Origin of the sequence: Rhizobium album, from assembly GCF_003122325.1 — a bacterium.
In the GTDB taxonomy this organism is placed as follows: domain Bacteria; phylum Pseudomonadota; class Alphaproteobacteria; order Rhizobiales; family Rhizobiaceae; genus Metarhizobium; species Metarhizobium album.
Map to the genome: position 1 here is coordinate 57,672 of NZ_QFBC01000008.1, position 57,671 is coordinate 115,342.

A 57,671-nucleotide genomic window follows, 5' to 3' on the forward strand; every position below is an offset into this window, starting at 1 on the left:
TCGACCTCGACAAGAACGCCGCCAACTACCAGCCTCTGACGCCGATCTCCTATCTGGAACGGACGGCCAAGGTGTTTCCCGACCACATCGCGATCATCCACGGCGGGACGAGGACGACCTATGCCGACTTCTGGCGGCGGTCCCTGCAGCTTGCGTCGGCGTTGGCGACACGCGGGATCGGCAAGGGCGATACCGTGACGGTGATGTTGTCAAACACGCCGCCGATGCTGGAGGCGCATTTCGGCGTGCCGCTCGCCAAGGCGGTGCTGCATTCCCTGAACACGCGGCTCGATGCCGCCGTCATCGCGTTCCAGCTGGACCACGCCGAAACCAGGGTGCTGATCGTCGACCGGGAGTTTTCCGCCGTGATGCGGGAGGCGCTGGCGCTCGCGAAAGTGAAACCGTTGATCGTCGATTACGACGATCCTGACTATGGCGAGAACGCACCCTATCCCAAGGGAGACCGCATCGGCACGCTGGACTACGAGGACCTTCTCGCCGATGGCGATCCGCAGTTCGCCTGGTCGCTGCCCGACGACGAATGGGATGCGATCTCGCTCAATTACACCTCTGGAACGACGGGCAACCCGAAGGGCGTCGTCTACCATCATCGCGGCGCTGCGCTGATGGCCTACAACAATACGATCCATGCCGGCATGGGAAAGCACAGCGTCTATCTCTGGACGCTGCCGATGTTCCACTGTAACGGCTGGTGCTTTCCCTGGACGCTTGCCGTGCAGGCGAACACCCATGTCTGCCTGCGCTGGGTGCGGGCCGGCGCGATGTATAAGGCGATCGCCGACCACCGCGTGACGCATCTCTGCGGCGCGCCGATCGTCATGTCGCTCCTGATCAACGCCGCCGAAGAGGACAAGCGCACGTTCCCGCAAACCGTGACATTCAACACCGCCGGCGCCCCGCCGCCGGAAGCTGTCCTTTCGGGCATGCTCGACGCCGGCTTTGCCGTGAACCACCTTTACGGCCTGACCGAAACCTATGGACCGGCGGTGGTCAACGAATGGCACAGCGACTGGGATGACCTGGACAAGGCAGCGGGTGCGGCAAAAAAGGCGCGGCAGGGCGTGCGCTACGCAGCATTGGAAGGGCTGACCGTCATGGACCCGGCGACGATGCGCGAGGTTCCGGCCGATGGCGCGACGATCGGCGAGGTGATGTTTCGCGGCAACATCGTCATGAAGGGTTATCTCAAGAATCGCAAGGCAACCGATGAGGCCTTTTCCGGCGGCTGGTTCCATTCCGGCGACCTCGGCGTCATGCACCCGGACGGGTATATTCAACTCAAGGACCGCTCCAAGGACATCATCATTTCCGGCGGAGAAAACATCTCCTCCATCGAGGTGGAAGACGCGCTTTACAAGCACCCGGCCGTCGCCTCCTGCGGCGTCGTCGCGCGGCAGGACGAGAAATGGGGCGAAGTTCCGGTCGCCTATGTGGAACTGAAACCCGGAAGGACCGTCACCGAGACGGCGATCGTCGACCATTGCCGGTCGCTGCTCGCCAGCTTCAAGGTGCCGAAGGCGGTCGTTTTCACCGAAATCCCGAAAACCAGCACAGGCAAGATCCAGAAATTCAAGCTGCGCGAAATGGCGAAAACGTCCTGAACCGATGGGATGGATTCCAGGCCGAATTTTCCGGGCTTGAATTCGCCGAGCAGCGTGAAGATCGTCATTTGATATGCTTTTGATATCAGGAAATTGACTGTGGAAACAAATGTCCTCGGCCGATCCCGATCGGAAGGTTGCGAGTTTCACATCAATCGACGCCGTATTGATCGGTGTCGCCTGCAAAGCTGCGCTGCACGGGCGATTCTCGGACCATAAGGCGGGCGAAAACGCCGCGTGATGGTCAGCAGTGGCAAAATACGCCCACCTCGAAATTTTGGTGAGTATGTCGCGTATTTAAACTTGACAATTATACTCGTGTATTTAACCAGTGGGAGTGCCACTGGTTCCCGCGGCTGTGTTCCGTCAAGGGTGTCGATAGCGGGTGTGACTTATGGGTAAATCGAAAGCCGGACACAGTGTTTTTTTGCAGGCATCAGCGCCGCTTGTCTTGAAGCGGTTTGACATCGGCACCACGCATTTGTCGAAAGCGCGCGGCAATTGAGCTGGGACATACAAAATCTGTTCCGGCGCCACGCCAAGGGAATTGCGAAGTCATTGCGCCGCAGGGGAATAGATTCGGAAACCGCTGCCGATCTCACCCAGGACACCTTCCTGAAAGTATTGGTATCGCCGCCGTCCGGAACCGCAAAGAATCACAATCCCAAAGCCTATCTCTATCAGGCTGCCCGCAATCTCAGCATTGACCACAACCGGCATCAGCGCGTCTTTCCACGCGTGGATCTAAACGATGACGAATTTGCCGCGATCGCCGATCCGTCACCGTCGGCCGAAACCGTCGTCTACGATCGGCAGAAACTTCAACTGGTCGAGAAAGCCCTGGCGGAACTGCCACGCCGTGTCAGAGAAGCTTTTGAGTTGCACCGCATAGGCGAGTTGACGATTGTCGAAGTTGCCAAACGGCTCGACATGTCGACGACCCGGACATGGGCCTTGATCCGCGATGCCTATGAGCACATAGAGGACCGTCTGAACGGTCTTTGAGAAACATGCCGTTGAAACGGAATTTCCGGGCCTCCTGTTCGTATCAGTTAATGTAGCCGAGATTCGCCGCCCGGCGGACCGCTAGCCGGAGAGGTATCGGATGAGTGAAGTGTCGGAGGAACGCAGGCTGTTTCGCGAAGCCGCGGATCTGGCCATTCGCTTGCAGAACGATTCCGGTAATCCGGTTTCCATAGAAGTCGTGCGGGCCTGGATCAGCCGAAGCCCCGAGCATGAGCTGGCCTGGGCAAAGGTCTCGGCCATACACGGGATGACCGGCAAGATACTGACCGACCGCCAGCGGGCCGCGCAGACAACGAGCCTCGGCCTGACGCGCCGCAATTTCGCAATCGGCGGTGCGATAGGCTTGGGTGCCGCCGCAACGGGCTCCTGGATCATTCCCAAAGTCCTGCTGGAGGCGCGCGCCGATCACATGACGTCGACTGCAGAACTGAAGCGGATACCGCTTCCCGACGGCAGCATGGCGACCTTGGGGCCGAATAGCGCGCTTGGCATCGGCTTCACCGACGATCGGCGGTCCATCGATCTGTTGCTCGGCATGGCCTATTTCGAGGTTGCCGAAGATCCAGCGCGTCCTTTCGTTGTGAGATCGGACGGGCTGTCGGCAACGGCACTCGGAACTGCCTTCGATGTTTCGAATGATGCCGGCGTGGTTTCCGTCTCGGTGGATCACGGGCTGGTGGAGGCACAGGCGTCCGGACTGTCATCGAATGGCGTGGAGCGGCTCGGCGCCGGTGAATGGCTCGCCTTCGACCTGTCGTCCCACAGCCTGAATCGCGGCAGCCGGGAAACCTTCCAGATCGCGGCATGGCGAACGGGCATGATCGTTGCGGAAAAGGAATCCGTCTCCGCGCTCGTTGCAAAGATTTCTCGCTGGCAGCCCGGCAGCGTGGTCATCGCCGATCCTTACCTCGGATCGAGAGTCGTGAGCGGCGTTTTCGACCTCAGTGATCCCCTGCGGGCGATCGATGCCGTCGTGCGGCCATTTGGGGCAAAAGTCCGCAAAATCGCACCTTTCATGACAGTCATATCGCCCGTCTGAAAAAGATGAGAAAAATTGGAAATTTTTCCAGCTCCGTCCGTAGTACCCTATAGGGGCGCTTGATCTGACGAGCACACGCCCTTTCGAAACTGTTGAAACGGAGTGGCTTGAACATGGGGCGCGGGTCTCGGAGAAACAATCTTGGTGGTATCGGCCGAAAGGCACTGGCCGCGGCGCTTCTGGCGACGACGGTTGTGGCGGCCGGCGGGGAAGCGAGTCCGCCTGCCCAGGCGCAGGCGATGACATATTCCGTGCCCGCCGGACCGTTGAACCGGGCGCTGGCCGTCTTTGGCAGCCAGTCAGGCACCCAGATTTCTTACGAGGCTTCCATCGTCCGCAGCAAGTCCTCCCGTGGTGTCGACGGAGCGGTCACGCGCGAACAGGCGATCGCGCAGCTCCTACAGGGAACCGGGCTCAGCTATTCCTTCACCGATGCCACGTCGGTCGTGATTTCCACGCCGATGTCCAGCGGGCGCACTTTCCCGGACGACGGTTCGACGCGGCTGGAGACGATTACGATCAAGGGCCAGCAGGAAAGCGCCTTCGGTCACGTCGACGGTTTTGTCGCAAGCCGTGGGTCGAGTGGAACGAAAACCGATACGCCGCTGATCGAAACGCCTCAGACCGTCAACGTTATCACCAGCGATCAGATCAAGGCGCAAAACAGCAAGACGCTTGGCGAAAGCGTGCAGTATACGCCGGGCGTGGTCGTCCAGCAGGGCTTTAACCGCACCGACGATCCGTTCATGATCCGGGGTTACGACGTGCGGACCAACCCTGGTGTCATGTACCGGGACGGGCTGAAAGTTCCCCTGCCGCATTACAGTGTCGTCGCAGAGCCCTATGGACTCGAGCGGGTTGAAATCCTCAAGGGGCCGGCCTCGGTTCTTTACGGCCAGGCCGCTGCGGGCGGTGTCGTCAACACGATCTCCAAGCGGCCGACGAAGGAAACATTTCGCGAGGTCAATACGACATTCGGCAGCAATGCGCACAAGCAGGTCAGCGCGGATGTCGGCGGAGCTCTGGACGATGAGGGCGTCTGGTCGTACCGGTTGACCGGGCTTGCCCGCGACAGCGGCACGATGATCGACCGGATACCGGACGACCGGTTCTATCTCGCGCCTTCTCTGACGTTCGCACCGTCAGCGGAGACGGAACTGACGATCCTCGGCAGCTTCATGAGAAACGAGACCATCAACAATGCCGGTTATCCGTTCTCTGGCACCGTTGCGGAGAACCCGAACGGCCGGATCCCAAGCGATCTGTTCACGGGGGAACCGGACTGGAGCAAATGGCAACAGAACGTCGGAACGATCGGCTATCAGTTCTCGCATCGATTTGCCGAAACATGGAAGTTCCAGCAGAATGTGATAGCCGGAAAATCCTCGACCGATATCCATCATATCTATCCCTGGAGCTGGGTAGCGGGAAGCAATCAATCCCTTCTGGAGCGCGGTGCCTATACCCGTCAGGACGATGCTTGGGGCGTGACGATCGACAACAATCTCAGCACGGAGTTTTCGACGCTGGGGCTGGAGCACGGGCTTCTCTTCGGCTTCGACTACACGAAGGCTTCCCTCGAAAGACGGCAGGCGGCGGGATACAACAATCTGGCTCCTTTGAACCCGTTCGATCCGGTCTATGGATCGCCAGTCGTCATTCCGGGCGCACTCAATACCCATACCGTCGAGGACCGCTCGCAGCTCGGCCTCTACCTTCAGGATCAGATCAAGCTGGACAACTGGGTCCTTCTTCTGGGCGGCCGCTATGACATTGCGCGACAGGACACGACCAACCGGTTGACGGGAACGGTCACCGAAATGGATGACACTGCCTTCACGGGGCGCGTCGGACTTGTCTATCTCTTCGACAACGGCCTTGCCCCCTATGCCAGCTATTCGACGTCGTTCCAGCCGCAGAGCGGCACCGACCGGTTCGGCAACACCTTCGACCCGACGACCGGCGAGCAGCTGGAAGCAGGCATCAAGTACCAGCCGGCCGGCTGGAATTCGTTCCTGACGCTCTCGGCTTTCGAAATCACGCGTCAGAATCTGCTGACGACGGATCTTGCAAACCCGGCTTTCAACATTCAGCAGGGTGAGGTGCGGTCGCGGGGTATCGAGGTGTCGGCAGTGGCCGAACTGAACGACAACTGGAATCTCGTCGCGAGCTATACCTATACCGATGCGGAAGTGACCAGGAGCAACGGGGCTGATCTCGGCCGCGTGCCTGCCGCCGTTCCGGAGCACATGGCTTCGCTCTGGCTCGACTACACCGTTGGCAGCGGCCCGCTCGAAGGTTTGAAGGCAGGGGGCGGTATTCGCTACATGGGTGAGACCCGCGACACGACAAATGTCTATCGTGTTCCCGATTTCACGCTCGTCGACGCCGCCATCAGCTACGATTTCGGGATCAAGAACGAAGATCTCAAGGGGTTGAGCCTGTCTGTCTCGGCAAAGAACCTGTTCGACAAGGACTATGTCTCGTCCTGCACCTATGCGTGCTTCTACGGCGACCGCCGTTCGGTCTTCGGGACCTTGAGCTACAAGTGGTAGGCGAGCAGGCGGCGCGGCGCCCAGGCCGGCTTTCGCGAAGGGCCTTTTGCGGGGGCCTGGCCATCGCACTGGCGGGCGATGGGCCGGCGACGGCGCAGGTCGCCGTCCCTCGTCGCATCGCGGCGCTTGATTGGGCAGCATGTGAAATGCTCGTCGCTCTGGGCATCGAGCCGGTTGCGATTGCGGATGCCAAGGGTTTTTCTCAGCAATTTCCGCACAGTGTCCTGTCTCCCGGCACTGTCGACCTCGGCGCCCGATGGGAGCCCAACCTCGAACTGCTGAAACAACTGGCACCCGATGCCGTTCTCGTCGGTGGCCTGGGCATATTTCCGATTGCGGAGAGCATCGCTCCGCCTCTTGTCGTTCAGCTTTACGACGGAAAGGCACCGCCACTGGCGACCGCCACACGGTCTCTGCTTGAGCTTGGCAAAGCACTGTCGCTGGAGATGCGCGCAGAGCGGTATGTCGCCCAGGTGCAAGCGACATTCGAAAGGGTGCGCGAGCGGTTGACGGAGCAGAGAAAAGCCGTCCTGATCGTGACGATGGAGCCGGACGGGCTCGACGTCGTGATCCACGGCAGAAACGGACTCATCGGCAATTGTCTCGAACGGGTGGGATTGCAAAACGCCTGGGCCGGCGAGGAGAACAGGTGGGGCTTCCGCAAATCGGGCGTGGAGCAATTGCTGCGCTTCGTCGATGCGGATGTGCGCCTGCTGGTGATCGATCAGGGTGCCCGCACGGACAGGGCATTGAGATCGCTTGCAGGCAACGACATCTGGAAGATGGTCCTGCCCCGTCCCGAGGCCCTGGTTCGTCTTCCCCCGCTTTTTCCCTTCGGGGCCTTGCCGACCGCCTGGCATTTCGTGCTGGGGCTTGAAACAGCTGTGGCATAGCCGGCAGCATGGGCGTTCCATATTTCCCTAACCGCAGAAGCATGGCCAACCCGGCCATCGTGTTTCTGGGCATCACGACCGGGACAATGCTGCTGACGACCGGGCTTTCTCCAGTCGTTGGCGACGTTCCCGCCGAAACCTTGCGCATCGCCTACAGCGTCCTTCCAAGGGCGGCGATCAGTCTTGTCGCGGGCGCTGTTCTGGCCCTGTCGGGAATGCTGTATCAGCAGCTCCTGCGCAATCCTCTTGCCGAGCCGGCCACGCTGGGTGTCACTGCAGGCAGCCACCTGGCGCTGGTCGGCGCGAGCCTGTTCCTGCCGGTACTGCTCGATGGCGGGCGCCTGTGGGTTGCGGGCATCGGAGGCATCGCCGCCACAGGGACCGTGGCACTCGTTGTCGGTCGCAGGCAGTTGGAGCCGGTCACCCTGATCGTTGCCGGCATGCTGATATCGCTCTTTTGCAGCGGCCTCACGTCGGCGCTGACGATCTTCAATCATGAGTACCTGTCGGACATCTATGTCTGGCAAAGCGGCAATCTGCGGCAGATGGGCTGGCACAACACGGCGATCCTGCTGACTGTCCTTTCGGGATGCTGGTTTTTCGCCTGGCTCCTGCGCCGGCCGCTTGCTGCCGCCGCACTCGGCGACGAAATCCTGAGCGTCATCGGTGTCAATGTGTTCCTGCTGCGCACCACCGTCCTCTTTCTGGCAACACTCCTGGGGGTTGCGGCTGTGTCCACGGTCGGGGTGATTGCGTTTCTGGGTTTCCTGGCGCCGGCACTTGCCCGGCTCTGTGGTGCAAGGACGGTACCGGCCCTGCTGCTATGGGCGCCGTTGCAGGGAGCGGCACTGCTGTTTCTTGCGGATGCCGCCGTGCAGCGCTTGCCCCTTGGCGGGGAGGTGCCGACGGGGACTGCACTGGCGATAATCGGCGCACCCTTTCTGACGCTTCTGCTCTGGCGGCGGTCGGGGTTTGCCGGCCGGCCAACGCAGCTTACCATCCCGTCCGGCAGAAGGGCTGGCTGGCCACTGACTGCCGGAAGTATCGCCTTTGCGGCAATCACATTGCTGGCCGTCACTCTGATAGGCCGCTCAACCGACGGCTCGTATGGTCTGGGCGGCGCAATCGATCCCGGAGTGATCTGGCAGATGAGAACCCCGCGCACCATGGCGGTCCTGGCAGCCGGCTCCGTTCTCGCGATCGGCGGCGTGATCTTGCAACGCGCTACGGGCAACGACATGGCCTCGCCGGAAATCCTCGGCATTTCTTCCGCCGCGGCATTGGGCGTGCTGTGCATGCTGCTTTTTTTCCCGGAGCTTCCATGGAACGTGGCCCAGTACGGCGCAGCCATCGGTGCGTGCCTGGCGTCGGCGGTGATCATGGGAATGTGCCTGTATGGCGTGGAACCTCTCCGCCTGCTTTTGAGCGGAATGGCGCTGACAATCATCTGTTCGGGCCTGATGGCGTTCTTCCTTGCGGGTGGCGATCCCCGCGCGAGCGTCATCATCAGCTGGCTCTCCGGCTCGACATACAATGCAACGGTCGCAGGTGCGGCAGCCGGACTTGCAACGTCCTTCGTTCTCATGGTGCTCGCGCTTGGCCTCAGCCGGATCATCGGCGTGCTTCCGCTCGGCGACGCCGTTGCGAACGGGATCGGCATGCCGGTAGCACGAAGCCGCATGCTGGTTTTTCTTCTTGCCGCGATGGCAACGGCATGCGGTACGATGCTGATCGGCCCGCTCACCTTCATCGGCCTCGTCGCGCCGCATCTGGCACGTCGGCTTGGCAGCAGCGGGCCGCGACAGGAATTCCTCGTCGCCGCCGCCTTGGGGGCCACGACGCTCATGCTCGCAGACTGGATCGGACGAAACATCATCCACCCATGGCAATTGCCGGCCGGGATCGTGGCTGCCATTATCTCCGGCCCATTCGTTCTCTTGCTGTTGAGGAGAGCTGGGTGATGAAGACGAGCGGATCGAGGGGAAGCATGGCAGTGTGGCGATCGATGACACGGCCCTGCCCGATGAGATCTGTGCGCGGGTGGTCGTAGACGGCTGAAAATCTTTGTATTTTGGCAAATTGCGTGATTGTTCTCGGGCCCGAAAGCATCGGGTATGGCAGCGGCAACTTTGAAGCCGCTGCAGTGAGAATATTCATACTGCGCTTCAGGTTGTCGGCGATGGCGGGAACGTCGAGCGGTTTAGGTCCTGCCGGCACGTCGTCCTGTGCGTCCTCATCACGATCGCCAATCCGAATTTCATCGAGCCGCGCAATCTCGTGCGCGTGGTCAATTCCGCCGCCGTGCCGCTGACGCTCGCCATGGGCATGACCTTCATCGCCGCCGGACGATTGCCCAGCGGGTCGCCTTCATCGAGCAACATGCAACGACGAATGCGAATCTCAAGGTCCAGGCAACGGTAACGGCTGCGATGGAGCGCACGCAGATGACGTCAAAGCGCAACGACGCCTGGCAAAGCCACTCCGGAGGAGAAAAGCAGCGTGTCCACCTTGCCCGAGCGCTTGCTCAGTCTCCGAAGGAGCTTATTCTGGATGAGCCGACCAACCATCTCGATGTCCATCATCAGATCAGCCTCTTGCGGCTCGTTTCCAACCTGCCGGTCACCAGCATCATCGCGCTCCATGACCTGAACCACGCGCCGATGTTTTGCGACCGACCACTCGTGCTGCAATCCGGTAAGATCGTGGCATCCGGCGCACCCGAGGAGGTGTTCACGCGCGAATTGCTGCGCGACGTTTTTTCCGTCGAGGCCCATGTCGAAGCCTCCGCCTACCATTCACGACCGCACATTCACTTCGTGCTTTGACTAAACCGGATTCCAGACTCGTCACCGCGACCGGATGACGGCAGGGGCGATGCTGAATGCACCTATCGAGTGCTTAATGTTGCGGTCGGCAGCCACCAACCTTGGTGTTTCGTAGGCCATCTCGCGATCGAAATGGCTGAGGCGGACCGGGCGCCGGCAATGGGCCGGCGCCCGGGGTGGCTTTCTCAGGCAGCGCGTTGATCATACCGGCTGCGGCCCTGGGCCGGCCCGGACAGCGCGGCGGGGGAACCCGGCTCGCGAATGACTGCGCGGCGGTTCAGCTTGAAGCGGCCGACGAGCTCCGTGAGGGTCGTCGAACCCTCCGCCAGCGTGTGGCTGATCGTCGTCGTCCGCTCCACCATGCCGGCGTTCTGCTGGGTCATGCGGTCGATGTCGCCGACGGCGGCGTTGATCTGCTGCAGGCCGGCATTCTGTTCCTCGGCTGCCGCCGCGATTGCGTCAATATGCTGGTCGATGGCGTTGACGAAGTTGCCGATGCGGGCGAGCGCCTCGCCCGTCTCGCCGACGAGGCGCACGCCGGCGCCGACCTCGGCATTGGAGTTGCCGATCAGCGCCTTGATCTCCTTGGCGGCCTTGGCCGAGCGTTGCGCCAGCTCACGCACTTCCGTGGCGACGACGGCGAAGCCCTTGCCGGCATCGCCGGCACGGGCGGCTTCTACCCCGGCGTTGAGCGCGAGCAGGTTGGTCTGGAAGGCGATCTCGTCGATGACGCCGATGATCGAGGAGATTTCCTGCGAGGCGCTTTCGATGCGCTTCATCGCCGTGACCGTATCGCCGACGACAGTGCCGGAGGCGTCGGCGCAGTCGCGGGCCTGCTTCACCAGCTTGCGGGTCTCCTGAGTGCGGTCGGTCGAAAGACGTACCGTCACCGTGACCTCTTCCAGCGAGGCCGAGGTTTCCTCCAGCGAGGCGGCCTGTTTCCGGGTGCGTTCGGCGAGTTGCATGGCGGCCTCGCGCATTTCCACGCCGTTCTCGTAGATGGCGCGGGTGCGTTGCATGACCTGCGACAGCGTTTCCTGGAAGGTGGCGATGGAGCCGTTGAAGTCACGGCGCAGGCCGTCGAAGGGCTCGGAGAAAGGCTCGTCGATCGTCATGCGGATATTGCATTGCGCCAGGCGTTCCAGTCCTGCGCCGAGCTTGTCGACCACCTCGGCGACGATCTTCTCCTCACCCTCGCGGCGCGCGTGCTCCATTTCCCGCTGGTTGATTTCATTTGCCGCGCGGGCGGCTTCCGCCTGCCGGTCGGCATTGGCGAGAATCGCCGAGCGCACTTCCTCGACCGCCTTGGCGAGGCTGCCGATCTCGTCGCGCCGCTGGCCGAGAGCGAGGTCGGCATCCATTTCGCCCCCGGCCATGCGCACCAGCATCGCCTGGAGACGGGCAATCGGCAGGGTGACGGAACGGCTGACGATATAGGCGGCGACGGCGGCGAGCACCAGCGCGATCGACAGGCCGGTCAGCGACAGGCGCTGGAAGTTGTTGGCCGAACTCGAGACCTTCGCGCCGAGCGTCTTGTTCAGGCTCTCCTCATGGTCGATGAACTTGTTGATGGCAGCGAGCCAGTCGACGAAGAGCGGGCGCGCGGAGGTGAGCAGGATGGCCTCCGACACGTCGGTCCTGCCGGCGCGCGCCAGCGTCACGATCTCGGCGACGAGCGGGTTGGCCTTCGCCTGTACGTCGGCGATCTCGGCGGCGATGTCGCGCTCGATCTGCGACCCGCCGCCGGGGGCTGCCAGCATGGCCTTGAGCTTCACCTCGTTTTCGGCATAGGCGGCGGCAAGCGTTTCGATCAGCGTGACGGACGCCTCGCGGCCGGCGTCGTTGTCGGCCAGCACCACGTCGCGGATGGCGATCGCGCGGTCGTGGACACTGCCGCGGAAATTGATGGCGAGGCGCTGCTTGACGCTGTTCACCTCGTTGGTGATCTGCAGGTTGCCGTTGATATGGTTGACCTCGACGATCGACTGGATGGTCAGGCCCAGCATCAGGAGGAGGACGAAGCCGAAGCCGAGGCCGAGGCGGGTCATAATTTTCAAACCGGTTGCGCTAGCCATGCGATGATTCCCGTGGCGTTTCTTGGAGAGGGCGGGGACGTTCCTCGGTGGTGGTGCCGCGGCGCGGAGGGCCGCCGTCATGCCGCGCATCCTAAGGACAGGGAGCGCGGTGACGGTCATCGCACCGGTGTCGGCGGACGCAAACGATCTGGTTCACGATAGGCCTCATGAGAGTACGAAAGGAACGGCAGCCGAACGCGGCCTCATGCCGGAATGGAAAGTGAAACACGTCGTTCGGATACCCCAATTTTGGGGTGGAAACGTTTACGATTTCTGAAGATATGCCTGGGAAACGCTGATTTCTTGTTGGTTTATCGCAATTTCAGGTTCGGCCGTAGTTCACCCCTGAATGAGATGCGCTTTACGCCTTATTAAGCTTTTAAAGTCCGAGGAGGCGCGCCAGTAGATCGTGCTGCTCATCGACGGCCCGATCGCCACTGAAGCCGAAGCCCTTTCTGAGCCGGAGCATCGCTTCGAAACCCGCAATCGCTCGGCGCGCCCTGTTGAAAGATTGGAAGCCGCCGATCTTCGGTATGTTCTTCTTCACTCGAATGCAGTCACTTTCGATGCCCCGCTGGAGGTGCTTGGTCACGTAGTGAAAGGATCGTCGCCCACAACGACGAGGACCGCGAAAGCTTCCTTCGCCGTCGCGGGTTCAGCAAGGCGAAACCGGCAAGATCATCGAAACCGTGGTGCAGGAGAAAGCTCGGACCCCGGAAAGCATCTTTGACTTTGTGCAGGGCATGACCGCCCATGCCCGCACCAGGAGCAATCAGGACACCCGCCTTGAACTGGACGGGAAGGCGAGGGCAGTGCTTGAACAGGCAGCGTAGCAGCGAGGGCCGCACCGTCAAATCATGCCGGTTCAGCTGGATATGAATGCACGGAAACGTTTACTCTTCGGGTTGCCGAAGACCTCGGCCGGTGAGCCGTCTTCGAGGATCTGGCCGCGATCGACGAAGACGACGCGGCTGGAGACGTCGCGGGCGAAGGCCATTTCATGGGTGACGACCAGCATGGTGCGGCCTTCCTCGGCCAGCGCCCGCATGACCTTCAGCACCTCGCCGACGAGTTCCGGATCAAGCGCGGAGGTCGGTTCGTCGAACAGCATGACATCCGGCTTCATCGCGAGCGCGCGGGCGATGGCGGCGCGCTGCTGCTGGCCGCCGGAGAGACGAGCGGGATAGGCGTGGCGCTTGTCGGCAAGCCCCACGCGCTCCAGAAGGCTTTCGGCCTCCGCGATGCATTCGCCGCGCGGGCGCCCGTGCACATGGACGGGGCCTTCGATCAGGTTTTCGAGAATGGTCATATGGCTCCACAGGTTGAAGCTCTGGAACACCATGGCGACCTTGCCGCGGATGCGGGTGATCTGCCGGCGGTCGGCCGGCACGAGGCCGGCCTTGCCGGGCTTGAGGCGGATGGTCTCGCCGTTGACGGCGATCTCGCCGGCAGTCGGCGCTTCCAGCATGTTGATGCAGCGCAGCAGCGTCGACTTGCCCGAGCCCGACGAGCCGAGGATCGAGATCACCTCGCCCTCGTGGGCGCTGAGCGAGATGCCTTTCAGCACCTCCACCGGCCCGAAGCTCTTGTGCAGGGCGCGGATTTCGATGGCCGGGGTCTTGGTCTGCAAAGCTGTCATGGACTGTTTCCTGGAACATTTCCAGCCGAAGCGGAATCGATTGGGCGTCGGATAATGTGGCAAAAACAAAAGGATAGAGCGTGACCCGTGAACCGGTGTTCACAGGAGATGCTCTAGCGGGCGAGGTGCCGCATAAGGCGGCGTTCGAGAAGGCCGAGCGCCTGGACGAGCACGACGTTGAGCACAAGGTAGAGCGCGCCGGCGACGAGGAAGACCTCGATGGCGCGGTAGGATTGCGAGATCGCCTTGGCGGCAAGCCCGGTGATCTCCATCAGCGTCACGGTGGAGGCGAGCGAGGTTGCCTTGACCATCAGCACCAGTTCGTTGCCGTAGCCGGGCAGGGCCTGGCGCAACGCGATGGGAAAGACGATGCGGCGGAAGAGGAGGAATCCGGAGAAGCCGGCGGCGCGCGCTGCCTCCACCTGTCCCGCCGGCACCGCCTGCAGCCCGCCGCGGAAGATTTCCGCGCAATAGGCCGCGGTGTTGAACATCAGCGCCAGCACGGCGCACCAGTAGGGATCGCGCAACAGCCCCCAGAGGCCGAGCGCCGACAGCGTCGGGCGGAACTGGCTGAGGCCGTAATAGATCAGGAAGAGCTGCACCAAGAGCGGCGTGCCGCGGAAGGCGAAGATGTAGAAGCGCGCCACCCGGCCGAGCGTCGATGGCAGTGCGACTTGCGCCCAGACGAGGAGAAGGGCGAAGATGGCGCCGAGAAGGCTCGACAGGGCGGCGAGCTGCAGCGTCAGCGGAACGCCGGAAACGAGGGTGGCGAAGGTTTCGCGCAGGAAGGCGAGGTCGATCATATGGCGATCCCCACGCCGCGCCGGCTGCGGCGCTCCATCAGCGCGAAGCCCCGGGTCGAGACCCAGCTTATCAGGAGATAAAGCGCGGCGGCGGTGAGGTAGAACTCGAAGGGGCGCCGAGTGGAGCCGGCGGCGATCTGCGCCTGGCGCAAAAGCTCGACGAGGCCGATCACCGATATGAGCGCCGATTCCTTCAGCACGAGCTGCCAGGTATTGCCGAGGCCGGGCAGGGCATAGCGCAGGATCAGCGGCACCAGGATGCGGCGCAGGATCTGCGGTCTGCTCATGCCGATGGCAATGGCCGCCTCGATCTCGCCGCGAGCAACGGCGGCATGGGCGCCGCGGAACACCTCGCCCTGGTAGGCGGCCGAGACGACGGCGATGGCGAGCGCGCCGGTCAGGAACGCGGGAACGCCGATGAAGCCGGCATGGCCGAACAGCGCGGCGAGCCGGCCGAGCACGGCGCTGCCGCCGAAATAGAAAAGGTAGATCACGAGCAGGTCCGGAATGCCGCGCATGACTGTGGAATAGGCCTGCGCCAGCCCGCCGATCACCGCGCCGCCGGCAATCCGCGCCCAGGCAAGCAGGCCGCCGAGAACGGCGCCGCCGGCAAAGCCGGCAAGCGCTACGGCAAGGGTAATGAACGTCGCGGTGGCAAGGGCTGGGCCCCACCCCTCGGGGCCGAAGCCGACGAGATCGAAATAGCTGGCTGTCATGGTCCTACATCAAATCCCCGGGCCGGTCGGGCGCCGTCTTTTTCGCGTGCCCGACCGGCTGTTCCTGGCTGCCGTCACTTCCATTCGGGGGTGAGGTCGATGCCGTACCACTTGACGAAGAGCTTCGACATGGTGCCGTCGGCGGCGGCCGCGCGGATCGCTTCGTTGAAGTCCGTCTTGAGCGCGTCATCGCCCTTGCGCACGGCAACGCCCGCGCCGCGGCCGAACATGGAGCCGCTCAGCGTGTATCCGGCGATTTTCACGCCCTTCATTTCCGGCTTGCTCAGCGAGGCGGCGAGGATCGGCGCGCCGGCGAATACCGCATCGACGCGGCCGGCGAGGAGATCGAGGTCGGATTGTTCGGCGCTCTTGTATTCGTTGAGCGTGATGTCGCCGCCGAAGGCCTTGGTCAGGTAGTCGACGCCGACCGTCGCGGTCTGCGCGCCGATGGTCTTGCCCTTGAGCGCCTCGTGCAGCGCGGCGATGGCCGGGCCGGCGGCCGCCTCGTCATCGAGGTTGACGACCGTGCCGGTGCCCGGCAGGTCGGCGAGCGGACCGTCGCCCATCGTGGCGAAGGCGAGCGAAACGCGGATGTAGGGGATCGAGAAGTCGACGACCTCGAGGCGCTTGTCGGTGATCGACATGCTGGCCATGATCGCGTCATACTTGCCGGCATTCAGCGACGGGATCAGGCCGTCCCAGTCCTGCGCGGCGATCTCGCACGTCACCTTCATGCGCGTGCACAGGTCCTTCGCAAGTTCGATCTCGAAACCATCGAGGCTGCCGTCGGGCTTGGTGAAGTTGCCGGGATAAAAGGCGCCTTCCGTGGCGATGCGCAGGACCTTGTCTTCGGCATGCGCGGCCGTGGCCATGGTCAGGCCGAAGAGGATGGGGGTGATGAGATGCAGGACTTTCATTGCTTCCTCCCTGAAAGCGTCGTGGATATGGATGGAGTTCAGGCCGGCAGCGCCGGGCCAGTTTCCGGCGGCAGCAGGCTGCGATAGGCGCGTCCGCCGCGGCGCTCGGCAAGTTCAGCCTTGGCTCTGGCGATAAGGTCGGGGTCGGCGAGGCATTCGGCGGCCGTCGCCGCCATCGCCTTGGCGGCGAGCGCAAGGCCGGCATGGGCCTGGGCGCGCTTGCCCTGGGCCACCATCTGCCAGGTATGGAAAAGCGTGCCTATGGCGTAGCAGGCGGTGTGGCACTGCACAGTCGGCACGACCCAGCTCACGTCGCCCACATCGGTGGAAACGAAGGCCAGACGGTCGTCCGCGGGTAGGGGCAGGACGGCGGTGTGGTACGGCGCGGCCCGTAGCGCCTGAGGCCGCCCGCCGAGCGAACCGGCGATATCGGCCTCGCTGATCGCCTTGCCGCGCAGTTCGGCGGCGAAGGCAAGGTCCTCCGGCGTCGGCGCGGGCGCGCCGGCGGCAAGAAGATGCCGCTCCATCGCCTGCATCAGCGCACGGCTGAGAAGGATGTTCTGCCCTGCATCCGTGATGGCATGGGCGACGGTGGTGCCGGTCATCAGCCCCGCGCCCCTGGCGATGTCGCAGACGCGCGCAAAGACGTCCTCGCAATCGGCCGAGGCGGGCGAGCGGATCAGCCACACGACCTCGGCCGTCGCCTGCACAACGTTAGGCGCGTTTCCGCCGGTATCGGTGATGGCCGAGTGTACGCGGGCATCGGGCGGCATGTGTTCACGCAGATAGTTGACGCCGACGCTCATCAGTTCCACCGCGTCGAGCGCCGAACGTCCCAGATGCGGCGTGGCGGCGGCATGGGCGGCGCGGCCGGTGAAGCGGAAGCGCGCCTCGACGAACGCAAGCGACGTTTCTGCGTCCACCTCGTTGACGATATGCGGATGCCAGGTGAAGGCGGCGTCGACGTCATCGAAAGCCCCGGAGCGCACCAGAAACACCTTGCCCGAGCCCGCTTCTTCCGCCGGGCAGCCGTAGAAGCGCACGCGGCCGGGCCGGCCCTCGCGATTCAGCGTTTCTGCCAGCGCCACGGCTGCGAGGGCCGAGGCCGCGCCGAGCAGGTGGTGCCCGCAGCCATGGCCGGGCGTGCCCGGCCATGCGGCCACCTGCGCACTGAGATCGGCCGTCTGCGCTAGGCCGGGCAGAGCGTCGTATTCGCCGAGGAAGGCCACGGTATGCGGCGCATCGGCGGCGGAGGCCCATTCGGCGAGGAAGGCCGTCGGCATGCCGGCAATCCCGCGCGTCACGGCAAAACCGTGGGCGGCGAGAAGACGGCTCAGCCGGTCGGCCGCCGTTTTTTCGCCGAAGGCCAGTTCCGGTTCATCCCAGATGGCGTCACTGCAGTGGGAAAACTGCGGCGTATGGGCCTCGACGGCGGCGAAGATGGACATGGAAACCTCATCTGGAGCGATCCGCTCCTAAAGTTTATCAATATTATTTCTCATAAAGCAAAAATATCGATAATTTGTCAAGAGTGCAAATTTTGCCGAGTTTCGTCTCTGTGTTTTTCGGTGAAATGGTGTGGTTCGCTGCTAGGGCGCGTCGCGATCCTGCAGATCCGCTCTCACGCTTTAGCTCCTTGTTTCCGCGTGTCGTTTCCGCAAAACCGCTGCGCAGTTTTTGCGCGACCTGCGTCAGGCGACAATGCGCTCCAGTGCTTCGGTCACCGCATTGGTGGTGCGTTCGATATGGCTGCGGATAACGTCGATGGCGCGCTCGACGTCACGGTCGAGCGCCGCGTCGAGCAGAGCGCGGTGTTCCAGATGGATATCGCGGGTGAACAGGGTCTTGATCCGGGACAGCCGGCGATAGCGCTCGTGGTGGCGGAACATCATCTCGCGCATGCGCAGCACCCAGACGGAGGGACAGGCCGACACCAACGCCTCGTGGAAGTCGTTGTTCAGCCGTTCCCACTCCTTCAGCCGGTCAGCGCCCTGCTTGTCGGAGAGCTCGATCCGCTCCAGCCGGTGATAGGTGGTGATCACGCGCTCCTCCCACTGCCGGTCGCCGGCGGGTATGGACTGCGATAGCGCGTCCGCCTCGAAGATCTTGCGCAGATGGCCGATTTCCCGGGCATCGGACACCGACATCGGCGCGACGACGAAGCCGCGCTGGCCGACCAGAGTGGCGAGATGCTCGCCCGAAAGGCGGGCCAGCGCCTCGCGGAGCGGGCCGGCGCCGATATCGTAGCGGTCGCGCAGGAAATCGATTTTCAGCTTCATGTCGGGCGCAAGCGCGCCGGTGATGATGTCTTCCCGGACCAGTCTGTAAGCCTTTTCAGCCTGGGTCTTTTCATCCCCGGTTTCCAGAATGTCCTGTTGCGTTTTCGACAACGATGCCAACCCCTGTTATGATTTTCGAGATTATGACATTTTCGGAAAAACATCAATTTAGAATTTGACTTCGGCATAATATCGATATTTTATGTGTTCACCAAAGAAATGTCGATGATCGATGCTGCCCCTTGCGCGACGGCATCGGATGCTTCATGCGCGGCGAGGAAAGGGTGTGTGGGAGCGCGCCCGGGGAGACGGAAATGACTGCATTCTATCGCGACCTCAGGTATCTGCGCCTGCCGGTGCCGGATCTGGCTGTCGCTGCGTCCTTTGCAACGGACGTCTTCGGTCTCCAGGCTGGCGACAGCGACGACGACAACCGCCGCTTCCGTTCCGATGCTCGCAATTATGCGCTCTGCTATACGCGCAACGACGGCCCGGCCGTCGCGCTGACGGTGGCGCGGCCAGGATCTCGATGCGGCCGAGGGCCGGCTTGCCGAGTGGTCGCCGGCTCGCCTCGACGCGGAGGAATGCCGGATACGACAGGTCAAGAGCGGGCTTGCCGTCACCGCGCCGAACGGCGTGACGGTCGAACTGGTCTGGCGGCCGCTGACGTCGGGTTGGCGCTATCATGGCCCGCGCGATGCCGGCATCACCGGTTTCGAGGCCGTACAGCTTGCCTGCACGGATATCGCCGCCAACGAGGTTTTCTGGACCCGCGGCATCGGCCTTGCGGTTTCCGACTGGATTGGTGAAGCCGCCTTCCTGCGGCTCGACGAGGCCCATCACCGCATCGCGCTCTACCCGTCCGAGCGCGACGGCATCCTGGGCGCGAGCTGGGCGGTCGAGGGCATCAACAATGTCATGCAGGGCTGGTACTTCCTGCAGTCGCGTCAGGTCCCGGTCATGCACGGCCCCGGCCGGCAGGCGGCGTCGAACGCCGTCTTCGTCACCGCCAGGGGCCCCGGCGACATCTATTATTCCTACGTGGCCGAGACCGAGGCGGGGCCGCAGGTCGCCGCGCGCGGGGCTCGCCAGTTCTCCGATACCGCACGCTCGCATTGCGCCTGGGGCTCGCCCTGCCTTGCCCCGGAATTCCAGGGAGGAGAAGAGCGATGATCGAACTCAAGGACGTGGTCTACTGCCGGCTTGGCACAATCGACCTTGCCGGCGCGGAATGGTTCGCCGTCAACATTCTCGGCCTCGAAGTGTCGGAACGCCGCCGCGGCGCGACCTATTTCAAGTCGGATGCCCGTGAACATACGCTCTGCTATTTCGAAGGGGACCCGCAGGACCAGGTGACGGCCTTCGAGATCGGCTCCTCGGACGACCTCCAGCGCGCCGCTGCCACGCTGGAAGGCCTCGGCCATCGCGTGCATTACGGCTCGGCGCAGGAATGCGACGCGCGCCATGTCCGCGAGTTCATCCGCTTCAACGATCCGACCGGCAACGGCATCGAGTTCGTCGTCCGGCCCGAAATGTCGGGCAGGCGCTATCACGGCACGCGCGATGCCGGCATCACCGGCTTCTCGCATGTCGGGCTGTGCACCACGGATGCCGAGCGCGACGAATCCTTCTGGACACAGGTCTGCAATGCCCGCGTTTCCGACCGCATCGGCGATGCGCCGCTGATGCGGCTCGGCACGATCCATCATTCCATCGCGCTGTTCCCCTATCACAAGGCGGGTATCCAGCACATCAACCATCAGGTCGAAAGCGCCGACGACATTCAGCGCTCCTTCGGCCATGTGCGGGAAAACCAGGTCAACATCACCTTCGGCCCCGGCCGCCATCCGACTTCTTCGGCCCAGTTTCTTTATTTCACCGGCCCGGAGGGCATGACGTTCGAATATTCCACCGGCGTTTGCGAGATCCATGACGAGCCGCTGTGGCGCGACCGGCAGTTCCATTTCGAGCCGAAGGGTTTTTGCCACTGGGGCGCCAAGCCCAATATCGCGGCTTTCAAGGGCTGACATCATGACCAAGGACCTTTCGACCGCGGTGCGTGTCGCCGCGCGCGCCCTTGGGCGCGCCGGCCTGGTACACGCCTATGGCCATTGCTCGGCACGCATCGACGCGGAGCGTTTCCTCGTCTGCCCGCCGCGCCCGCCGGGATTGGTCGCGCCGGGAGAGCCGTGCGTGACGGTTCCCGTCAGCGGCGGCCTGCCGGACGGGGTGCTGGGCGAAGTCCGCATCCACCAGCAGATCTATGCGGCAAGGCCGTCAGCCGGTGCCGTCATCCGCTTCATGTCGCCGAGCGTCATGGCGCTCGCCGCGCTCGGCCGTCCGCCGGAGATGCGGCACGGCTTCGGCACCTATTTCGCCCCGCGCGTCGGCTTCTGGAACGACATCCAGCTCGTCCGCGACGATGCGCGCGCCGCCGGCGTCGCCGCGGCCATGGGAGACAGCACGGGCGTATTGATGCGCGGCAACGGCGCGGTCGTCTGCGGCGGGTCGATCGAGGAGGCGCTGATGCGCGCCTGGTACCTGGAGGACATGTGCCGCATCGAGCTTGCGGTGATTGGCGTGCCCGGCGCGCCGGTCATCGGCGCGCAAGAGGCGGCGGAGCGGGAGACGCTTGCCGGCGGCATCGTGGAACGCATGTGGGACTACCTGACGGCGGGCGACCCTGAACGGAAATCGTGACCGGCGGTCACGCGAAAGGACGAGACGTGGCAACCTATCTGAATTTCATCGACGGCAATTTCGTGCGCGGCAGCGGCGAAGTCTTCGCCAATCATTTCCCGAGCACCGGCGCGGTGATCGGCGATGTTTCCGCCGCCGGGCGCTCCGAGGTGGACGCCGCCGTCGGCGCTGCGCGGGCGGCGCTCAAGGGACCGTGGGGCCGCATGCCGCTCGCCGAGCGCGTCGCGCTGCTGCGCAAGGTGGCCGACGGCATCAATGCCCGCTTCGACGAATTCCTTGCCGCCGAGATCCGCGATACCGGCAAGCCGCGCTCCATCGCCTCCCATATCGACATTCCGCGCGGCGCGGCCAATTTCAACGTCTTCGCCGACCAGATCCTCACCGCCTCGACCGAAACCTTCGAGATGGCGACGCCGGACGGGGCGGGCGCGCTCAATTATGCCCTGAGGGTGCCGCGCGGCGTCATCGCCGTCGTCTGCCCGTGGAACCTGCCGCTGCTGCTGATGACGTGGAAGGTTGCCCCGGCGCTTGCCTGCGGCAACACGGTCGTGGTGAAACCCTCCGAGGAGACGCCGGCGACGGCGACCCTGCTCGGCGAGGTGATGAATGCGGCGGGCATTCCGCGCGGCGTCTACAATGTCGTGCACGGCAACGGTCCCGGCGCGGCCGGCGAATTCCTCACCAGTCATCCCGATGTCGACGGCATCACCTTTACCGGCGAGACGCGCACGGGCGAGGCGATCATGCGGGCGGCGGCCGGCGGCATCCGCCCCGTCTCGCTGGAGCTCGGCGGCAAGAATGCCGGCATCATCTTCGACGATGCCGATCTCGACGCCACGCTGGAAGGCATCGGGCGCGCCTGTTTCGCCAATACCGGGCAGGTCTGCCTCGGCACGGAGCGGCTTTATGTCCAGCGCGGCATTTTCGAACGGCTGGCCGAAGGGCTGGCGCAGAAGGCCCGCAGCTACCGCTTCGGCGATCCTTTCGACCCGGCGACGACGATGGGCGCGCTGATCAGCGCCGAGCACCGCCGCAAGGTGCTCTCCTATTATGAGAAGGCGAAGGCGGAAGGCGCGACGATCCTTGCCGGCGGCGGCGTGCCTGACCTTCCGGGCTACGAGGGCGGCTACTGGATCCAACCGACCGTGTGGACCGGTCTGCCGCAGCATGCGCCCGTCATCACCGAGGAGATCTTCGGTCCCTGTACGCACATCACTCCCTTCGACAGCGAGGAGGAAGCGGTCGCGCTGGCCAACGACAGTCCTTATGGGCTGGCCACGTCGATCTGGACGACCAATCTTTCCCGCGCCCACCGTATCTCGCGGCAGATCGAGGTGGGCATCGCCTGGGTCAACTGCTGGTTCCTGCGCGACCTCAGGACTCCGTTCGGCGGCTCCAAGGCCTCCGGCATCGGCCGCGAAGGTGGCGTCCATTCGCTCGAGTTCTATACCGAGCTGCGCAACGTCTGCATCAAACTCTGAAAGGCCCGCCAAGAATGTTGAATGACGAACAGCGCGCCGAATGCGCGGCAAGCCTCCTAGAAAGCCACCGGACCAAGGTGCAGGGCCGCCGCCCCTCGGAAATGTTCCCTGAGATCGAGATCGCCGACAGCTACGCCATCTCCTCGGCCGTTGCCGCCGAAAGGGTGAAGGCGGGCGCGAAGATCATCGGCCACAAGATCGGCCTTACCTCCAAGGCCATGCAGGCCGCCTCCAAGATCGACGAGCCGGACTACGGCTACATGTTCGACGATCTCGTGCTTGCAGACGGCGCGAAGGTGCGGTTCGAGGATTTCTGCGTGCCGCGCGTCGAGCCGGAGCTGACTTTCGTGTTGAAGGAGCCGCTGAAGGGACCAAATGTCGGCCTCGTCGATGTGCTGCGCGCCACGGAATGGGTCATCCCCTCCATCGAGATCATCGATGCGCGTGTCACCGAGCCGCGCAGGATCTTCGACACCGTGGCCGACAACGGCGCGGCGGCGGGCCTCGTGCTCGGCGGCCGGCCTGTCCGGCCCACCGACATCGATCTGCGCTGGGCCGGCGCCATCTTCTACCGCAACTCGGAAATCGAGGAGACCGGCCTTGCCGCCGGCGTGCTCGGCCATCCGGCCATGGCGGTCGCCTGGCTCGCCAACAAGCTCGCCCCCTTCGGCGTCACGCTGGAGCCCGGCCACATGCTGCTCTCCGGCAGCTTCACCCGGCCCGTCTGGGCGAGGAAGGGCGATACGCTGCATGCCGATTTCGGCCCGCTCGGCGCCGTCGCCGTCCAGTTCGTGTGAGGCGGCGATGCAGGCGCCCCGCAACAGCTTCAAGCGCCGGCTGCTGGCCGGCGAAACCCAGAACGGCCTCTGGCTGACGCTCGGCAGCCCGATCTCCTCGGAGGCCCTGTCGCTCGTCGGCTTCGACTGGCTGCTGTTCGACACGGAACATTCCCCGGTCGATCTCGCCGCCGTCCAGCCCCTGCTGCAGGCTGCCGCGATCGGTACGGCGCAGGCGGTCGTCCGCCCGGCCTGGAACGACAAGGTACTGATCAAGCGCGTCCTCGACATGGGCGCCCAGACACTGCTGGTGCCCTTCATCGAGAGCCCGGAAGAAGCGGCGGCCGCCGTCGCGGCAACCCGCTATCCGCCGAGGGGACTGCGGGGCGTCGCCGGTGCGACGCGGGCCAGCCGCTTTGGGCTGACGTCGGATTATTTCACGGTCGCGGACGATGAGGTCGCCGTCCTCGTGCAGATCGAGACGGTCGGCGCGCTCGCGCGGCTGGAGGAGATCGCCGCCGTGCCGGGTGTCGACGGCGTCTTCATCGGCCCCTCCGATCTTTCAGCCTCGATGGGCTTTCTCGGTCGGGCGGGCGCCGGGGAGGTGCAGGTCGTGCTCGAGGAGGCTGCCGCGCGTATACGTGCTGCGGGCAAGGCGCCTGGTATCCTCGCCACCAATGCTGCCGACGCATTGCGCTACCGCGGCTGGGGCTACCGCTTCATTGCCGGGGCGGTCGATCTCGGCCTGCTGCTTGCCGGAGCACGGGCCGTTCTCACGGAAATGAAAGGCAGCGCGCCGCAGCATGCCTAGATGGCGTGGTTGTCGTTCGATTGTTCCACGGTGGCTTGCCGGCTGGACGCGTCTGGAAAGCGGATCGCTATTTTGCCTGCGGGCAGGGGTTCAATCCCGCGCTCTCGGCGCTCGGCCCCATCATGGCCCTGCCTTCGGCATTGCAATTGATATAAGTCTCTTCCCAAACCGGTCGGGTATGGACCGTTGAAGTCTTCACCGGGACGGTCCTGGCGACTCAAGCCGGAACGGCACGGAATCGGCCGCCCGGATTACGGCGGGGCAACTTCGCCCCGCCGGTTCAAGCCCCCGGCGTCATATGCATACCAGGTGCATGATGGTTTTGATGTTGAACTGGATTCTGTCCTCGAGAGCGTCCTTGGCCATGAGATCCCGCTCGTAGATGATCGAGCCGGTAAAGCGGTTCGTCAGGTAATAATAGCCGACGGCGGCGATCGTGATGTTGAGCTGCACCGGGTCGATGCCGCTGCGGAACACGCCTGCCGCCACGCCACGTTCAAGGATCTCCGAGACCATGCCGACAAGCTTGCGGCTGGAGGACTTGACGATGTCCGATTTTTTCAAATGCTTTGCGCGGTGCAGGTTCTCGCTATTGACGAGAGTCAGGAATTCCGGGTTCTTCAGATAATATTCCCAGGTGAAGCGAACGAGCTGTTCCAGCGCGGCCTTCGGATCGAGATCCTCGAGATGGAGTTTCTGTTCTGCGCTGCGGATGTCGAGATACGCTTCTTCGAGAACGGTCTGGAACAACCCCTCCTTGCTCTCGAAATAGTGGTAGATCATACGTTTGTTGGCCTTGGCCTTCTCGGCGATGTCATCCACGCGCGCGCCACCTAAGCCATTCTTCGCAAACTCCTTTTTCGCAGCCTCAAGGATGCGGGTCTTGGTGGCCTCCGCGTCGCGGATACGTGGCTTGCGGCCGGGTTTTTCCTGCTGGTCGCTGGTCGCGTTCAAAATTGCTCTCCGCCGCGGTCGGGGTTTCTACTGTTCCGGTCATATATGCACGAATCGGCCATCGTCAAAAACATCCGAACCGCACGACATGCTCAAGGCCAGTGTAGCCCACTTGACGGCGATGGCAATAGTGCAGTAACTAGTTAGTGCGTTATTGGAGTGGCGCGCATTGCCGGGAGTGGGTTTCCGATTGTCGCGGGAGCCGGATTCGCCGCCATGCAGCAATGTTTTTTCAAACGGGAACCGGAGGAGCCAATGTCGACCTTTATCAAGGATTTCATCGAGCGGGAAACGATCAGCCGCCGCAACTTTCTCTTCGCCACGGCAGCCGGCCTCGGTGTAGCCGCAGTGCCGGGCGTTTTCGGACGGGGTACGGCTGCGGCTGCGCTGACGGATCCGGCGATCGCCTGGAGCTATCGTGACCGCGCATCGGCCTACTGGAACTCGGTCGTTTCCGGCGGCGAGGCCTTCGTGGAATCGCTCGGCAAGCCGAAAGGCGCGCTGGTCAGCCTGATCAACGAGGGCTCGACGGAAAAGTCGCTCGCCGACATCAAGGCCTTCCTCGCCAAGAACAACGGCAATTGCGCCATTGCCTGCGACCCGAACGACAGCCCCAATGCCCGGCCCGTCGTCGAGGCGGTGCAGGCGGCCGGCGCCTATATTTCGACGATCTGGAACAAGACCGACGATCTCCATCCCTGGGATTTCGGCGACAACTACGTCTCGCACATGACCTGGTCGGACGAGAAGCCGGCGGAAGAGACCGCCCGCATCCTCTTCGAAGCCATGGGCGGCGAAGGCGGTGTCGTGCATCTCGGCGGCATCGCGGCCAACAACCCGGCCGTCGAGCGTCTTGCCGGCCTCAAGAACGCGCTGAAGGATTTCCCGAAGATCGAGTTGCTCGACGCCCAGCCGGCGGACTGGGACACCCAGAAGGGCGCCGCGCTGATGTCCTCGTTCCTGACCCGCTACGGCGACAAGATCAAGGGCGTGCATTGCGCCAACGACAACATCGCCTACGGTGTCATCGAGGCGCTGCGCGCCGAGGGCATCGAAAATATGCCGATCGTCGCCTATGACGGCAATCCGGAAGCTGTGCAGATGGTTATGGACGGCCAGCTTCTCGCCACTGTTTTCACCAACCCGCATTGGGGCGGCGGCATCAGCGCGGCGCTCGCCTACCACGCGGCCATCGGCACCTTCAAGCCGTCCGAAGAGCCGAAGGAACACCGCGAATTCTATGGCCCGACGATCCTCGTCACGGCCAAGGACGCCGCCGAGTTCAAGGCGAAATATCTCGACTCGGTTCCGGCCTACGACTGGAAGGACTTCTGGGGGCCGTCGAACGGCCAGATCCAGTACAAGTCCTGAACCGGCCGGGCGGCAGCGCCCGCCGCTGCCGCCAGTTCCCCCTATGTTTTCCTGGAAGAGGGGTGTCTGACGTGACACGTCGTCTATCGCGCGAAACCTTGATCAAATGGGCGCCGCTGCTGGTGCTGATCGCGCTGGTGATCTTTTTCACCGCGCTCAATCCGATGTTCTTCTCGCTGCGGAATTTCGCCCGCATCGCGATTGCGGCGGCCCCGGCGCTTATGGTTGCGGTCGGCGTCACGTTCATCATCGTCATGGGGTCGATCGACCTTTCCATGGAAGGAACGGTTTCGCTTACCGCGGTTTCCTTCGCCTTCATCTTCGCCCAGCTCGGCGGCTCGCTCGCCGGTCTGGGCTGGATCGCCATTCCGATTGTGCTCGTCCTCGGCGGATTGATCGGGCTTCTCAACGGGCTGGTGCACGTGAAGCTGAAGGTTCCATCCTTCATGGCGAGCCTTGCCATGGGCTTCGTCGGCACGGGCGCCGCGGTCCTGCTGACCGGCGGCGATATCGTGAAGGTTGGCGATGCCGCGTTTCGCGGACTGCTCACGGTGCGCTGGCTCGGTTTCCCGCTGATGGTCTATGTCGCCGGCTTCTTCCTGCTCGTCGGCTGGTTCATCCAGACGCATACGACGCTCGGCCGTAATTTCTACGCGGTCGGCGGCGGCGAGGATCTGGCCCATGCCTCGGGCCTCAACGTCACCCGCGTCCGTATGGCGGGCTTTGCACTTGCCGGTGTCTTCTACGCTATCGCCGCGATCCTCGTCGTCGCTCGCATCGGACAGGCGGAATCCGTTACGGGCGCCAACTTCATGTTCGTGTCGATCACCTCGGTGGTCGTGGGCGGGGTGGCCCTCTGGGGCGGCATCGGCGGCGTGTGGAACGCGCTGGTCGGCGTGCTGATCGTCGGCGTCATCGACAACGGCATGGTCGTCATCGGCCTGCCCGATTTCCTCCAGGCCGGCGTGCTCGGCTTGCTCGTCATTCTTGCCGTCGTGCTTTCGACCGACCGCAAGATGGTTTCCTTCGTGAAGTGAGGCGCGCCATGTACGAGCTCAAAGCCGTCGACAAGAAATTTCCCGGCGTCCATGCGCTGAAAGCCATCGACTTTCATATCAAGCGCGGCGAGATCGTCGGCCTCGTCGGCGAGAACGGCGCCGGCAAATCGACCCTGATGAAGGTCATCTACGGCGCGTACCAGCCGGACGGCGGCCAGATCTTGATCAATGGATCGTCCGTGCGTTTCGCCAATCCACGGCAGGCGATGGAAAAGGGCATCGGGATGGTGTTCCAGGAACAGTCCCTGATCCCGAACCTGACCGTCATGGAGAACATCTTCCTCGGCTACGAGCGCCAGTTCGTCCGCTTCGGCGTGGTCGACTGGAAGGCCATGGCCAGGGCGGCGAAGGCCCAGCTCGCCAAGGTGAAGCTCGATATCGATCCGGCGACGGTGACGTCGAAGCTCTCCTTCGCCCAGCGCCAACTCGTGGAACTTGCCAAGGTGCTGACGCTGGAGGAGCGGGTGAAGGGCGATCTCGTCATCCTGCTCGACGAGCCGACCTCGGTCCTTTCGAAGGAGGAGGTCGAGCTTCTCTTCAAGCTTGTCCGCGAACTGACGACCCGTGCCTCCTTCATCTTCGTCTCGCACCGCATGGACGAGGTGATGGCGCTCTCGGATCGCATCTATGTGATGAAGGACGGCGAAGTGGTCGACGTCGTCGAGCGCGGCGGGGCAACGGCGGATGCCATCCAGCACAAGATGGTCGGCCGCAACGTCGACAAGCAATATTACCGCGAGCACCTGCAAAAGCCGTTCGATCCGTCCAAGGTGCTGGTCGAGATGGCGGGCGTCGGTCTCCCGGGGCGTATCCAGGACATCTCCCTGAAACTGCATGCCGGGGAGGTCCTGTGCCTCGTCGGCACGGAGGGGGCAGGTCGCGAGGCGATCCTGCGCACCATCTACGGCATGCTGACACCGGCGACTGGGCGCCTCGTCATCAAGGGCGCGGATGCCAACGGCTATTCTCCCCGCAATACGGTGGCCCACGGCGTCGGCTATGTGCCGCGCGAGCGCAAGATCGAGGGTATCGTCGCCGGCATGAACGTCTATGAGAACATGACGCTCTCGCAGATGAAGAACCATTCGCGCGGCGGCGTTCTGCGTGTTGCCGAGGAGCGGGCGCTGGCGCGCGACTGGATCAGGAAGCTGTCGATCAAGGCGCATTCCGAATTCGCCGATTGCGGCAATCTTTCTGGCGGCAACCAGCAGAAGGTCGTGCTTGCCAAGTGGCGCTCCGCCGGCTCAGACATCATGCTGCTCGATCACCCGACGCGCGGTCTCGACATCGGCGCCAAGGAAGACGTCTACGACATGGTCCGGGCGATGAGCGAGGCGGGCGTCGGCATCGTTCTGGTCGCCGATACCCTGGAAGAGGCCATCGGCCTTTCGCATACCATCATCGTCGTCAAGGACGGTCGCATCCAGACGCAATTCACCTGCGAGCCGGGCGCCAAGCCGACGCCCTACGACCTGCTGCACTACATGATCTGAGGGACAAGATGGACATTCAACGCTTCAAGCCGCACCTGCCCTGGATCACGCTTGTCGTGCTCGTCGCAATTGTCGGCATCAACGATCCGGGCTTCCTGCGCCCTTCGAACCTGCTCGGCATTGCCGGAGACATCGTGCCGCTGTTCATCATGGCGCTCGGGCTCACCTTCGCCATCTATATCGGCGGCATCGACCTTTCGGCGCAGTCCATGGCCAATATGGTGACGGTCATCGCCTCCGTCTACCTGGCGTCGATGGGGGCGTGGGTGGCGGTAGTCTGCGTGCTTGCGGGCTTTCTGCTCGGCGGTCTTTCCGGCTTCGTGACCACGCGGCTCTATGTGCCGTCGTTCATCTCGACGCTTGCCGTCGGCGGCATCGCCTTCTCGATAGCGCAATGGCTGTCCGGCCAGCGTGCGCTCAATATGGATGCGACGCAGCGCAACGAGACCTTCGGCTGGATGATCGGCCGTATCTGGGGCGTGCCGAACGAGTTGCTCATTGCTGCCGTTCTTGTTCTGGCCTGCCTCTTCATCGAGCGCCGCACGACGCTCGGCCGCGCCCTGAAGGCAGTCGGCGCGGGGGAGCTTGCCGCCGCCGCGTCTGGACTGAATGTCGCGCGTTACAAGATTCTCGCCTTCGCGATATCCGGCGCACTCGCTGCCATCGCCGGCCTGCTGTTCGCCGTCAAACTCTCCGGCGGAGCGCCGACGATCGCCAACGGCTTCCTGCTGCCGGCCATCGTCGCGGTGCTGGTCGGCGGCACGCCGCTGACGGGTGGGGTCGGAGGCGTCGTCAATACGGTGGTCGGCACGCTCATCGTCGCCGTCATCCGCGCCTCGATGCTCTATTTCGAGATCGATGCGACACGCCAGCAGATCGTTTTCGGCGTCGTGCTGATCGTCGCTATCGCTCTGACGATCGACCGCGCCAAGTTGCGCACCGTGAAGTGAGGGCGGGACCATGAACACCATGCGCGCCGCCGTCCTGACTGCACCGAAACGCTTCGAGATCCGTCAGGTTCCTGTGCCGGCCATCGGTCCGGAAGACGTTCTGGTGCAGGTGGCGCGCACGGGCATTTGCGGTACGGACATTCATATCTTCAACGGCCACTATGCCGCCGATCGGCTGCCGCTGGTTCCCGGCCATGAATTCTGCGGGACGATTGCAGAATGGGGGTGCAACGTGCGGCATCCGGCAGTCGGCGCCCGCGTCGTCGTCGACATCAATATCGGCTGTGGAACGTGCTTCTGGTGCCGGCGCAACGAAGTGCTGAATTGCGCCGAAGTCACCCAGGTCGGTATCGGCCGCGACGGCGCCTTCGCCGAATTCGTTGCAGTTCCCGCCCGCTTGGCGATCCCCGTCGTCGCCGATATCGCCGACGACGTGCTTGCACTCACCGAGCCGGTCGCCTGCGTGGTTCGCGCGGCGCGCAAGGCGCAGGTCGGGTTTGGCCAATCCGTGGTTATTTTCGGCGCCGGCCCGATCGGCAACCTGCATGTGCAGATGATGCGGCTTGTCGGCGCCGCGCCGATCATCGTCGCCGATCTTTCCGCCGATCGCTGCCGGATGGCCATCGAAGCAGGAGCGGACGCGGCGGTGTCCGTCCCTGCCGAACTCGAACCGACCGTGCGGAGAATGACCGGCGGGCGCGGGGCCGATCTCGTCATCGAGAGCGTCGGCAATCGAAAGCTCTACGGGCAGGCATTCGGCCTGGCGCGTCGCGGCGGCCATGTCGCCTTCTTCGGCATCACGCCGCCGGGCGAGACCGTGCCTGTCGATATCCTCAAGACGGTGCTGGAGGAGGGAAGCCTCAAAGGGTCCGTCGCCGGCATGGGCGAGGACATGCACGACGCCCTGACCCTGCTTTCGCACGGCCGTTTCCGCACGGCCGATTTCACCAAGGCAAGCTATTGCCTGGAAAATATCCAGGACGCTTTCGAAACCCTCGGCGACCGGCCGCGGGACCTGAAGACACAAATCGCCATCGCGGCGTAAATACTCGAAGTGGAGGTATCAGATGGACCAGAACAACCCGTTCCTTTCGCCCCCGACCGCGGCGCGCACCTTCGGCTTCTTCGTCGACGGACAATGGCGGGAGGGAGGCGAGCACTTCGAGCGCGCTTCGCCCGGTCACGGCACGCCCGTCACGCGCACCGTGCGATGCTCCGTCGATGATCTCAACGCCGCCGTCTGCGCCGCGCGGAATGCCTTCGAGGATCGCCGCTGGTCCGGTCTCTCCGGCGCGGGGCGTGGCGGCGTCCTGCTGCGTGCAGCCGAGATCCTGCGCCGCCGCCGCGACGAGATCGCCTATTGGGAGGCGCTGGAAAACGGCAAGCCGATCGCCCAGGCGCGCGGCGAGATCGATCATTGCATCGCCTGCTTCGAGGTCGGCGCCGGTGCGGCGCGCATGCTGCACGGCGACAGCTTCAACTCGCTCGGCGACGATCTCTTCGGCATGGTGCTGCGCGAGCCGATCGGCGTCGTCGGTCTCATCACGCCCTGGAACTTCCCGTTCCTGATCCTGTGCGAGCGCGTGCCGTTCATTCTGGCGTCCGGCTGCACGATGGTGGTGAAGCCGTCGGAAGTGACCTCCGCCACGACGTTGCTTCTCGCCGAGGTGCTGACGGAAGCGGGGCTTCCGGCCGGCGTCTATAACGTCATCACCGGCTCCGGCCGCGTGATCGGCCAGGCGCTTTCGGAACATCCCGATGTCGACATGCTCTCCTTCACCGGCTCGACGGCGGTCGGCCGCTCCTGCGTCCACGCCGCCGCCGACAGCAATTTCAAGAAACTCGGACTGGAACTCGGCGGCAAGAATCCGATCATCGTGTTTGCCGATTCCGACCTGGAGGACGCGGCCGACGGCGCGGCCTTTGGTATCAGCTTCAATACAGGACAGTGCTGCGTCTCGTCTTCGCGCCTGATCGTCGAGCGCTCCGTCGCCGCGGAATTCGAAAAGCTGCTGGTCGAGAAGATGAAGAAGATCCGCGTCGGCGACCCGCTCGATGGGGCAACGCAGGTCGGGGCAATCACCACCGAAGCGCAGAACGCCACGATCCTTGACTACATTGCCAGAGGCAAGGCGGACGGCGCGACGTTGCTGACCGGCGGCGGGGCGGTCGATCTCGGCCGTGGCCAGTATATCGCGCCGACGCTGTTTTCCGGCGTTTCCCGCGATATGGCGATCGCCCGCGACGAGATTTTCGGCCCCGTCCTGTGCTCGATGCATTTCGATACGGTGGAAGACGCCATCCAACTGGCCAATGACACCGTCTACGGTCTTGCGGCGAGCGTCTGGACGAAGAATATCGACAAGGCGTTGACGGTGAGTCGCCGGGTCCGGGCCGGGCGCTTCTGGGTCAACACGATCATGGCGGGTGGCCCCGAAATGCCGCTCGGCGGCTTCAAGCAGTCCGGCTGGGGGCGTGAGGCGGGCATCTACGGCGTGGAGGAATACACGCAGGTGAAATCCGTTCACGTCGAGATCGGCAAACGCACGCATTGGATCGCATGATGTCGACGAGCTATGATTATGTGATCGTCGGCGGCGGCTCCGCCGGATGCGTGCTCGCGGCGCGGCTGTCGGAGAACCCGGCCGCCCGGGTCTGCCTTATCGAGGCGGGCGGACGCGACAGCCATCCGCTCATCCACATGCCCGTCGGCTTCGCCAAGATGACGACGGGTCCGCTGACCTGGGGCCTGAAGACCGTACCCCAGAAGCATGCGAACAATCGCGAGATCCTCTATGCGCAGGCCAAGGTGCTCGGTGGCGGGTCGTCGATCAATGCGGAGATTTTCACGCGCGGTGTTCCGGGCGATTATGACCGATGGGTCGAGGAAGGCGCGGAAGGCTGGGGCTTCAACGACGTCCGGAAATATTTCCTGCGCTCGGAGGGAAACTCGATCCTTTCCGGCGACTGGCACGGGACGGATGGGCCGCTTGGCGTCTCGAACATCCCGGAGCCCCAGCGCACGACGCGGGCCTTCGTGCAGAGCTGCCAGGAGGCCGGAATCCCCTATAATCCCGACTTCAACGGGTCCGTGCAGGAGGGGGCAGGCGTCTACCAGACGACGACGCGCGACAACCGGCGTTGCTCGGCCGCCGTCGGTTATCTGCGTCCGGCTCTGAAGCGGTCGAACCTGACGGTCGTTACCGGCGCGCTTGTGCTCCGCGTCGTCTTTCAGGGGCGCCGAGCGGTGGGCGTCGACTATCAGGTCGGCGGGCAGCGCAAGACAGCGCGGGCGGAAAGCGAGGTGCTTCTGACCTCCGGCGCGATCGGGACGCCGAAGCTGATGATGCTCTCCGGCGTCGGGCCGGCTGACGTACTGCGGAGCCACGGCATCGAGGTGGTGCAGGACATGGCCGGCGTCGGCCGGAACCTCCAGGACCATTTCGGCGTCGACATCGTCGCCGAACTGAAGCACCACGACAGCCTCGACAAATACAACCGGCTGCACTGGTCCGTCTGGGCGGGCATCCAGTATGCGCTTTTCCGATCCGGTCCGATCACCTCCAACGTCGTGGAGGGCGGAGCGTTCTGGTACGGCGACAGGACGAGCCCGACGCCCGACCTGCAATTCCACTTCCTGGCGGGCGCGGGAGCGGAGGCGGGCGTGCCGAGCGTGCCGAAGAGGGCGTCCGGCATCACGCTCAACTCCTACACGCTCCGGCCGAAGTCGCGCGGGACCGTGACCTTGCGCTCGGCCGATCCGCGCGACCTGCCGGTCATCGACCCGAACTTCCTCGCAGACCCCGAGGACGTGCGGATATCCGCCGAAGGCGTGAAGATCAGCCAGGAAATCTTCAGCCAGCCGTCCCTGCAGAAATACATCAAGACGCTGCGCTTTCCCGATCGCGATGTGCGCACGCACGAAGACTACGTCGCCTATACGCGCCAGTACGGTCGCACATCCTATCATCCGACCTGCACCTGCAAGATGGGCCGGGACGAGATGTCGGTGGTCGATCCGCAACTGCGCGTCCGCGGCCTGGACGGCATCCGGATCTGCGACAGTTCCACGATGCCGAGCCTCGTCGGATCCAACACCAATGCGGCGACGATCATGATCGGGGAGAAGGCTTCGGATATGATCCGCGGCAATGCCTGACCGCCACGGATGCGAATATGACAAGGGCGGCTCTCGGGCCGCCCTTTTGCGTCAATCCCATTCGGGAGCCCAGGGCAGTTGGCCCGCCTTGATGATGCGATAGCCGGTGGCGTTCAGGGCGTCGATCCTCTCCATGTCGATGGAGGACAGCGTGAAATCCATGATGTCGAAATTCGCGCGGATATTCTCCGGTTTCGTCGACATGGTGTTGAGCGGCACGCCTTTCTGCAGGATCCAGCGCAGCACCACCTGCGCGGCGGACTTGCCGTAGGTTCGGCCGATTTCGGCGAACAGGCCATGCTTGAACACTTCGCCGCGGGCGATGGATGCGTAGGAGGAGAGCGGGATTCCCGTCTCCGACGCCGCGGCGAGGAGTTTGCGCTGGTCCACCAAGGGGTGGAACTCCACCTGGTTGGTGACGAGCGGTTCATCGATCACGGCGCGCGCCACATGCATCATGCGCGCGGTATAGTTGGAGACGCCGATGGCGTCCGCAAGGCCTTTTTCCCTGGCCGATTGCAGCAGGCGCAGGGAGGGCGCGACATCCCCGTCCGCCGGTGGCCAGTGCAGCAGAAGCGCATCGACACGATCGACCTGGAGTGCCTTCAGGCTGGCTTCGACGGAGGGCAGGAATTTTTCCTCGCAATAATTGTCCGGATGCACCTTGGTGGTGATGCAGAGATCGTTGCGTGCGATGCCGCTCGACGCGAGCGCGGCGCCCGTTTCCGCTTCGTTGCCATACATCTGCGCCGTGTCGAAGGCCCGATAGCCGGCCTCGATCGCTGTGAGGGCAGCCGCGCGGAGCGCGTCGCCCTTGAGCGGATAGGTGCCGAAGCCACGCTGGAAACTCCCTTGGAAATAGATGGTCATGCGCCCTCCTGGGTGGGTGGTGCGAGCGTTGCACGAGCGATGAATATCGCACTTGCCTGATCGCTCCGTTCGTGTTTAATGTATAACTAGTTAGTTACTTAATGCAATGGGAAACGGAGATCGAGATGCGCAAGGTGAAGACTGCGGAGGAAGCGGCCAGGCTCGTCGGAGATGGGGCGGTCGTGGCGGTCAATTCGTCGTCCGGGCTCTGCTGCCCCGACGCGGTGCTGAAGGCGCTCGGCGAGCGCTTCGATCGCGAGGGCCATCCGCGCGGCCTCACATCCGTCCATCCCATTGCGGCGGGCGATTTCTTCGGCACGCGCGGGGTCGATCATATTGCCAAGCCCGGCATGCTGGTGAAGATCATCGGTGGCTCCTATCCCTCCGGGCCGAGCAATGCCGAGCCGCCGCTCGTCTGGCAGATGATTTTGAAGGAGGAGCTTGCCGCCTGGAACGTGCCTTCCGGCATCGTCTTCGACATGCTGCGGGAAGGGGCGGCAAAACGTCCCGGCGTGCTGACCAAGGTAGGCATGGAAACCTTTGTCGATCCGGACCAGGACGGCTGCGCCATGAACGCCAGCGCCCGGGCCGTGCCGCTTGTCAAGCGCGTGGAGTTCGAAGGCGAGGACTGGCTGCACTTCCCGGCCATCCGCCCCGATGTCGCGATCATCCGGGCAACCACCGCAGACCAGAACGGCAACCTGACCTTCGAACACGAGGGCGCGACGCTGGGCGCGATGGAGATGGCTCTTGCCGCGCGCAATTCCGGCGGGCTGGTGATCGCACAGGTCAAGCGGGTGGCGGCCAACGGCACCTTCCGGCCGCATGACGTGCGCGTTCCCGGCATTCTCGTCGATGTCATCGTCGAGGCGCCCGACCAGTTGCAGACGACGGCGACGCAATACGATCCGGCGATTTCGGGAGAGTTGTTCCGGCCGCTCGAAACCTTCCGCCTGCCGGCGCTCGACATCGGCAAGGTGATCGCACGCCGGGTTGCGCGGGAACTGAAGGCGGACTGGGCCGTCAATATCGGCTTCGGCATCTCGGCCAACGTGCCGCGCATCCTCATCGAGGAAGGGCTGCACGGCAAGATCACCTGGGTTATTGAACAGGGCGCCGTCGGCGGTGTGCCGCTGCTCGATTTCAAGTTCGGCTGCGCCTCCAATGCCGAGGCCTTCGTCGCCTCGCCGCACCAGTTCTGTTATTTCCAGGCCGGCGCGTTCGATTGCTCCCTGCTGTCCTTCCTCGAGATCGATGCCGAGGGCTCGGTCAATGTCAGTCGGCTGGCGGCGACGCCACACCGTACCGCCGGCGCCGGCGGCTTCGTGGATATCACCTCGCGCGCCAAGAAGATCGTCTTCTCCGGCAATTTTAATGCCGGTGCGAAAATGCGCATCGAAGACGGCCGGCTGGTGATCGACAAGGAAGGCCGCATCGCCAAGTTCGTGCCGAAGGTGGATCAGGTCAGCTTTTCCGGCAAGCGCGCCCGCGCGCAGGGGCAGGATATCACCTATGTCACCGAGCGCTGCGTCATCCGGCTGGAGGAGGACGGGCTGGTCATCACCGAAATCGCCCCCGGCCTGGATCTCCAGCGCGACGTTCTCGATCAGGCGGCAACGCCGCTGCGGGTTTCCGGTTCGTTGAAGACGATGGACGAAGCGCTTTTCCGCGCCGAGCTGATGGGGCTCGTGCTTTGAGCGATGCGCGCATCGAGCTTCGCGTCGAGGAGCGGATCGCGCATCTCACTCTTCGCCGCACGGAAAAGCTGAACGCGCTCGACGACGCCATGGTGGACGCATTGTTCGACGCCTGCCGCGCCATCGAGCGTTCGCAGGCGCGCGTGGCCATCCTGACGGGCGAGGGCAGCAGGTCCTTCTGTGCCGGCGGCGATATCGAGGCGTGGAGCCGGCTTGACGCTGAGGGCTTCTCCCGCCGCTGGCTGCGGGACGGTCATGACGCCTTCGATGCCCTGGCGCGGCTATCCGTGCCGCTGATTGCGGTGCTGAACGGCCATGCGCTCGGCGGCGGGCTGGAACTTGCGGCGTGCGCGGATCTCCGCATCGCCGAGGCGCATGTGACGATCGGCCAGCCGGAACCCGGTCTCGGCATCATTCCCGGCTGGTCGGGCACGCAACGGGCTTCGCGGCGTTTTGGCACGCAGCTTGTCCGGCGCATGGCACTGTTCGGCGAGGTGTTTTCCTCCGAAGAGGCGCTCGCGCTCGGGCTGGTGGATCGGATCGTCGCGACAGGCGAAGGCGCGGCGGCAGCGCAAGTTGCCGCGGCGCGCGTGTTGCAGCGGTCTCCCCGTGCGACGGAACTCACCAAGATGCTGGTCAACGCCGCCGAAGGCGAAGAAAGGGAGCGGGTGGTCGAAGCTCTTGCAGGCGCCGCAGCGGTCTCTTCCGAGGATCTGGCGGAGGGGCTTGCGGCCTATCGGCAAAAGCGCCCGGCGCGTTTCGGGCAATGATTGAGCCCGTCGGACGTGGGATACAAAACCAGGCGGCAAAGAATTCGTAGCCGATCTTTTCGATGCGGCAGTCGAGGTTGCGGGGCCGGGGACGGCGCTCCGCGCTTGTCTTGCGGCCCGACCGCGCGGGTGGACCGTCGTTATCGGTGCAGGCAAGGGGCCGCGCCACTCGCGGCAGCCTTCGTCGAGGGCGGGAGCATGCAGCGTTTGCGGGAATTGGGCTCGGACCATCTGCCTTGCCGGCCGGCACCGATGGCTGGACAGCTTTCCAGCGGCTGGGAGACCCTGTTGTCGCCGGTCCAACGGGAATGCCAACGACTCCGGGCCATTCTGATCCGATAGAGCATGTCCGGAAAATGTGCGCGACGGCTTTGCTGGAAATGCGCAGGACAGGAATCTCCACCCGCGCCGCTTCCGGCGGCGCGGGTGGACGGAGCTTCAGGCCGGGACGGGTGCGTCCTCGCGCAGCAGGCCGTTCTTCTTGAGATCCGCCCAGAAATCGGCCGGGATCGGCTGCGAGAACCATGCAAGGTTCTGGTCGAGCTGTTCCATTGTGCGCGTACCCGCCATGAAGGAGGGGACGGCCGGATGGGCGACGACGAACTGCAGGGCCGCGGCGGCAAGCGGCACGCCATGGTCTGCGCAGACGGTCTCGATCTTCGCCACCTTTTCCATGATTTCGCGCGGGGCCGGCGCATAGTTGTACTTCGCGCCCTCCCTTGCTCCGGTGGCGAGGATGCCCGAATTGAAACCGCCGCCCACGACGACGGCAGCGCCCCGCGCCTCGCAGAGTGGAAGAAAGCTGTCAAGCGCCTCCTGTTCCAGCAGGGTGTAGCGGCCAGCCAGCAGGAAGCAGTCGAAGTCACGCCGCGTGAGAGCTTCATGGCAGACTTCCCATTCATTGACCCCGACGCCGATCGCCTTCACCACCTTTTCCGACCGCAGCCGCTCCAGCGCCCGCCATGCGCCGTCCATTGCCTGCTCGAACACTTCCGGCTGTTCACTTCCGCGCGTGAAGACGTCGATGTCGTGAATGAAACACATGTCCATGCGCTCCAGCCCCAGTCGCTGCAGGCTATCCTCGAAAGCGCGCATGGTGCCATCGTAGCTGTAGTCGAAATGCGTGGTGAAGGGGGCCGCGTTCGTCCATGGCGAGAAGTCGATGGTCTCGCGCTTTGCCGGGCGCAGCAGCCTGCCCACCTTGGAGGCGAGAACGAAATCGTCCCGCTTCTTCCAGCGAAGCGCATGGCCGGTGCGCAACTCGGCAAGGCCATGGCCGTACATCGGCGCGCTGTCGACGAAACGGACGCCCGCCTCCCAGGCGCGCGTAAACATCGCTTCCGACGTCGCCTCGTCTATCTCGCGGAAGATATTGCCGAGGGGCGCGGTTCCGAAACCGAAGGCGGTCACCTCCAGATCCGTCCGCCCGAATTTGCGCTTTTGCCCTGGCTGCATGTTTCTCCTCCATAAGTAACCATTTGGTGCATAATATGCATGCGGGAAGCCCCTGCGCAAGCGCCTCCGCATCTCCTCGATATTTTTCCATCTTGACGGCCGCATAATTCGGCATGTATGTAACTAGATAGTTACTATATTGGAGGATTGCCGGTGTATCTCACACAAACCCAAGAACAGGTGCGCGATATGGCGCGCACCTTTGCCGATGAAATGATCCGTCCGATTGCCGAAGAGCTGGACCGTGAAGAAAGCTTCCCGGCCGATCTCTATGCGGAGATGGGCAAGCTCGGGCTCTTCGGGATCGGAGTGCCGGAAGCGCTCGGCGGCCCCGGCTTCGATACGCTGACCTATGCCGTCGTCATGGAGGAGGTGAGCCGCGGTTATGCTTCCGTTGCCGACCAGTGCGGCCTGATCGAACTCATCTCGTCGCTGCTGGTGCGGCACGGCACGGAACGTCAGCAGGCCATGCTGCCCGACATCCTCTCTACGCGATCGAAAGTGGCCTATTGCATCACGGAACCGGAGGCAGGAACTGACGTTTCCGGCATCCGCACCACGGCGGAGCGCGACGGAGACGGTTGGCGTCTGAACGGCGGCAAGATCTGGATCCATAATGCACCGGTGGCCGATTTCGGCTTCGTGCTGGCGCGCACCGACAGGGAAGCCGGAAACCGCGGCATGTCGATCTTCATCGTCGACCTGCATGCGACAGGCATCGAGCGCGGCCCCAAGGAGCACAAGATGGGTCAGCGGGCCAGCCAGGTCGGCGCGCTGAACTTCAACGATGTGCGCCTTTCCGCCGATGCCCTGCTCGGCACGGAAGGGCGCGGCTTCCATATGATGATGTCGGTGCTCGACAAGGGCCGTGTGGGGATCGCCTCGCTGGCCGTCGGTATCGCACAGGCTGGCCTTGAAGCCGCACTTGAATATGCCGGCACGCGAAAACAGTTCGGCAAGGCCATCGCCGATTTCCAGGGTGTGCAATGGCTGCTCGCCGACATGGCGAAGGATATCGAGGCCGCCCGCCTGCTGGTCCACTCCGCCGCCTCGAAGATCGACAGCGGTGCGGATGCGACGAAAGCCTGCTCCATCGCAAAATGCTTCGCCGGCGACATGGCGGTGCAGCGCACGGCCGATGCCGTGCAGGTCTTCGGCGGTTCCGGTTATATCCGCGGCTTCGAGGTCGAACGGCTCTATCGCGACGCCAAGATCACGCAGATCTACGAGGGTACGAACCAGATCCAGCGCATGATCATCGCTCGCGAACTTCTGAAGAAGGGCGCACGGGCATGAGCGCCACGCCCGTCCGCCCGGTCGCGCTCGTCACCGGCTCCTCGCGCGGCATCGGTCTTGCCGCCGCAGAGGCTCTGGCACGGCAGGGTTTCGCCGTCGCGGTCAACGGACCGGCGGAGGATGCGGAACTGTCGGCGGCCGTCGCGCGCATCGCGGCCCTCGGCGTTCCGGCCGCGGCCGCGCCGTTCGACGTGGCCCGGATCGACGGGCATGACGCCGCCCTTGCCGGCATCGAGGCAAGGCTGGGGCCGCTGACGACGCTCGTCAACAATGCCGGCGTCGGCGTTCTCAGGCGCGGCGACATGTTGGACGTCTCGGAAGAAAGCTGGGATCGCTGCTTCGATGTCAACGCGAAAGCCGTGTTCTTCCTCAGCCAGGCCTTTGCCCGTCGCCTGCTGTCACGGCAGCGCGCGCCGCTGTTCCATTCCATCGTCAACGTCACCTCGTCGAACGCCGTTGCGGTCGCCGAGCAGCGCACGGAATATTGCGCCTCGAAAGCCGCCGCCGCGATGGTTTCCAAGGCGCTCGCCGTCCGCCTCGGGCGCGAGGAGATCGCGGTCTACGACGTCCAGCCCGGTCTCATCGCGACGGAGATGACCGCGCCGGTCATCGATACCTATCGCGAACGGGCGGAGCAGGGCCTGACCCTTTTCCCGCGTGTCGGATCGGCAGACGATGTGGGCACGCTGATCGCCTCCCTCGCTTCAGGGCGGCTTCCCTACACAACCGGTCTGTCGATCCCGGCCGATGCCGGCATGCTCGTCCCGCGCTTCTGAGGTTTTCCCATGAAAATTGCCCTGCCCGATACCGTAGGCCGCCTTGCCGATTACACGCTGACCGGAACGCCGATCGCGGCGGCGACGCTCGGCGCCAACCCGGCGCGGGTCGTCTATTCCGCCGCCCATGTCGTCGCCGATCCTTTCACGGCCAGCGATCCCTCCGGCCGTGCCGCGGTCGACTGGGGGAAAACGATGGAATTCCGCCGCTATCTCGCCGGCCTCGGCCTCGGCATCGCCGAAGCCATGGATACGGCGCAGCGCGGCATGGGGCTCGACTGGCCAGGCGCGCTGGAACTGATCCGCCGTACCCGCGAGGAACTGCCCGATGCGCTGGTTGCCAATGGCTGCGGCACGGATCATCTCGATCCCGCGACCGTCACGAGCCTGGACGATGTTCGCCGTGCCTATCTGGAGCAGGCAGCGGCCATCCAGAAGCTTGGCGGCCGCATCATCCTCATGGCCTCGCGCGCGCTGGTGCGGGTCGCCAAGCGGCCTGAAGATTACATCGGCATCTACTCCGACGTGCTTGCCGCCTGCGACGAGCCGGTGATCCTGCACTGGCTGGGGGACATGTTCGATCCGCAGCTTGCCGGCTATTGGGGCAATACCGATTTCGACCCGGCCATGCAGACGGCGCTCGCGGTCATTGAGGCGAATGCGGCCAGGGTGGACGGGATCAAGATCTCCCTTCTCGACAAGGACAAGGAAATCGTCATGCGTCGTCGCCTGCCGGCGGGCGTGAAAATGTATACGGGTGACGACTTCAACTACCCCGAACTCATCGAAGGCGACAGCGCAGGGTTTTCGCACGCGCTGCTCGGCATCTTCGACCCGCTCGCGCCGGCTGCGGCCTATGCGCTCGAACGGCTGGGTGAGGGCGACAAGGCCGGCTTCCGCGCCACGCTCGATCCGACCGTGCCGCTCGCCCGGCTGATTTTCCGCGCGCCGACCCAGTATTACAAGACCGGTGTCGTGTTCCTCGCCTGGTTGAACGGTTTCCAGGATCATTTCGTCATGCTGAACGGCGCGCAGGCCATGCGCCCGCTGCCCTATTTCGTCGAGACCTTCCGCCTGGCCGACCAGTGCGGCCTGCTGCGTTATCCCGAACGGGCGATCGAGCGCATGAAGAGGCTGCTCGCCCTCCATGGGGCATAGGCGATGCGCGACTTATCGACGGACCATTCTTCGCTCGCACTCAACACCGCGAGCCTCGGACACAATCTGGACGGCCACGGCGCAGGCTGGTCGCCGGAGCGGATCGTCGACGCCTGCGCGGCGCGGGGCTTCGGCTCCATCGTCTTCTGGCGGCGGGAGATCGGTTCGCGGGCGGTGGAGATCGGCGAGCGGGTGAAGGCGGCGGGCCTTTCCGTCGCCGGCCTGTGCCGGACACCGTTCCTCGTCGGGACCGAGGCAACGAACAGGCATACTGTCATCGATGGTGCGAAAGCCTCGATCGACATGGCGGCAGGTCTCGGCGCCGCCGTGCTGACCATCGTCGTCGGCGGCGTGCACCCCGATATGAAGGGCACGTCCGAAAGCCTGAAGATCGTCGCCGACCGCGCCGCCGAGATCGCGCCTTACGCGGCCGAACGCAATGTCAGGCTGGCGCTCGAGCCGCTGAACCCCGTCTATGCCGGGAACCGCTCATGCCTGACGACGCTGCGGGACGCCGTCGATATCTGCGAGGCGATCGGGGCAACGAACCTCGGCGTTGCTGTCGATGTCTACCATATCTGGTGGGACAGCGACCTCGATGCCCAGTTGCAGCGCGCCGGAAACCGGATCTTCGGCTACCACCTCTGCGACTGGCTTGCCGACACGCACGACGTGCTGCTTGACCGTGGCATGATGGGGGACGGCGTCGCCGATCTCAAGGCGATCCGCGCCGGCGTCGAAGGTGCCGGTTATGCCGGCCCCTGCGAGGTCGAGATATTCTCGGCAAATAACTGGTGGAAGCGTGATCCCGGCGAGGTTCTCGACGTGATGGTCGAGCGTTTCCGCACACTCTGTTGATCATTCCAGGAGAAGGCGAGGAAACTACTGGTCCCCGTCAAGCGCGTTGTCGATTACAACGTCAAGATCCGCGTCAAGGCGGATGGCTCCGGCGTCGAGCTTGCGAACGTGAAGATGTCGATGAATCCGTTCGACGAAATCTCGGTCGAGGAAGCGCTGCGGCTGAAGGAAGCCGGCAAGGCTTCGGAAGTCGTGGTGGTGTCGATCGGGCCGGCCAAGGCCGAAGAAACCCTGCGCACCGCGCTCATAACCGCCGCGCGGCAATTCTTGTCCAAGCTTCGGTTTGCCTGGCACCGCCTTGCCGGATTGATGCAAGGTTGATTTGCGATACTGGCGGCGCCTTTTGTCGAGCGGCGGGACATGCAAGCGCCGCTCGATGTGCCTGCTTTACGTCGCCGGGACAATGCGACCCATATCACAAGCGACCCCAGACAGGATCCAGTTGCTCGCGCAGAAGCGCGTAAACGTCTTTCCTGCGTGAAAACACATCAACAAGGCTGGCGTCCGGATGAATAACCTTCTCCACGCGGGTCATTGCGCGTGTGGCGGCTTTGAGATCCGGAAACAGGCCAGCCCCGGTTGCGGCAACGATGGCGGCGCCCAGGGCGCCGAGTTCTTTCGCTTCCGAAAGTTCGATCGGCAAGTTGAAAACGCTTGCGAATATATCGAGCCAGACAGGACTACGGGCTGCGCCGCCGGCGAAACGGATCGCCTCGGGCGCTTTGGATTGATTGGCCAAGAGCTTCGTCGTGTGATGCCAGTGCTCGATGGCGACGCCTTCAAAGACCGCGCGCACCATATGCGGCAAGCTGTGCCACGAAGAGAGGCCGATGAAACAAGCCCGGGCGTCAGCCCGGTCGAGCCGTCCATTCAGCCAGGGCAGGAAATAGACCGCAGGGTCATCCGGCGGAAGCGCGGCGGCGACATTGTTGCACCATTCGTAAATATCCCCAGGCGGCTGCTTTTTCGTCGGACCTGCGACGATCTCCCTTGCGAACCACTCGAACATGCTTGCCGACGTCGAACCGCCGTCCACGAGCACATATTCGCCAGGGCGCGGTCCGAGAAGGCTGGCAAGGATGGACCCGTCGGCCATGGGCCGGTCGACCATCAACTGGTTCAGCCCCCAGGTGCCGGCGATGATGTTGAGGCGCGTATCGTCGACGATGCCCAGTGCCAGAAGCATGGCAGGCCCGTCGGCATAACCGGCGCTGACCGGCGTGCCTTCGAGCAGGCCCGTTTCCCGGGCGGCTGCAGCGCTCACCTTGCCGGCGATCGACAGCGGCTCATGGAACTCGCCGCCGAACAGATGGCTCAAATGCGAAAGTTCCGTCAGTTGCAGGACGGCGGGCGTAAAGCTGCGACCGGACTGGTCGATCAGGCTGCCGGAGGACGCGTCGCTTACCTCCAGCCCCGCCTTTCCCGTCAGACGAAGTCGCAGAAAATCCTTGCAAAGCAGGACATTGCGCGCCCGAGCCATGGTTTCGGGCTCGTTCCGCTCCAGCCATGCGAGAAGCGGCAGCGGTTTGCCCGCCCACAGCCGCTGATGCGTCAGGGCTATATGTTCATACCCCTTGCCGGCTTTCATCCACTCCGTGACGATGCCGGCGGCGCGCTGGTCGGACGAGAGGATCGCGGGCCGAACGGCGTTGCCATTTCCATCGGTGAGGAAAAGGCCGTTGCCAAAGCCCGTGAGGCCGACGACGGCAACGTCGCGCGGATTGATCCCGCCGCGCGCGAGGACGGTTTTAACGCCCGAGCGAAGCACCTGCCACATGGCGTCCGCATCGCGTTCGCAATAACCCGCCTTCGGGCGCGATGGCGTTATGATCTCACCGGCGCTCGCCAGTTCTCTTCCCCGCAAATCGTAGGCGGCGACTTTGACGGCGGTTCCGCCTGCGTCGAGAGCGATGATCGTTTGCATTTCTGCTCCTCCGTTCAACGTAAAATTATCTTTCTTTTTCGAAAGTTACAACCACTCTCATGCGAAAGGGCATTTTTCTTTTCCGAACGATCATCGGAAGATGATATTATCTAAATATCTGTATATGAATGAAAATTAAGAAATTATCACTTTCATTGGTGCCGGTTCTCTCCAAGCTTGCTTTTGAATTGAAAAGATATAGACTTTCGAATAGGAAGGCTTCCGAGGCGGAAACGATGGGTAGGATCGGCGCCTTGCGCGGGCGCCGACGGCCCGTTCGAACGTTCCAGGGAGGAAAGTCTATGCAGAGAAGGCATTTTACGCGCCGCGCGACATTGAAGTCGCTGCTGGCGGCGACGGCACTGGTGGCGTGTGTTCCGTCTGCGGGCGCGCTTGCGGCGGAATTCGACTGGCGCCAGAAGCAGGGTACGGAAATCAATATCGGCTTCTCGGCGCATTCGATGTCGGATGCGCTGATCGCCATGTTGCCGGAATTCGAAAGCGCGACAGGCATCAAGGTCAATTATGAAGTTGCGCCGGAGAATGATTTCCGCGTGAAACTGAACGCGCAGCTTGCCTCCGGCGACGGCTCGGTCGACATTTTCATGACCGGTCCTTCCACCAACTGGGAATATGCCGCCGGCAAGTGGATCGAGGATCTCCAGCCTTTCGTGGACGATCCGGCGCTGACGGACCCGGCATGGGATTTCTCGGATTTCTTCGGCAACGCGGTCGACGTCAACCGCTGGACGGGCGAGGAGTTCGGCGGCCTCGGCAAGGGGCCGCTCTACGCCATCCCGATGAACGAGGAAGGCTATTCGCTGACCTATCGCAAGGACGTGCTCGAGAAGGAGGGAATCAAGGTTCCCGAGACGTTGGACGAATTGATCGCCGCCGCGCAGAAGCTCAAGGGCGTCGAATTCGACGGCAAGGTGCTGGACGGCATCGTGGTGCGCGGTCAGGAATTCTGGCCGACGCTGATTACCGGTTATGGCAGCGTGCTGGCCGCCTATGGTGCGACGGACCTGAGGGCGGACGGCACTTCCGCTGCCGACAGCCCGGAAGCGATCGAGGCGACGCGCAAGTGGATCGAACTGCTGAAGGCCGGGCCGGCCGACATCGCCTCCTATGGCTGGGAACAGGCGCAGGCGCATTTTGCCGCCGGCAATTCCGTTTTCCTGCTCGATGCCGACCATATGGCCGAAGTGTTTGAAAACCCGCAGAAGAGCCAGGTGGCCGGCAAGGTCGGTTATGCGCTTGCCCCCTCCGGTCCTGCTGGCCGCGGCTCGGGCATCTGGCTCTGGTCGCTCGGCATCAATGCCTTCTCGGATAACAAGGAAGGCGCGTGGCTGTTTATCCAGTGGGCCTCGTCAAAGGCGATCATGGCGCGCACAGTGCCTTACGGCAATATCAACCCGACGCGCCGTTCGGTTGCCGAGGGGCCGGAGATGACGAAATACGTCGCTACCTGGGGCAACTATAACAAGGTCTGGACGGAAAACCTCGAGAAATATGCCAAGTGGCGCTGGAACCCGTCGACCAGCTTCTCGGAAGCCGGGAACCGGTGGGCGCTTGCCGCGCAGAAATCCTTCACCCTCGGCACGGATCCGGCCGAGACCCTGAAGGCGGCCGCCACCGATATCAATGCCGTGATGGAACGGGTTCGCGCCGCGGCGCAATAATCGCTGCGCTCCTTTCCAAGCATCGCCCCGCCGCATCTCGGCGGGGCCTTAGAGGCGCCTTCGCCTTGACCGTCATCTTCAATTGAACTGGATCGACCCATGCAGCCCACGCGGAAGGACCGACGAAGCCTGTTTTGGACGGAAAGCCGGCTTGCGCTGCTCTTCGTCCTGCCGGGGCTGCTGCTGATGGCCGGCGTGATGTGGCCTTTCCTGCAGGGTGTGCGCTGGTCCTTCAGCGACTTCACGCTGACCCGCCCGGATGCCTTGCGTTTCAACCGCGGGGCCAACGTCGCCGCCGTCTTCAAACCCGGTACGCCAGAGTTCGCGGCGCTTGTCGTCACCCTCAAATTCGCGGTGAGCTGCGTCGCCGTTCAGACGGTCGTCGGCTTTGCCGTGGCGCTGCTCCTCAACTGGCCGGCGCGCTGGACCAAGGTGTTCCGGGTTCTGGTCATCATGCCCATGCTCGTACCGCCGATCGCCGCCACGATCATGTGGAAGGTCATGCTGATCGAGCGCGGGGTCATCAACTACCTCCTGCAATCGATCGGCCTGGGCAGCGTCAACTGGTTCGGCAACCCGACCATGGCCTTCTGGTCGATTGTGCTGATCGACACCTGGATCTTCACGCCATTCGTCATCCTCATCATGCTGGCGGGCCTGCAGTCGGTTCCCAAGGAAATCCTCGAGGCGTCCCATGTCGACGGGGCAGGGTTCTTCGCGAGGCTGACGCGCATCTACATCCCGATGATGAAGCCCTTCATCGTGCTCGTGGTGCTCTTCCGCGGCATCGATTGCCTCAAGATGTTCGACGCGATCTGGTCCTCCACCAAGGGCGGGCCGGTCGGTTCTACCAAGAACCTGCACGTCTTCGCCTATGAGCAGGGCATCAACTATCTCAATTTCGGCCGGTCCATGGCGGCGCTCTTCATTCTCTGGGTGCTCTGCTACGGACTTTCCATGGCCCTCCTGTCGATGCGCCGCGCGAGGAACGCCTGATGACCGCCACCTCTCCCATTCGCATCGTCAACCGGCGTGAGCGCCTGCGCGGTGCTGCGGTCTTCGCGGCGCTGGCGCTCTGGACGTCGTTCGCGCTGGCGCCGATCGCCTGGATCGTCCTGATGAGCTTCAAGCAGGGCAGCGACATCATCGCCTGGCCGCCGAAATTCATCGACTTCACGCCGACGCTCGATAATTTTCGTGCCGTGCTGACGCTGCCGGACTTTCTGGCACCCTTCCGCAACACGCTGATCGTGACGCTCGGTTCGGTCGCTCTCAGCCTGCTGATCGGCTTGCCGGCAGCCTATGCCATCGCCCGGATGCGCCTTCCGGCGCGCGAGCATATCGCCTTCTCCTTCGTCAGCCTGCGCTTTGCGCCAGAGCTGTTCGTGGTGTTGCCGCTCTTCGTGCTCTATCGCACGCTTCAGCTCAACAATACCTATCTCGGCCTGATCATTGCCTACCAGCTCGTATGCTTCCCGCTGATCGTCTGGCTGATGCGCTCCTTCTACGAGGAGATCCCGCGCGAGATCGAGGAGGCGGTCGCGGTCGATGGCGGCTCGATCTGGACGAAGTTCCGCATCGCCACGCGCATGTCTCTGACCGGTATCCTCGCCAGCGCCGTACTCGCTTTCATCTTCTCGTGGAACAGCTACGCGCTTCCGCTGGTCCTGGCCGGAAAGAATACGCAGGTCATCACCGGCGCCATCCTCGGCTTCATGAAATTCGCCGACGTCCAGTGGGGCCAGATGGCGGCGGGCACCATCATCGCCATCGTGCCCAGTCTCGTTTTCACCGCGCTTCTCGTCGGCCGCATGGTCGATGGCATGACTGCCGGCGCGGTCAAGGGGTGAGGAAACCGATATGAAAGCACTTGTCTTCAAAAGCATCGGTCATTCCGCCATTGAGGATATCGCCGATCCGAAGCCCGGCCCGAACGACGTTCTCATCGCAGTGGCGGCGACCGGTGTCTGCCATACCGATCTCGATATCCTGCATGGTCGCTATCTCGGCGCCTATCCGGTGGTACCCGGCCATGAGATCGCCGGCACGGTGGTGGACGTCGGCGCGGCTGTCACGTCGATTGTCGTCGGCGCCCGCGTCGCCGTCGATCCGCTGATCACCTGCGGTCGGTGTGACGCCTGCCGTAAAGGGCGTCCAAGCCTCTGCACCGATCTCAAGGCTTACGGCGCCACGTCGAACGGCGGCTTTGCGCCGCTGGTCGCCGTCGATGCCCGCAATGTCCATCCGATCGGCGACCTGCCGTTCCATATCGCCGCGCTCGCCGAACCTTTCGCCTGCGTCATGCATGGCATCGACCGGACGCGCACCACGCCGGGCGCCAGCGCTATCATCTTCGGCGCGGGACCGATCGGCCTCATGATGATGATGGGGCTCAATGCCCGGGGTGTGACCGACGTTACCATGGTTGACCTCGAGGAAAGCCGCCGCCGGCGGGCGGTCGAACTCGGCGCGGCCATGGCTGTCGGCCCGGATGGTGCGGAGAAAGTCCGGCAGAGCCGGCGCTCCGACATCGTCATCGACTGCACCGGTGTCGTGTCCGTCTGCGAGCGTATGCCGGTATTTGCCGCCGACGGGGCGACACTTCTGTTCTTCGGCGTCTGCCCGCCGGGTGTGAAGGCGGGTTTTGCTCCTTTCGAGATTTTCCGGCGGGAACTTACGCTCGTCGGCAGCCATTCGCTCTCCGGCAACATTCCCGACGCGCTCTCCGTGCTCCAGGGCCTCGGCGCACGCGCAGAATCGCTCGTGTCGCACCGCCTGCCGCTGGAAGCGATTGCCCGCCACATGCTCTCACCCGTCAAGGAAGGCACCATGAAGATCCAGTTCTCGGCGGAGGCCTGATCGCCATGTCCGCGGCTCGCTCCTTCGCAACCAATCTGCCGCCCCGGGCGACCGCGCTTGCCGCCGTGCAAGCGATGCGCGACATCGACGTGCTGGTGGTGGGCGGCGGCATCAACGGCGCGGGCACGTTCCGCGATCTCGCCTTGCAGGACGTCGGCGTCCTGGCCGTCGATCGGGTCGACTGGGGCGCCGGTGCCTCCATGGCCTCCTCGCGCATGGCGCATGGCGGCCTGCGGTATCTGGAAAACGGTGAATTCCGGCTGACCGCGGAAGCGACGCGGGAGCGGAACCGGCTGTTGCGAGCCGCCGGCCACATGATCCGGCCGCTTCCGATGGCCATTCCGTTCTTTTCCCATGGCGCCGGGCTGCTGACGTCGGTGAAGCGGGTCCTCGGGTTTTCCGCCTCATTGCGCGAACGCGGTTTCGTCATGGCGGAGATCGGTCTTCTTCTCTACGACTGGTTTGGCCGGTTCGACCGGTCGACGCCGCTCCATCGCGCGATGCTTTCGCGCGGCGTGCGCCGTCTCTTCCCCGCGCTGCACCCTGCGGTGCGCGCCGCTTCGGTCTATTACGACGCGGTGATCGACGCTCCCGAGCGTATCGCCGTGGAAATGATCGCCGAAGGTCTTGACGCATCGCCGCGCAGCATGGCGCTCAATCATTGCGCCCTCGTCGCGATCCAGGGAAGCGACGTGGTGCTTCGCGACGAAATTTCGGGGCGCTGCTTCACGCTGCGGCCGAAAGTCGTCGTCAACGCCGCCGGCGCCTGGATCGATCTTGCCAACGGCGCGCTCGGCATCGATCGCCCGCTGATGGGCGGCACCAAGGGCTCGCATATCGTCATCGACCATCCCGGACTGTTCAAGGCTCTATCCGGCCATGGCATGATCTTCGACGATGGTGCAGGACGGGTTTGCATCATCTACCCGATCCGCGGCAAGGTGCTGCTCGGCGCGACCGATATCCCGGTGGAAAACCCCGATCTCGCTCATTGCTCGGAGGACGAGGAGGATTATCTCCTCGCCGCCGCCCGTGTCATCTTCCCGAAGATCGATTTCGGCCGCGAGCATGTCGTTTTCCGTTTCTGCGGTGTCCGCCCCCTTCCAAAATCCGGCGCGACAACGCCCGGAGCGGTGAGCCGCGACCACGCGATCGCCATCTTCGAGCCGGAGGGTGATCGATCCTTCCCGATTCTCAATCTCGTCGGCGGCAAGTGGACGACCTTCCGGGCTTTTTCCGCACAGGTCTGCGAGGCCGTCATGCAAAGGCTCGGCTCGGGCCGGAGCGTCGATACCGGCGACCGTGCCGTCGGCGGCGGGCAGGGCATGGCGCAGGCGCCGGCCCGTCAGGCGCTCGCCCGGTCGCTCGCCGATCGTCACGGCCTTTCACCGGAGCGAAGCGAGGTGCTCGTCAACCGCTACGGTGCGGGCGCACAAGCCGTCGCCGCCTTTCTCGCGGAGGGAACCGACGCGCCGCTGGCCGACGCGCCGTCCTACAGCGAGCGCGAAATCCTGCGGCTTGTGCGCTGCGAAATGGCAGCGAGCGTCGAGGACATCATCTTTCGCCGCACGACGCTCGCCATCGACGGCATGCTTTCGACGGCAATGCTCGAACGCATCTCGGCCATCCTTTGCGAGGAGACCGGCGGCGATCCCGCGGACGGACTTCGCGACCTCTCCCATCTTATCGAGCGCCTTCGCATCCGCCATGCGGTGCAAAGGTTGCGAGACTGCCCACCACCCCCGTCACATCTCAATACATTGGAACAACGACCATGACACGCCTCGACGAAAAACTTGCCCGCATCGCCGCCGATCCCGCCGGTTCGAAGGAATTCATCATCTGCGACGCCAAGGATTCCGACATGGGGTTCGGGCTTGCCCATGGCGGTGCGATGCGCGACCAGGACGGCAACGAGAACGGTCGTATGCGCAGCCGCGAGATGTTTCTCGAACAGGTCCGGGCGATCGTCGAGCAGGATATCGTCGATCTCATCCTGCTCAGCGTCAGCAACATGGAGCAGCTTGCCACGCGCGAAAAGCTGTTCGACACGTCGGACATCGCCGTCGGCATCCGTGCCAACGACACGACCGACGCCTGGGCGTTGCGCAACGCTGCCTATCGCCAGGTGCCCTCCATGCCGTTCCGCACGGCCGAGATTGCCGACTGCGTGAGCAGCGAGGGTGCCCGGCGCGCCGACATCGGACTTTACTCCATCACTTTCAACAACGATGCGGAAGCGGATCGCGACTCCCTGGAGTCGTTCCGCGACTTCCGCAGGGAGGCGGTGGCTGCCGGCTTCCCCTATTTCCTGGAAGTGTTCAACCCCAATCTCGAACAGGGGCTGACGCCGGAGGGCATGCCGTCCTATGTCAACGACTGCATCATCCGCAGTCTCGCCGCAGTCCCGCAGAATGCCCGTCCGCGCTTCCTGAAGGTCGTCTATAACGGACCGCGCGCCATGGAGGAGCTGGCGGGCTACGATCCGAACCTTATCGTGGGTGTCCTCGGCGGTGGTTCCGGCACGACCTATGACTGCCTCAAGCTGCTGCACGACGCCAAGAAGTACGGTGCACGCATCGCCCTCTTCGGCCGCAAGATCAACCTTGCCGAAGATCCGCTCGGTATGATCCGCCAGATGCGGCTTGTCGCCGATGGCGAGGTTTCGCCGACCGAGGCCGTCAAGGCCTACCATGCCGGTCTTGCCAAGCTGAACACCACACCGTTCAGGTCGCTGGAAGACGACCTTCGCACCACCGATCCCGTGCTGATGTAGGCCGGAGGCGAGAACCGTATCATGACGCAACTGACGCTCGAATCCTGCACAAAGACGTTCGGTGCCCTGACGATCCTTCACGGCATCGACCTGGAAATCGAACCCGGCGAATTCATCGTCTTCGTCGGCCCGTCCGGCTGCGGCAAGTCGACACTGTTGCGCATGATAGCCGGCCTTGAGGAGATCAGCACCGGCGTGATGCGGTTCGACGGCCGGATCGTCAACACCGAGACACCATCGGACCGGGGCATCGCCATGGTGTTCCAGTCCTATGCGCTCTATCCGCACATGAGCGTACGGGAGAATATCGGTTTCGGTCTGAAGCTTGCCGGCCAGCCGCGCGCGGCGATCGATGCGGCGGTGGAGAAGGTGGCAGTCATGCTGCAGCTGACCTCCTATCTGGACCGCCTTCCCAAGCAGCTATCCGGCGGGCAACGCCAGCGCGTGGCTATCGGCCGCGCCATCGTGCGCAATCCCTCGGTCTTCCTGTTCGACGAACCGCTCTCCAACCTCGACGCGGCGTTGCGCGTGGCGACCCGTGTCGAGATCGCGAAACTTCATGCGCGCATGCCGGGGACGACGATGATTTATGTCACCCATGATCAGGTGGAGGCGATGACGCTTGCCGACCGCATCGTCGTTCTCAATGGGGGACGGATAGAGCAGGTGGGCAAGCCGCTGGAGCTTTACGAAAAACCGGCCAATCTCTTCGTCGCCCGCTTTATCGGTTCCCCGGCGATGAACGTCCTGCCGTGCGCCATCGACGGAGAGGGCCGGGTTGCGTTGCCGTCGGGCGATCTGTTGACCGTCTGGCGTTACGGCCGGAGCGGCGCCGGCCATGCGGGCGTCCGGCCGGAGGACGTCGTCGTCCGGGACGACGCGCCCATCGCGGGGCGGGTCGAACTCGTCGAACAGCTCGGTGAGGTGCAGCTCCTGCATGTCGATGTCGGCACGGACGAGCCGATGATCGCCAAGGTGGCGCGCGATGCCCGCTTCCTGGCCGGCGATACCATTCGCCTCGGGGCCGAGCCGCGGCATTGGCATGTCTTCGATGCGGATGGCCGCGCCATTGCACCGCAACAGGTCGCGCCGTGATACCTGCCAGCCGCGTCTCGACCCTACATTTCCGGCGCCTTGGTTGCAGGAAGGGCATTGCGGAAGGTCGCGCCGGCCTCGCGGATCTGCGTGATGAGGGCCTCGTCGACGAAGCCCGCCGTCAGGAAGCTATCGACATCCTCCAGTCCGCAAACATGGGCAAGCGTCCGACGGCCGAACTTGCTGGCATCCGCCACGACGATGACCTGATGGGCAGCCTGCACGATGACCTGCTTGATCGACGCTTCCGGCAGGTTCGTCGTGCTGATACCGAAGTCCGGATCGACGCCGTTGCAGCCGATGAACGCGATGTTGGCGGTGATGTTGCCAAGGATCAGCGTCGCCATCGGCTCGACGAGGGAATGCTGAAGCGGGCGCAGGCTGCCGCCCGTGACAACGGTCATGATGCGGGGATAGGCCCTCTCCAGCGTCAGTGCGATATTGATGCCGTTGGTGAAGGCGGTGACGTTGGTCAGGTCCGCTCGCTTCACCAGCGCCTCGGCGATCGCCATGGTGGTGGTGCCGACGTCCAGGATGATCGTATCGTTGCTCTGCACGATATCTGCGGCCGCCTCGCCGATCGCGCGCTTTCCGGCTTCCTCGCTGGTGCTGCGCGCCTCGTAGGGCGTTTCGGAATAGGGCACCTGGCCGCGCAGGATGCCGCCGCGCACGCGGCGCAGGCCATGGTGTTCCTTGCTCAACGCGTCGATATCCGTGCGGATCGTCACCTGCGAAACGCCGAAAAGCTTGGCGAGTTGCTTTACCGAGGCGAACTGCTCGGTATCGACCATCTTCGCTATGCGCTCGCGGCGCGCTTCGATGTCCAGCGATTCCGCGTCGTTGTCTTGGGCCATCATCATTCGTGCCGAAGCACGCTCCTTTTTAAACGGAAAGTGTCTTCTTTTTCTTTCGAAAGACACTGATGCGCAAGCGCTCATCGCTTCGCACAGGCACATGTGAACAATTTAACGGAGGAAGCCATGTCACATAATCTTCAGTTCTATATCGACGGCCAGTGGGTCGATCCGATAAAAGCCAATGCATTCGACGTCATCGATCCTTCCGACGAGCAGCCCTTCGCGCAAATCTCGATAGCTGGTCAGGCTGACGTCGACAAGGCGGTCGCTGCCGCCAAGCGCGCGTTCCGCACCTTCGGCCGTACCACGCCGCAGGAGCGCCTGGCGCTTCTCGAACGCGTTATCGCCGCCTACAAGCGCCGCCAGGACGATCTTGCCGAAGCGATTTCGCGGGAAATGGGTGCGCCACGCTCCTTTTCCCGCGATACGCAGGTCTGGATCGGGCTCGCCCATCTGGAAAAGATGGCAGAGGTGCTGAAGACCTATTCCTTCGAGGAGCGCAAGGGCACGGCTCTCATCACCAAGGAGCCGATCGGCGTCGTCGGCATGATCACGCCCTGGAACTGGCCGCTCAACCAGATCACCTGCAAGGTCGCGCCGGCGCTGGCGGCGGGCTGCACGATGGTGCTGAAGCCGAGCGAGATCGCGCCCCTCGATGCGATCATCTTCGCCGAAATCATGGACGAGGCCGGCGCTCCGGCCGGTGTTTTCAATCTCGTCAACGGTGACGGAGCGACGGCCGGCCAGGCGCTCGCCAGTCACCCGGATGTGGATATGATGTCGTTCACCGGTTCCACGCGCGCCGGCATCCTCGTCGCCAAGGCCGCAGCCGACACGGTCAAGCGGGTGCATCAGGAGCTTGGCGGCAAATCCGCCAACATCCTCTTCCCGGATGTCGATTTCGAGGACGCCGTCACCAAGGGCGTGGCTGGCTGCTTCCTCAACAGCGGGCAATCCTGCAACGCGCCGACGCGCATGTTCGTGCCGCGCGACCGGCAGGAGGAGGTGATCGCGCATGCGCGTAAAGCTGCCGAGAGCTATGGGGTCGGGCCGGCCAGGCAGGATCCAAAGCTCGGCCCAGTCATCAGCCAGGTCCAGTTCGACAAGATCCAGGACCTCATCGAAAGTGGCGTCCGCGAAGGTGCGACGCTGGTGGCCGGCGGTGCCGGCCGGCCCGATGGCCTCAACAGCGGCTACTTCGTCCGTCCCACGGTGTTTGCCGACGTGACGCCGGACATGCGCATCGCCCGCGAGGAGATCTTCGGGCCGGTCCTGTCGATCCTGCCCTACGATACGGTCGAGGAGGCGCTGGAGCGGGCCGACGACACGGTCTATGGGCTCGCCTCCTACATCCAGTCCCGCGACCTGGAGAAGGCGCGGCACGCGGCCCGGCAGATGCGGACCGGAAATGTCCACATCAACTATCCCGCCTGGGACGCGGGGGTCGCCTTCGGCGGTTACAAACAGTCCGGCAACGGGCGCGAATATGCCGAGTTCGGCCTCGAGGACTTCCTCGAGATCAAGGGCATTCTCGGCTACGACGCCGCCTGATCTCCATCCGCCGGGCGCCGCCTGCCGGCGCCCGGCCATTTCCATCGCGTTGGGGAGAGGTCATGGTCGACCCCGAATTTGCCGCCGTCCTGCAGAAAATGGGCCTCGTCACTCCGGGCACGCTGCTCATCATGCAGCCGCTGACCGGGGGCGTCGCCTCCGATATCGTGCTTGTGGAAGCGCCGGGGCGCCGCTTCTGCGTGAAGAGAGCGCTCGCCCGGTTGAAGGTGGCCGCCGTCTGGGAGGCGCCGATCAGCCGCAATGCCGCCGAAGCAGCCTGGCTTCGCCGCGCGAGCGGCTGGGTTCCTGGGGCCGCCCCGGCGATCCTCGGCGAGGACGTGGCATCGGGCACCTTCGCGATGGATTACCTTCCCGCCGAAACGCATCCTGTCTGGAAGGAGCAACTGCTGGCGGGAAAGGTCAACCCAGCCTTTGCGGGCGCTGTCGGCCGGAGCCTTGCAACCATTCACGGCCAGAGTGCCGCTGATCCCTCGGTTCCCGCCGCCTTTGCCAATGACGATACTTTCGAGGCAATCCGTATCGAACCGTATCTGCGGGCCACAGCCCGGGCACATACCGATCTTTCCGATGCCCTCGAACGTCTCGCGCTGCGGACACTCTCCACCAAGCGGGCGCTGGTGCATGGCGATGTCAGCCCCAAGAATATCCTGTGCGGCCCTGATGGGCCGGTTTTCCTCGATGCCGAATGCGCCTGGTTCGGCGATCCTGCATTCGATGTCGCCTTCTGCCTCAACCATCTTCTCCTCAAGGGTGCGCGAGAGGGGGGCAACAAGACCGATCTTGCGTGCGCCTTCGACGCCTTTCTCGCCGCCTATTTTGCATGGGTCGACTGGGAGGATGGAGCGGAACTCGAAAGCCGTGCCGCCGCGCTCCTGCCGGCGCTCTTTCTTGCCCGTGTCGATGGCAAGTCGCCGGTCGAATATCTGCAAACCGATCGGGAGAAGGAGCGCGTGCGCACCTTCGCGCGGCCGCTCGTCGCCAGCCCGCTGCCCCGACTTTCCCAAATTTCCGACCTCTGGAGAACCACCGAATGAGCACTATCCGAAGCATACACGCCCGCCGTATCTGGGATTCGCGCGGCCGCCCGACGGTGGAAGCCGAGGTGACGCTGGCGGACGGGGCGACAGGCCGCGGCATTGCGCCCGCCGGCGCCTCCCGCGGCACGCGCGAGGCCATCGAACTGCGCGACGGCGGCGACCGGCTCGGCGGTCTCGATGTGTCGCAGGCGCTCGCGGGCATCCGCGATGAGATCGCGCCGGCCCTTCGGGGGATCGATGCGCTGAAGCAGGAAGAGGTCGACGAGCGGCTGATCGGGCTCGACGGAACGGTGAACAAGGCTCGCCTCGGCGGCAACGCCACCGTGGCCGTATCGCTGGCGGTGCTGCATGCGGCTGCGGCGAGCAGCGGAATGCCGCTCTGGCGCTATTGTGCCGGCGGGCAGCCTGTGAGCATTCCTCTGCCGGAGATCCAGATATTCGGTGGCGGCGCGCATGCCGGCCGGCGGACCGACGTCCAGGATTTCATGGTCGTTGCCCAGCGCGCGCAGAGCTTTGCCGAGGCGCTGGAGATCACGGCGGAGATCTACCGTGCGGCGGGTTCGCTGATGGCAGAGCGCGGCCGCCTGCAGGGTGTTGCCGACGAGGGCGGCTGGTGGCCCGCCTTCGACAGCAACGAAGAGGCGCTCGACGCCCTCGTTTCGGCCATAGAACGCGCTGGCTACACGCCGGGGCACGAAGCGGCAATCTCCCTCGACATCGCCGCGTCCGAATTCGGACGCAACGGTCGCTATCGCCTCGCCATGGAAGACCGTGAACTCGACAGCGACGGCATGGCCGAATACCTGCTGCGCTGGTGTGAACGTTACCCCATCGTCTCCGTCGAAGA

48 protein-coding genes and 4 pseudogenes (2 of these 52 cut by a window edge) are annotated in these 57,671 nt (G+C 63.9%); 38 read left to right on the forward strand and 14 right to left on the reverse strand.

All coding sequences use genetic code 11. The annotated features are described in order from the left end of the window. From DEM27_RS17900 to fhuB, 6 genes are all read left to right on the forward strand, one after another. On the forward strand, window positions 1-1,622 hold the 3' portion of the coding sequence (locus tag DEM27_RS17900) for an acyl-CoA synthetase (RefSeq protein ID WP_109459623.1). 22 nt of this gene lie to the left of the window's left edge; only the last 1,622 of its 1,644 coding nucleotides appear in the window; the start codon falls outside the window, past its left edge; it ends in the stop codon at window positions 1,620-1,622. 501 nt (window positions 1,623-2,123) lie between these two features. Beyond that, window positions 2,124-2,627 (forward strand): RNA polymerase sigma factor, encoded by a 504-nt coding sequence (locus tag DEM27_RS17905; protein WP_109459624.1) that lies wholly within the window; start codon window positions 2,124-2,126, stop codon window positions 2,625-2,627. A 100-nt stretch (window positions 2,628-2,727) separates the two neighbouring features. Beyond that, window positions 2,728-3,687, forward strand: a complete 960-nt coding sequence (locus DEM27_RS17910; RefSeq protein WP_109459625.1) for a FecR family protein — start codon at window positions 2,728-2,730, stop codon at window positions 3,685-3,687. 113 nt (window positions 3,688-3,800) lie between these two features. Continuing rightward, the gene (locus DEM27_RS17915; protein WP_109459626.1) at window positions 3,801-6,242 is read left to right on the forward strand and encodes a TonB-dependent siderophore receptor; all 2,442 of its coding nucleotides are present in this window, start codon (window positions 3,801-3,803) and stop codon (window positions 6,240-6,242) included. Further along, complete coding sequence (locus DEM27_RS17920; protein ID WP_128755525.1) at window positions 6,236-7,135, forward strand: ABC transporter substrate-binding protein; 900 nt, start codon at window positions 6,236-6,238, stop codon at window positions 7,133-7,135. The genes DEM27_RS17915 and DEM27_RS17920 overlap by 7 nt, the downstream gene beginning before the upstream one ends. 41 nt (window positions 7,136-7,176) lie before the next feature. Next, window positions 7,177-9,096, forward strand: a complete 1,920-nt coding sequence (gene fhuB / locus DEM27_RS17925) for a Fe(3+)-hydroxamate ABC transporter permease FhuB (RefSeq protein WP_165823472.1) — start codon at window positions 7,177-7,179, stop codon at window positions 9,094-9,096. 204 nt (window positions 9,097-9,300) lie between these two features. On the opposite strand, the gene DEM27_RS34385 is transcribed toward fhuB, so the two are convergent. Beyond that, window positions 9,301-9,516 (reverse strand): hypothetical protein, encoded by a 216-nt coding sequence (locus DEM27_RS34385; protein ID WP_205908922.1) that lies wholly within the window; start codon window positions 9,514-9,516, stop codon window positions 9,301-9,303. On the opposite strand from DEM27_RS34385, the pseudogene DEM27_RS17935 reads away from it, so the two are divergent. Further along, window positions 9,475-9,960 (forward strand): annotated as a pseudogene (locus DEM27_RS17935) (ABC transporter ATP-binding protein); the annotation flags it as partial. The gene DEM27_RS34385 and the pseudogene DEM27_RS17935 overlap by 42 nt on opposite strands. A 185-nt stretch (window positions 9,961-10,145) precedes the next feature. On the opposite strand, the gene DEM27_RS17940 reads toward DEM27_RS17935, so the two are convergent. Continuing rightward, a complete protein-coding gene (locus DEM27_RS17940) occupies window positions 10,146-12,035 on the reverse strand; it encodes a HAMP domain-containing methyl-accepting chemotaxis protein (protein ID WP_165823473.1) in 1,890 nt (629 codons plus the stop codon). Window positions 12,036-12,414: 379 nt separating this feature from the next. Next, window positions 12,415-12,633 (reverse strand): annotated as a pseudogene (locus DEM27_RS17945) (DDE-type integrase/transposase/recombinase); the annotation flags it as partial. On the opposite strand from DEM27_RS17945, the pseudogene DEM27_RS34635 reads away from it, so the two are divergent. Further along, window positions 12,630-12,868 (forward strand): annotated as a pseudogene (locus DEM27_RS34635) (DUF932 domain-containing protein); the annotation flags it as partial. The pseudogenes DEM27_RS17945 and DEM27_RS34635 overlap by 4 nt on opposite strands. A 32-nt stretch (window positions 12,869-12,900) precedes the next feature. Here DEM27_RS34635 and DEM27_RS17955 read toward each other — a convergent pair. The 6 genes from DEM27_RS17955 to DEM27_RS17980 form a co-directional block, all read right to left on the reverse strand. After that, on the reverse strand, window positions 12,901-13,674 hold the full coding sequence (locus DEM27_RS17955; protein ID WP_109459630.1) for an ABC transporter ATP-binding protein: 774 nt from the start codon (window positions 13,672-13,674) through the stop codon (window positions 12,901-12,903). 113 nt (window positions 13,675-13,787) lie between these two features. Then, entirely contained in the window at window positions 13,788-14,477 is a 690-nt protein-coding gene (locus tag DEM27_RS17960; RefSeq protein ID WP_109459631.1) for an ABC transporter permease, read from the reverse strand. Next, a complete protein-coding gene (locus tag DEM27_RS17965) occupies window positions 14,474-15,193 on the reverse strand; it encodes an ABC transporter permease (RefSeq protein ID WP_109459632.1) in 720 nt (239 codons plus the stop codon). The genes DEM27_RS17960 and DEM27_RS17965 overlap by 4 nt, the downstream gene beginning before the upstream one ends. Before the next feature lie 74 nt (window positions 15,194-15,267). Next, a complete protein-coding gene (locus DEM27_RS17970; protein ID WP_109459633.1) occupies window positions 15,268-16,110 on the reverse strand; it encodes a transporter substrate-binding domain-containing protein in 843 nt (280 codons plus the stop codon). A gap of 38 nt (window positions 16,111-16,148) precedes the next feature. Beyond that, a complete protein-coding gene (locus tag DEM27_RS17975) occupies window positions 16,149-17,558 on the reverse strand; it encodes an amidohydrolase (protein WP_245445905.1) in 1,410 nt (469 codons plus the stop codon). Window positions 17,559-17,801: 243 nt separating this feature from the next. Continuing rightward, window positions 17,802-18,500, reverse strand: a complete 699-nt coding sequence (locus DEM27_RS17980; protein ID WP_205908916.1) for an FCD domain-containing protein — start codon at window positions 18,498-18,500, stop codon at window positions 17,802-17,804. A 525-nt stretch (window positions 18,501-19,025) separates the two neighbouring features. Here DEM27_RS17980 and DEM27_RS34640 point away from each other — a divergent pair. From DEM27_RS34640 to DEM27_RS18010, 6 genes are read left to right on the forward strand one after another with little or no spacing between them, the layout of a single operon-like run. After that, window positions 19,026-19,562 carry a VOC family protein gene (locus DEM27_RS34640; protein ID WP_245445907.1) on the forward strand — a complete coding sequence of 179 codons (537 nt, stop codon included), beginning with the start codon at window positions 19,026-19,028 and terminating at the stop codon, window positions 19,560-19,562. Next, on the forward strand, window positions 19,559-20,416 hold the full coding sequence (locus tag DEM27_RS17990; RefSeq protein ID WP_109459635.1) for a VOC family protein: 858 nt from the start codon (window positions 19,559-19,561) through the stop codon (window positions 20,414-20,416). Before DEM27_RS34640 ends, DEM27_RS17990 begins: the two co-directional genes overlap by 4 nt. Before the next feature lie 4 nt (window positions 20,417-20,420). After that, window positions 20,421-21,089 (forward strand): class II aldolase/adducin family protein, encoded by a 669-nt coding sequence (locus DEM27_RS17995; RefSeq protein ID WP_109459636.1) that lies wholly within the window; start codon window positions 20,421-20,423, stop codon window positions 21,087-21,089. 26 nt (window positions 21,090-21,115) lie between these two features. Then, complete coding sequence (locus DEM27_RS18000) at window positions 21,116-22,570, forward strand: 2-hydroxymuconic semialdehyde dehydrogenase (protein ID WP_109459637.1); 1,455 nt, start codon at window positions 21,116-21,118, stop codon at window positions 22,568-22,570. A gap of 14 nt (window positions 22,571-22,584) precedes the next feature. Continuing rightward, window positions 22,585-23,367, forward strand: a complete 783-nt coding sequence (locus DEM27_RS18005) for a fumarylacetoacetate hydrolase family protein (RefSeq protein ID WP_109459638.1) — start codon at window positions 22,585-22,587, stop codon at window positions 23,365-23,367. A 7-nt stretch (window positions 23,368-23,374) separates the two neighbouring features. Next, entirely contained in the window at window positions 23,375-24,157 is a 783-nt protein-coding gene (locus DEM27_RS18010) for an HpcH/HpaI aldolase family protein (protein ID WP_109459639.1), read from the forward strand. A 294-nt stretch (window positions 24,158-24,451) separates the two neighbouring features. Here DEM27_RS18010 and DEM27_RS18015 read toward each other — a convergent pair whose 3' ends face one another. After that, a complete protein-coding gene (locus tag DEM27_RS18015; protein WP_109459640.1) occupies window positions 24,452-25,111 on the reverse strand; it encodes a TetR/AcrR family transcriptional regulator in 660 nt (219 codons plus the stop codon). 255 nt (window positions 25,112-25,366) lie between these two features. On the opposite strand from DEM27_RS18015, the gene DEM27_RS18020 reads away from it, so the two are divergent. The 7 genes from DEM27_RS18020 (at window position 25,367) to DEM27_RS18050 (ending at window position 34,142) form a co-directional block, all read left to right on the forward strand. Beyond that, on the forward strand, window positions 25,367-26,482 hold the full coding sequence (locus DEM27_RS18020; protein ID WP_109459641.1) for a sugar ABC transporter substrate-binding protein: 1,116 nt from the start codon (window positions 25,367-25,369) through the stop codon (window positions 26,480-26,482). 71 nt (window positions 26,483-26,553) lie between these two features. Next, window positions 26,554-27,519, forward strand: coding sequence for an ABC transporter permease (locus DEM27_RS18025; RefSeq protein ID WP_109459642.1), 966 nt, complete (start codon window positions 26,554-26,556; stop codon window positions 27,517-27,519). An 8-nt stretch (window positions 27,520-27,527) separates the two neighbouring features. After that, window positions 27,528-29,033, forward strand: coding sequence for a sugar ABC transporter ATP-binding protein (locus DEM27_RS18030; RefSeq protein WP_109459643.1), 1,506 nt, complete (start codon window positions 27,528-27,530; stop codon window positions 29,031-29,033). Window positions 29,034-29,041: 8 nt separating this feature from the next. Then, window positions 29,042-29,983: an ABC transporter permease gene (locus DEM27_RS18035; RefSeq protein WP_109459644.1), complete on the forward strand. Its 942-nt coding sequence runs from the start codon at window positions 29,042-29,044 to the stop codon at window positions 29,981-29,983. 10 nt (window positions 29,984-29,993) lie between these two features. Further along, window positions 29,994-31,028 (forward strand): zinc-dependent alcohol dehydrogenase, encoded by a 1,035-nt coding sequence (locus DEM27_RS18040; protein WP_109459645.1) that lies wholly within the window; start codon window positions 29,994-29,996, stop codon window positions 31,026-31,028. 22 nt (window positions 31,029-31,050) lie between these two features. Beyond that, entirely contained in the window at window positions 31,051-32,547 is a 1,497-nt protein-coding gene (locus DEM27_RS18045) for an aldehyde dehydrogenase family protein (protein ID WP_109459646.1), read from the forward strand. Continuing rightward, the gene (locus tag DEM27_RS18050) at window positions 32,547-34,142 is read left to right on the forward strand and encodes a GMC family oxidoreductase (RefSeq protein WP_109459780.1); all 1,596 of its coding nucleotides are present in this window, start codon (window positions 32,547-32,549) and stop codon (window positions 34,140-34,142) included. The genes DEM27_RS18045 and DEM27_RS18050 overlap by 1 nt, the downstream gene beginning before the upstream one ends. A 51-nt stretch (window positions 34,143-34,193) precedes the next feature. Here the strand turns inward: DEM27_RS18050 and DEM27_RS18055 are convergent, their stop codons facing one another. Continuing rightward, window positions 34,194-35,012 (reverse strand): aldo/keto reductase, encoded by an 819-nt coding sequence (locus DEM27_RS18055; RefSeq protein WP_109459647.1) that lies wholly within the window; start codon window positions 35,010-35,012, stop codon window positions 34,194-34,196. Window positions 35,013-35,137: 125 nt separating this feature from the next. On the opposite strand from DEM27_RS18055, the gene DEM27_RS18060 reads away from it, so the two are divergent. Together DEM27_RS18060 and DEM27_RS18065 are read left to right on the forward strand one after the other, a co-directional pair. After that, complete coding sequence (locus DEM27_RS18060) at window positions 35,138-36,709, forward strand: acyl CoA:acetate/3-ketoacid CoA transferase (protein ID WP_109459648.1); 1,572 nt, start codon at window positions 35,138-35,140, stop codon at window positions 36,707-36,709. Beyond that, a complete protein-coding gene (locus DEM27_RS18065; protein WP_109459649.1) occupies window positions 36,706-37,479 on the forward strand; it encodes an enoyl-CoA hydratase/isomerase family protein in 774 nt (257 codons plus the stop codon). The genes DEM27_RS18060 and DEM27_RS18065 overlap by 4 nt, the downstream gene beginning before the upstream one ends. Before the next feature lie 438 nt (window positions 37,480-37,917). On the opposite strand, the gene DEM27_RS18070 is transcribed toward DEM27_RS18065, so the two are convergent. Then, window positions 37,918-38,934, reverse strand: a complete 1,017-nt coding sequence (locus DEM27_RS18070; RefSeq protein WP_109459650.1) for an aldo/keto reductase — start codon at window positions 38,932-38,934, stop codon at window positions 37,918-37,920. A gap of 153 nt (window positions 38,935-39,087) precedes the next feature. Here DEM27_RS18070 and DEM27_RS18075 point away from each other — a divergent pair, with 153 nt between their 5' ends. The 5 genes and pseudogenes from DEM27_RS18075 to DEM27_RS18095 form a co-directional block, all read left to right on the forward strand. After that, window positions 39,088-40,230, forward strand: a complete 1,143-nt coding sequence (locus tag DEM27_RS18075) for an acyl-CoA dehydrogenase family protein (protein WP_109459651.1) — start codon at window positions 39,088-39,090, stop codon at window positions 40,228-40,230. After that, a complete protein-coding gene (locus DEM27_RS18080) occupies window positions 40,227-41,006 on the forward strand; it encodes a 3-ketoacyl-ACP reductase (protein ID WP_109459652.1) in 780 nt (259 codons plus the stop codon). The genes DEM27_RS18075 and DEM27_RS18080 overlap by 4 nt, the downstream gene beginning before the upstream one ends. A 9-nt stretch (window positions 41,007-41,015) precedes the next feature. Beyond that, a complete protein-coding gene (locus DEM27_RS18085) occupies window positions 41,016-42,164 on the forward strand; it encodes a dihydrodipicolinate synthase family protein (RefSeq protein WP_109459653.1) in 1,149 nt (382 codons plus the stop codon). Window positions 42,165-42,167: 3 nt separating this feature from the next. Continuing rightward, a complete protein-coding gene (locus tag DEM27_RS18090) occupies window positions 42,168-43,022 on the forward strand; it encodes a sugar phosphate isomerase/epimerase family protein (protein ID WP_109459654.1) in 855 nt (284 codons plus the stop codon). Window positions 43,023-43,049: 27 nt separating this feature from the next. Further along, window positions 43,050-43,280: pseudogene (locus tag DEM27_RS18095) on the forward strand (electron transfer flavoprotein subunit beta/FixA family protein); the annotation flags it as partial. A 157-nt stretch (window positions 43,281-43,437) separates the two neighbouring features. On the opposite strand, the gene DEM27_RS18100 reads toward DEM27_RS18095, so the two are convergent. After that, a complete protein-coding gene (locus tag DEM27_RS18100) occupies window positions 43,438-44,946 on the reverse strand; it encodes an FGGY-family carbohydrate kinase (RefSeq protein ID WP_109459655.1) in 1,509 nt (502 codons plus the stop codon). Between the two features lie 302 nt (window positions 44,947-45,248). Between DEM27_RS18100 and DEM27_RS18105 the strand changes: the two genes are divergently transcribed. The 7 genes from DEM27_RS18105 (at window position 45,249) to DEM27_RS18135 (ending at window position 53,358) form a co-directional block, all read left to right on the forward strand. Beyond that, complete coding sequence (locus DEM27_RS18105; protein WP_165823474.1) at window positions 45,249-46,628, forward strand: ABC transporter substrate-binding protein; 1,380 nt, start codon at window positions 45,249-45,251, stop codon at window positions 46,626-46,628. Window positions 46,629-46,727: 99 nt separating this feature from the next. Continuing rightward, window positions 46,728-47,624, forward strand: a complete 897-nt coding sequence (locus DEM27_RS18110) for a carbohydrate ABC transporter permease (protein WP_109459657.1) — start codon at window positions 46,728-46,730, stop codon at window positions 47,622-47,624. Then, window positions 47,624-48,478 (forward strand): carbohydrate ABC transporter permease, encoded by an 855-nt coding sequence (locus DEM27_RS18115; protein ID WP_109459658.1) that lies wholly within the window; start codon window positions 47,624-47,626, stop codon window positions 48,476-48,478. The genes DEM27_RS18110 and DEM27_RS18115 overlap by 1 nt, the downstream gene beginning before the upstream one ends. A 10-nt stretch (window positions 48,479-48,488) precedes the next feature. Continuing rightward, entirely contained in the window at window positions 48,489-49,487 is a 999-nt protein-coding gene (locus tag DEM27_RS18120; protein WP_109459659.1) for a zinc-dependent alcohol dehydrogenase family protein, read from the forward strand. A 5-nt stretch (window positions 49,488-49,492) separates the two neighbouring features. Further along, complete coding sequence (locus DEM27_RS18125) at window positions 49,493-51,265, forward strand: glycerol-3-phosphate dehydrogenase/oxidase (RefSeq protein WP_109459660.1); 1,773 nt, start codon at window positions 49,493-49,495, stop codon at window positions 51,263-51,265. Continuing rightward, entirely contained in the window at window positions 51,262-52,263 is a 1,002-nt protein-coding gene (locus DEM27_RS18130) for a beta/alpha barrel domain-containing protein (protein ID WP_109459661.1), read from the forward strand. Before DEM27_RS18125 ends, DEM27_RS18130 begins: the two co-directional genes overlap by 4 nt. 21 nt (window positions 52,264-52,284) lie before the next feature. After that, window positions 52,285-53,358, forward strand: coding sequence for an ABC transporter ATP-binding protein (locus DEM27_RS18135; protein WP_109459662.1), 1,074 nt, complete (start codon window positions 52,285-52,287; stop codon window positions 53,356-53,358). A gap of 23 nt (window positions 53,359-53,381) precedes the next feature. Here the strand turns inward: DEM27_RS18135 and DEM27_RS18140 are convergent, their stop codons facing one another. Continuing rightward, window positions 53,382-54,218, reverse strand: coding sequence for a DeoR/GlpR family DNA-binding transcription regulator (locus DEM27_RS18140; protein ID WP_165823475.1), 837 nt, complete (start codon window positions 54,216-54,218; stop codon window positions 53,382-53,384). Between the two features lie 120 nt (window positions 54,219-54,338). Between DEM27_RS18140 and DEM27_RS18145 the strand changes: the two genes are divergently transcribed. From DEM27_RS18145 to eno, 3 genes are all read left to right on the forward strand, one after another. Then, entirely contained in the window at window positions 54,339-55,766 is a 1,428-nt protein-coding gene (locus DEM27_RS18145) for an aldehyde dehydrogenase family protein (RefSeq protein WP_109459664.1), read from the forward strand. A gap of 62 nt (window positions 55,767-55,828) precedes the next feature. After that, complete coding sequence (locus DEM27_RS18150; protein ID WP_109459665.1) at window positions 55,829-56,821, forward strand: phosphotransferase family protein; 993 nt, start codon at window positions 55,829-55,831, stop codon at window positions 56,819-56,821. Further along, on the forward strand, window positions 56,818-57,671 hold the 5' portion of the coding sequence (gene eno, locus DEM27_RS18155; RefSeq protein ID WP_109459666.1) for a phosphopyruvate hydratase. The gene runs 424 nt beyond the window's last position; 854 of the gene's 1,278 nt are visible here — the first part of the coding sequence; its start codon is at window positions 56,818-56,820; the stop codon falls past the right edge of the window. The genes DEM27_RS18150 and eno overlap by 4 nt, the downstream gene beginning before the upstream one ends.

Coding starts and splice junctions, on each gene's coding strand:
- DEM27_RS17940 (WP_165823473.1), bottom strand. CDS start 12,035: ATGGCTAGCGCAACCGGTTTGAAAATTATGACCCGCCTCGGCCTCGGC.
- DEM27_RS17955 (WP_109459630.1), bottom strand. CDS start 13,674: ATGACAGCTTTGCAGACCAAGACCCCGGCCATCGAAATCCGCGCCCTG.
- DEM27_RS18035 (WP_109459644.1), top strand. CDS start 29,042: ATGGACATTCAACGCTTCAAGCCGCACCTGCCCTGGATCACGCTTGTC.
- DEM27_RS17960 (WP_109459631.1), bottom strand. CDS start 14,477: ATGATCGACCTCGCCTTCCTGCGCGAAACCTTCGCCACCCTCGTTTCC.
- DEM27_RS18005 (WP_109459638.1), top strand. CDS start 22,585: ATGTTGAATGACGAACAGCGCGCCGAATGCGCGGCAAGCCTCCTAGAA.
- DEM27_RS18120 (WP_109459659.1), top strand. CDS start 48,489: ATGAAAGCACTTGTCTTCAAAAGCATCGGTCATTCCGCCATTGAGGAT.
- DEM27_RS18070 (WP_109459650.1), bottom strand. CDS start 38,934: ATGCAGCCAGGGCAAAAGCGCAAATTCGGGCGGACGGATCTGGAGGTG.
- fhuB (WP_165823472.1), top strand. CDS start 7,177: ATGGCCAACCCGGCCATCGTGTTTCTGGGCATCACGACCGGGACAATG.
- DEM27_RS18040 (WP_109459645.1), top strand. CDS start 29,994: ATGAACACCATGCGCGCCGCCGTCCTGACTGCACCGAAACGCTTCGAG.
- DEM27_RS18090 (WP_109459654.1), top strand. CDS start 42,168: ATGCGCGACTTATCGACGGACCATTCTTCGCTCGCACTCAACACCGCG.
- DEM27_RS17970 (WP_109459633.1), bottom strand. CDS start 16,110: ATGAAAGTCCTGCATCTCATCACCCCCATCCTCTTCGGCCTGACCATG.
- DEM27_RS18010 (WP_109459639.1), top strand. CDS start 23,375: ATGCAGGCGCCCCGCAACAGCTTCAAGCGCCGGCTGCTGGCCGGCGAA.
- DEM27_RS17995 (WP_109459636.1), top strand. CDS start 20,421: ATGACCAAGGACCTTTCGACCGCGGTGCGTGTCGCCGCGCGCGCCCTT.
- DEM27_RS18125 (WP_109459660.1), top strand. CDS start 49,493: ATGTCCGCGGCTCGCTCCTTCGCAACCAATCTGCCGCCCCGGGCGACC.
- DEM27_RS18020 (WP_109459641.1), top strand. CDS start 25,367: ATGTCGACCTTTATCAAGGATTTCATCGAGCGGGAAACGATCAGCCGC.
- DEM27_RS18045 (WP_109459646.1), top strand. CDS start 31,051: ATGGACCAGAACAACCCGTTCCTTTCGCCCCCGACCGCGGCGCGCACC.
- DEM27_RS17965 (WP_109459632.1), bottom strand. CDS start 15,193: ATGACAGCCAGCTATTTCGATCTCGTCGGCTTCGGCCCCGAGGGGTGG.
- DEM27_RS18105 (WP_165823474.1), top strand. CDS start 45,249: ATGCAGAGAAGGCATTTTACGCGCCGCGCGACATTGAAGTCGCTGCTG.
- DEM27_RS17910 (WP_109459625.1), top strand. CDS start 2,728: ATGAGTGAAGTGTCGGAGGAACGCAGGCTGTTTCGCGAAGCCGCGGAT.
- DEM27_RS17990 (WP_109459635.1), top strand. CDS start 19,559: ATGATCGAACTCAAGGACGTGGTCTACTGCCGGCTTGGCACAATCGAC.
- DEM27_RS34385 (WP_205908922.1), bottom strand. CDS start 9,516: ATGTTGCTCGATGAAGGCGACCCGCTGGGCAATCGTCCGGCGGCGATG.
- DEM27_RS18030 (WP_109459643.1), top strand. CDS start 27,528: ATGTACGAGCTCAAAGCCGTCGACAAGAAATTTCCCGGCGTCCATGCG.
- DEM27_RS18130 (WP_109459661.1), top strand. CDS start 51,262: ATGACACGCCTCGACGAAAAACTTGCCCGCATCGCCGCCGATCCCGCC.
- DEM27_RS18085 (WP_109459653.1), top strand. CDS start 41,016: ATGAAAATTGCCCTGCCCGATACCGTAGGCCGCCTTGCCGATTACACG.
- DEM27_RS17915 (WP_109459626.1), top strand. CDS start 3,801: ATGGGGCGCGGGTCTCGGAGAAACAATCTTGGTGGTATCGGCCGAAAG.
- DEM27_RS18050 (WP_109459780.1), top strand. CDS start 32,547: ATGTCGACGAGCTATGATTATGTGATCGTCGGCGGCGGCTCCGCCGGA.
- DEM27_RS18110 (WP_109459657.1), top strand. CDS start 46,728: ATGCAGCCCACGCGGAAGGACCGACGAAGCCTGTTTTGGACGGAAAGC.
- DEM27_RS18100 (WP_109459655.1), bottom strand. CDS start 44,946: ATGCAAACGATCATCGCTCTCGACGCAGGCGGAACCGCCGTCAAAGTC.
- DEM27_RS18135 (WP_109459662.1), top strand. CDS start 52,285: ATGACGCAACTGACGCTCGAATCCTGCACAAAGACGTTCGGTGCCCTG.
- DEM27_RS18055 (WP_109459647.1), bottom strand. CDS start 35,012: ATGACCATCTATTTCCAAGGGAGTTTCCAGCGTGGCTTCGGCACCTAT.
- DEM27_RS17975 (WP_245445905.1), bottom strand. CDS start 17,558: ATGTCCATCTTCGCCGCCGTCGAGGCCCATACGCCGCAGTTTTCCCAC.
- DEM27_RS18145 (WP_109459664.1), top strand. CDS start 54,339: ATGTCACATAATCTTCAGTTCTATATCGACGGCCAGTGGGTCGATCCG.
- DEM27_RS18115 (WP_109459658.1), top strand. CDS start 47,624: ATGACCGCCACCTCTCCCATTCGCATCGTCAACCGGCGTGAGCGCCTG.
- DEM27_RS18140 (WP_165823475.1), bottom strand. CDS start 54,218: ATGATGATGGCCCAAGACAACGACGCGGAATCGCTGGACATCGAAGCG.
- DEM27_RS18080 (WP_109459652.1), top strand. CDS start 40,227: ATGAGCGCCACGCCCGTCCGCCCGGTCGCGCTCGTCACCGGCTCCTCG.
- DEM27_RS18150 (WP_109459665.1), top strand. CDS start 55,829: ATGGTCGACCCCGAATTTGCCGCCGTCCTGCAGAAAATGGGCCTCGTC.
- DEM27_RS18060 (WP_109459648.1), top strand. CDS start 35,138: ATGCGCAAGGTGAAGACTGCGGAGGAAGCGGCCAGGCTCGTCGGAGAT.